Annotated in this window: 44 protein-coding genes, 1 tRNA gene and 4 pseudogenes; 15 read left to right on the top strand and 34 right to left on the bottom strand. The window is 38.2% G+C overall.

Features of this window, described 5'->3' with window-relative positions; genetic code table 11:
- Both D5F11_RS23955 and D5F11_RS28275 read right to left on the bottom strand, forming a co-directional pair.
- Positions 1-648, bottom strand: a 648-nt coding sequence (locus D5F11_RS23955; RefSeq protein WP_425470911.1) for an ATP-grasp domain-containing protein, incomplete at its 3' end; no start/stop codon positions are given.
- A 157-nt stretch (positions 649-805) separates the two neighbouring features.
- Positions 806-964 (bottom strand): YheC/YheD family protein, encoded by a 159-nt coding sequence (locus D5F11_RS28275; protein ID WP_373316393.1) that lies wholly within the window; start codon positions 962-964, stop codon positions 806-808.
- Positions 965-2,769: 1,805 nt separating this feature from the next.
- Between D5F11_RS28275 and D5F11_RS27045 the strand changes: the two genes are divergently transcribed.
- From D5F11_RS27045 to D5F11_RS23945, 3 genes are all read left to right on the top strand, one after another.
- Positions 2,770-2,922 (top strand): hypothetical protein, encoded by a 153-nt coding sequence (locus D5F11_RS27045; protein ID WP_185830892.1) that lies wholly within the window; start codon positions 2,770-2,772, stop codon positions 2,920-2,922.
- Positions 2,923-3,440: 518 nt separating this feature from the next.
- A complete protein-coding gene (cuyB, locus tag D5F11_RS23950) occupies positions 3,441-4,136 on the top strand; it encodes a cysteate racemase (RefSeq protein ID WP_120118955.1) in 696 nt (231 codons plus the stop codon).
- 72 nt (positions 4,137-4,208) lie between these two features.
- On the top strand, positions 4,209-6,698 hold the full coding sequence (locus D5F11_RS23945) for a YheC/YheD family protein (RefSeq protein ID WP_185830891.1): 2,490 nt from the start codon (positions 4,209-4,211) through the stop codon (positions 6,696-6,698).
- A 109-nt stretch (positions 6,699-6,807) separates the two neighbouring features.
- On the opposite strand, the gene D5F11_RS27040 is transcribed toward D5F11_RS23945, so the two are convergent.
- The 13 genes and pseudogenes from D5F11_RS27040 to D5F11_RS23895 all read right to left on the bottom strand — a co-directional run bounded on the left by D5F11_RS27040 (position 6,808) and on the right by D5F11_RS23895 (position 17,612).
- The gene (locus tag D5F11_RS27040; RefSeq protein ID WP_185830890.1) at positions 6,808-6,978 is read right to left on the bottom strand and encodes a hypothetical protein; all 171 of its coding nucleotides are present in this window, start codon (positions 6,976-6,978) and stop codon (positions 6,808-6,810) included.
- 95 nt (positions 6,979-7,073) lie between these two features.
- A pseudogene (locus D5F11_RS28270) lies at positions 7,074-7,325 on the bottom strand (transposase); the annotation flags it as partial.
- 45 nt (positions 7,326-7,370) lie between these two features.
- Entirely contained in the window at positions 7,371-8,540 is a 1,170-nt protein-coding gene (locus D5F11_RS23940; protein WP_120118952.1) for a sensor histidine kinase, read from the bottom strand.
- Positions 8,528-9,202, bottom strand: a complete 675-nt coding sequence (locus tag D5F11_RS23935) for a response regulator transcription factor (RefSeq protein WP_120118951.1) — start codon at positions 9,200-9,202, stop codon at positions 8,528-8,530. Before D5F11_RS23935 ends, D5F11_RS23940 begins: the two co-directional genes overlap by 13 nt.
- Positions 9,203-9,217: 15 nt before the next feature.
- Positions 9,218-9,820 (bottom strand): hypothetical protein, encoded by a 603-nt coding sequence (locus D5F11_RS23930; protein WP_120118950.1) that lies wholly within the window; start codon positions 9,818-9,820, stop codon positions 9,218-9,220.
- A complete protein-coding gene (locus D5F11_RS23925) occupies positions 9,780-10,916 on the bottom strand; it encodes a hypothetical protein (protein WP_120118949.1) in 1,137 nt (378 codons plus the stop codon). The genes D5F11_RS23930 and D5F11_RS23925 overlap by 41 nt, the downstream gene beginning before the upstream one ends.
- Positions 10,913-11,782, bottom strand: a complete 870-nt coding sequence (locus tag D5F11_RS23920; protein ID WP_120118948.1) for an ABC transporter ATP-binding protein — start codon at positions 11,780-11,782, stop codon at positions 10,913-10,915. The genes D5F11_RS23925 and D5F11_RS23920 overlap by 4 nt, the downstream gene beginning before the upstream one ends.
- 427 nt (positions 11,783-12,209) lie before the next feature.
- Entirely contained in the window at positions 12,210-12,455 is a 246-nt protein-coding gene (locus tag D5F11_RS23915; RefSeq protein WP_126646678.1) for a hypothetical protein, read from the bottom strand.
- A 529-nt stretch (positions 12,456-12,984) separates the two neighbouring features.
- Positions 12,985-14,064: a sensor histidine kinase gene (locus D5F11_RS23910; RefSeq protein WP_120118947.1), complete on the bottom strand. Its 1,080-nt coding sequence runs from the start codon at positions 14,062-14,064 to the stop codon at positions 12,985-12,987.
- Positions 14,061-14,747 carry a response regulator transcription factor gene (locus tag D5F11_RS23905; RefSeq protein ID WP_120118946.1) on the bottom strand — a complete coding sequence of 229 codons (687 nt, stop codon included), beginning with the start codon at positions 14,745-14,747 and terminating at the stop codon, positions 14,061-14,063. Before D5F11_RS23905 ends, D5F11_RS23910 begins: the two co-directional genes overlap by 4 nt.
- A gap of 42 nt (positions 14,748-14,789) precedes the next feature.
- A complete protein-coding gene (locus D5F11_RS23900; RefSeq protein ID WP_120118945.1) occupies positions 14,790-15,344 on the bottom strand; it encodes a class I SAM-dependent methyltransferase in 555 nt (184 codons plus the stop codon).
- A 486-nt stretch (positions 15,345-15,830) separates the two neighbouring features.
- Positions 15,831-15,983: a hypothetical protein gene (locus D5F11_RS27035; protein WP_185830889.1), complete on the bottom strand. Its 153-nt coding sequence runs from the start codon at positions 15,981-15,983 to the stop codon at positions 15,831-15,833.
- Between the two features lie 156 nt (positions 15,984-16,139).
- On the bottom strand, positions 16,140-17,612 hold the full coding sequence (locus D5F11_RS23895) for a pyridoxal phosphate-dependent decarboxylase family protein (RefSeq protein ID WP_120118944.1): 1,473 nt from the start codon (positions 17,610-17,612) through the stop codon (positions 16,140-16,142).
- A 1,069-nt stretch (positions 17,613-18,681) separates the two neighbouring features.
- On the opposite strand from D5F11_RS23895, the gene D5F11_RS23890 reads away from it, so the two are divergent.
- On the top strand, positions 18,682-19,365 hold the full coding sequence (locus tag D5F11_RS23890; protein WP_120118942.1) for a DNA alkylation repair protein: 684 nt from the start codon (positions 18,682-18,684) through the stop codon (positions 19,363-19,365).
- A 206-nt stretch (positions 19,366-19,571) separates the two neighbouring features.
- On the opposite strand, the gene D5F11_RS23880 is transcribed toward D5F11_RS23890, so the two are convergent.
- The 6 genes and pseudogenes from D5F11_RS23880 to D5F11_RS27610 form a co-directional block, all read right to left on the bottom strand.
- Positions 19,572-20,390, bottom strand: coding sequence for an SPL family radical SAM protein (locus D5F11_RS23880; protein ID WP_120118941.1), 819 nt, complete (start codon positions 20,388-20,390; stop codon positions 19,572-19,574).
- Between the two features lie 35 nt (positions 20,391-20,425).
- A complete protein-coding gene (gene adaB / locus D5F11_RS23875) occupies positions 20,426-20,959 on the bottom strand; it encodes a methylated-DNA--[protein]-cysteine S-methyltransferase (protein WP_120118940.1) in 534 nt (177 codons plus the stop codon).
- A gap of 1 nt (position 20,960) precedes the next feature.
- A complete protein-coding gene (locus D5F11_RS23870) occupies positions 20,961-21,575 on the bottom strand; it encodes a bifunctional transcriptional activator/DNA repair enzyme AdaA (protein ID WP_120118939.1) in 615 nt (204 codons plus the stop codon).
- Positions 21,576-21,655: 80 nt separating this feature from the next.
- A pseudogene (locus D5F11_RS23865) lies at positions 21,656-21,982 on the bottom strand (2OG-Fe(II) oxygenase); the annotation flags it as partial.
- Positions 21,972-22,133, bottom strand: a complete 162-nt coding sequence (locus D5F11_RS27030; protein ID WP_185830888.1) for a hypothetical protein — start codon at positions 22,131-22,133, stop codon at positions 21,972-21,974. The gene D5F11_RS27030 and the pseudogene D5F11_RS23865, both read right to left, overlap by 11 nt.
- Positions 22,134-22,141: 8 nt before the next feature.
- Positions 22,142-22,390, bottom strand: coding sequence for a 2OG-Fe(II) oxygenase (locus D5F11_RS27610; protein ID WP_245998311.1), 249 nt, complete (start codon positions 22,388-22,390; stop codon positions 22,142-22,144).
- Between the two features lie 806 nt (positions 22,391-23,196).
- Here D5F11_RS27610 and D5F11_RS23855 point away from each other — a divergent pair.
- Positions 23,197-23,619 carry a DUF4259 domain-containing protein gene (locus D5F11_RS23855; protein WP_120118938.1) on the top strand — a complete coding sequence of 141 codons (423 nt, stop codon included), beginning with the start codon at positions 23,197-23,199 and terminating at the stop codon, positions 23,617-23,619.
- A gap of 815 nt (positions 23,620-24,434) precedes the next feature.
- Here D5F11_RS23855 and D5F11_RS23850 read toward each other — a convergent pair.
- The gene (locus D5F11_RS23850) at positions 24,435-24,989 is read right to left on the bottom strand and encodes a delta-aminolevulinic acid dehydratase (RefSeq protein WP_120118936.1); all 555 of its coding nucleotides are present in this window, start codon (positions 24,987-24,989) and stop codon (positions 24,435-24,437) included.
- 586 nt (positions 24,990-25,575) lie between these two features.
- Between D5F11_RS23850 and D5F11_RS23845 the strand changes: the two genes are divergently transcribed.
- From D5F11_RS23845 to D5F11_RS23835, 4 genes are all read left to right on the top strand, one after another.
- Positions 25,576-25,761, top strand: coding sequence for a hypothetical protein (locus D5F11_RS23845; RefSeq protein WP_120118935.1), 186 nt, complete (start codon positions 25,576-25,578; stop codon positions 25,759-25,761).
- 358 nt (positions 25,762-26,119) lie between these two features.
- Positions 26,120-26,275, top strand: a complete 156-nt coding sequence (locus D5F11_RS27025; protein ID WP_185830887.1) for a hypothetical protein — start codon at positions 26,120-26,122, stop codon at positions 26,273-26,275.
- Positions 26,276-26,603: 328 nt separating this feature from the next.
- The gene (locus tag D5F11_RS23840) at positions 26,604-27,116 is read left to right on the top strand and encodes a DUF3231 family protein (protein ID WP_120118934.1); all 513 of its coding nucleotides are present in this window, start codon (positions 26,604-26,606) and stop codon (positions 27,114-27,116) included.
- A gap of 159 nt (positions 27,117-27,275) precedes the next feature.
- A complete protein-coding gene (locus tag D5F11_RS23835) occupies positions 27,276-27,527 on the top strand; it encodes a WGxxGxxG family protein (RefSeq protein ID WP_120118933.1) in 252 nt (83 codons plus the stop codon).
- A 164-nt stretch (positions 27,528-27,691) separates the two neighbouring features.
- Here D5F11_RS23835 and D5F11_RS23830 read toward each other — a convergent pair whose 3' ends face one another.
- Positions 27,692-27,889, bottom strand: coding sequence for a DUF1064 domain-containing protein (locus tag D5F11_RS23830; RefSeq protein WP_244861935.1), 198 nt, complete (start codon positions 27,887-27,889; stop codon positions 27,692-27,694).
- A 10-nt stretch (positions 27,890-27,899) separates the two neighbouring features.
- Positions 27,900-27,947, bottom strand: a pseudogene (locus D5F11_RS28265) (hypothetical protein); the annotation flags it as partial.
- A 128-nt stretch (positions 27,948-28,075) separates the two neighbouring features.
- Here D5F11_RS28265 and D5F11_RS27015 point away from each other — a divergent pair.
- On the top strand, positions 28,076-28,240 hold the full coding sequence (locus tag D5F11_RS27015) for a hypothetical protein (protein ID WP_185830886.1): 165 nt from the start codon (positions 28,076-28,078) through the stop codon (positions 28,238-28,240).
- Positions 28,241-28,359: 119 nt separating this feature from the next.
- Here the strand turns inward: D5F11_RS27015 and D5F11_RS28260 are convergent, their stop codons facing one another.
- Together D5F11_RS28260 and D5F11_RS23820 are read right to left on the bottom strand one after the other, a co-directional pair.
- Positions 28,360-28,542, bottom strand: a complete 183-nt coding sequence (locus D5F11_RS28260; RefSeq protein WP_120118932.1) for a YopX family protein — start codon at positions 28,540-28,542, stop codon at positions 28,360-28,362.
- Positions 28,543-29,039: 497 nt separating this feature from the next.
- Positions 29,040-29,939, bottom strand: coding sequence for a 3-hydroxyacyl-CoA dehydrogenase (locus D5F11_RS23820; RefSeq protein WP_120118931.1), 900 nt, complete (start codon positions 29,937-29,939; stop codon positions 29,040-29,042).
- 658 nt (positions 29,940-30,597) lie between these two features.
- Here D5F11_RS23820 and D5F11_RS27605 point away from each other — a divergent pair.
- From D5F11_RS27605 to D5F11_RS28255, 4 genes and pseudogenes are all read left to right on the top strand, one after another.
- Positions 30,598-30,813, top strand: coding sequence for a hypothetical protein (locus D5F11_RS27605; protein WP_120118956.1), 216 nt, complete (start codon positions 30,598-30,600; stop codon positions 30,811-30,813).
- A 32-nt stretch (positions 30,814-30,845) separates the two neighbouring features.
- Positions 30,846-31,673 carry a DNA alkylation repair protein gene (locus D5F11_RS23810; protein ID WP_120118930.1) on the top strand — a complete coding sequence of 276 codons (828 nt, stop codon included), beginning with the start codon at positions 30,846-30,848 and terminating at the stop codon, positions 31,671-31,673.
- A gap of 209 nt (positions 31,674-31,882) precedes the next feature.
- Positions 31,883-32,827 (top strand): tyrosine-type recombinase/integrase, encoded by a 945-nt coding sequence (locus D5F11_RS23805; protein ID WP_120118929.1) that lies wholly within the window; start codon positions 31,883-31,885, stop codon positions 32,825-32,827.
- A 20-nt stretch (positions 32,828-32,847) separates the two neighbouring features.
- Positions 32,848-32,922: pseudogene (locus D5F11_RS28255) on the top strand (hypothetical protein); the annotation flags it as partial.
- 188 nt (positions 32,923-33,110) lie between these two features.
- On the opposite strand, the gene D5F11_RS23795 reads toward D5F11_RS28255, so the two are convergent.
- From D5F11_RS23795 to D5F11_RS23765, 7 genes are all read right to left on the bottom strand, one after another.
- Positions 33,111-33,184, bottom strand: a tRNA-Arg gene (locus D5F11_RS23795).
- 71 nt (positions 33,185-33,255) lie between these two features.
- Entirely contained in the window at positions 33,256-34,701 is a 1,446-nt protein-coding gene (locus D5F11_RS23790) for an MDR family MFS transporter (protein ID WP_120118928.1), read from the bottom strand.
- 90 nt (positions 34,702-34,791) lie between these two features.
- Positions 34,792-35,391 carry an XTP/dITP diphosphatase gene (locus D5F11_RS23785; protein ID WP_120118927.1) on the bottom strand — a complete coding sequence of 200 codons (600 nt, stop codon included), beginning with the start codon at positions 35,389-35,391 and terminating at the stop codon, positions 34,792-34,794.
- A complete protein-coding gene (rph, locus tag D5F11_RS23780) occupies positions 35,388-36,164 on the bottom strand; it encodes a ribonuclease PH (RefSeq protein WP_120118926.1) in 777 nt (258 codons plus the stop codon). The genes D5F11_RS23785 and rph overlap by 4 nt, the downstream gene beginning before the upstream one ends.
- A gap of 224 nt (positions 36,165-36,388) precedes the next feature.
- Positions 36,389-37,480: a GerMN domain-containing protein gene (locus D5F11_RS23775; protein ID WP_120118925.1), complete on the bottom strand. Its 1,092-nt coding sequence runs from the start codon at positions 37,478-37,480 to the stop codon at positions 36,389-36,391.
- 527 nt (positions 37,481-38,007) lie between these two features.
- Entirely contained in the window at positions 38,008-38,826 is an 819-nt protein-coding gene (gene racE, locus D5F11_RS23770; protein WP_120118924.1) for a glutamate racemase, read from the bottom strand.
- A 10-nt stretch (positions 38,827-38,836) separates the two neighbouring features.
- Positions 38,837-39,292: a MarR family winged helix-turn-helix transcriptional regulator gene (locus tag D5F11_RS23765; protein ID WP_120118923.1), complete on the bottom strand. Its 456-nt coding sequence runs from the start codon at positions 39,290-39,292 to the stop codon at positions 38,837-38,839.
- A gap of 832 nt (positions 39,293-40,124) precedes the next feature.
- Between D5F11_RS23765 and D5F11_RS23760 the strand changes: the two genes are divergently transcribed.
- Positions 40,125-41,294 carry an MFS transporter gene (locus D5F11_RS23760; RefSeq protein WP_120118921.1) on the top strand — a complete coding sequence of 390 codons (1,170 nt, stop codon included), beginning with the start codon at positions 40,125-40,127 and terminating at the stop codon, positions 41,292-41,294.
- Between the two features lie 10 nt (positions 41,295-41,304).
- On the opposite strand, the gene D5F11_RS27010 is transcribed toward D5F11_RS23760, so the two are convergent.
- A complete protein-coding gene (locus tag D5F11_RS27010; protein WP_185830885.1) occupies positions 41,305-41,457 on the bottom strand; it encodes a hypothetical protein in 153 nt (50 codons plus the stop codon).
- Between the last annotated feature and the right edge of the window lie 338 nt (positions 41,458-41,795).

Below are 41,795 nucleotides of genomic sequence, written 5' to 3'. Positions count from 1 at the left end.
GAAAATAGCAACAATATTTATTTTCCCATTATGCACAAGCACTTCCACTAAATATTGCGGTCCGTCTAAATATTCCTCAAGCAATATTTGTTGATCCGGATATATCTTTAAAAATTTCTTAATAGTCTTTCTCAATTCATATTTATTTTCAACTAAATAGACATCCCTCGATGCTTTTGAAAGCGGCAATTTTACGATTAATGGAAAAGAGTGTTCTTTATTAATAAAATCGGTTATATTGGCCATTGGCTGATAAACTTCAAATTTAGGAGTTGTTGGATTTTCTTTTAATGCTTTTCTTGTTGCCGTTTTATCTTCCATGTTCCTCAACGCTTCTACAGATATATTTGATTTGCATAATTCATTTGAAAGCTGTGCGGCTAATGATACGAACGGATCTACAAAACTAATAATTGCATTAATGATTTTCCCCTGTATTTGAAGCTGGCTAATCTCCGTTCGAATAAGGTCCTCTGTCATTTTATCGAAATGAATCATTTGTGTAATATCCGGAAATTCTTTCCTTCGCTTTAAAAATCTTTTTTTCTCAGTAAACAAAACTGTGATAAAACCTAATCGAGCGGCAGTTTTTACTGCCTCTCTACTCGAACCACTTTTTGTTGTTTCAATAAAAATGATAGTCTCCACTTTTTATCACTCTCCAAAGGAAAAAAACTTAGATTTAATTGATTAAGAAGTCCCTAAGCCTCCACGTATTTTCGCCTTGCGATAAAGTAACGTTTTATATAAATCTCTGATTCGGCTTTGAACAGGGTTCAAAGAACCAGGATGATGCAATGGTATATCATTTGAACATTTGAACAATATATTGTACGGACATATTAGTGATTTCCCAATTTCCGGAGTCATTCTTTTGTACAAGTATTCTTAAATAAAAATGTTTTTTATTGAATTGAGTCAAATGAATGCCGCTTTGAAGGATGTATTGTTTATCTTTTAGCAGCTCGTTTATTTTTCAGAGGTTGTTCATCACCTAAATTCCAGATGTGAAATGGAGGCAGGCTGTTTTTAGATGTTTTTAGTTTATTTGTACAACGTTCTATTCGATATATGTCCTTACCCTAATTCCCCAAACATGGTTTGAGAAAGATTAATTTGTTATTATGGAGGACTGTTTGTACATGTTGCGCTTCATACAAGCAAGTATATGGGAGATATTACTTTAACTCTGTTTACTCAAGAATAATATATGAAATTTATTTAAATGGTTTTTATGATTGTAAATCTTTTTCTTCTCAATTACTTTTTCTATTTGCTAGATTGTTTTTCTTCGATTACTGTAGCATCGATTAATAACGACCCGAGGGAAAGGGCAAATTTGCCCTTCACTAATCCGTCTTCCATAATAAGTGCTCGAATATTTTTCTTTTTCCAATTGATACCCCTTTTGAAACAAATGAAATTAGCATATGCCCCAGATCATTGTAACGGTTATATTTTTTTAGAATGATTTCCTTAGGCTTTTTTTCCAACCATTAATCCTACATTTATTTTCCTTTCTGCGTAAATCACCTTTTTATCGCATACACTGTATATATATGAACTATCAATAGGGGTTGTATAGGTCACTTTACTATAAGTATTTAATTTTTTATTATTCGCCCAAGCGCTTCTAGTATTGTTTTATTAATTGTAAGTAATTAGAAGAAAGGAGATAATATTTAATGGGAAAACTCGGAAGACGAGTGTCTTGCCGAAAAGCTGCCGATTGAAAATGGAGAAGAGACGCTTATAGTCAGCGACTCCTTGGCAGACTTATTGGCAGCAAAGGAAATGGGATGCCGAATCGCTGCGGTTTTGAAAATACAAAAAAACCTTATAATTAGGGTATGGTAGTCCAGTCCAAATCCCTAACCATTGAATCCTTGATATCTTTTTTTCTCTAAATGGAATCATTTCATATCTGAATATTCAAATATAAATTCGAGATATGGAAAATTAATGCTTGACTATTTTTTCTTTTAATGCAAATCTAGTGATTTGCATTAAAACATTGATATATCAAGATTCTTTAAAACCAATGTGTGAAAAAATCAACATTACTAATACGATTTCGTCTATGGGGGTTCTTTATGAGCCCCTTTTATATCTTCCTTAAAATCCCAAAACACAATCGTATACTTTATATTCATCCGACTAAACTCCGATAAACCCCTCTCGGCTTTAAATTATCTTTTAGCTTTCTACTATCTTTATAATTAGGATTAATTATTTAAGATGGAGCCTCCCCATCACTTTGAGGCAGTATTTCAAACCTCGATTTGAAGTCAATGGAGACTACCTCGACACCATTCCCACCCCAACATCAAAATCAGCAGCCTGGTATTGAGTCTATCATGCATGTCAAATAAGCTTTGTTTACGTATAATAGCCATGGGCATTCTCTCCTTTCTGTTATGTTTGTTGTGATTACTAACATTAAACAGGTTTTGGGGAGGTGCTCCATTTTTTTGCCTTGAAAGCCTTGTACCTTAAGAGCTTTAAATTATGAAATTACTATTATCAATTTTTAAAATCCACACTTGTCCTATATAGCTTACCCATCCGGTTTGTTGAGCTTTGCATAGATTAGTAAGGAAGAACCCTATGAAGGGATAGTTTACATTCTCGCGATATTACTACGATGAGCATCATGATAAGTATAGACGTAGACCGTCATCAGGACACTACCATGAGCATCATAAGAAGAAAGAATGCGGATGTTGTAACAGGCGTCATAACGAAGATAGTTCCGAGGAGCTAAATTCGATGGAAGGCATTAGCACTGCAAGGATTGCTGCTAGTGGTAATTCAAAAAACACATTAAATGCTCGTTCTAAATCATTTTCAAAATCAGATTCAGCAGTTAAAGCCGACGCTGAACAAGAACAGGAGCAGGAGATAGCAGAAGAAGAGGGATAGATTTTTTTTTAGGCCCGCTAAACATTATGTAAATAAATATGAATGGAGGAATGAAAATGGGCTCTTCTTACGAGAATGAGAAAAATAAAAACCAAGTTAGGAACAAAAATATAGCGGAAATAATCAACAGTGGAAATTCCACCAATCATATTAATGTTTGCTCCCGTTCTAAATCAAACGTAGCTTCATTCGTTAAGGCGGAGCAGGAGATAGATTTCTAATAAAGGGGGACAATCTACTATGAGCAAGGAAGATACCCCTTTTTTGATAACTTAGATGACCTTATTAGAACTAAGGCAACTTCTGTATTAGATAATTTTGCACAATCAAAGGTTTCTGAAAGCGGTAATTCAAACGTTGATGTTCATATTAATATAGATGTTATTGTAAAACCGATTGCATTTGCTATGCTATTTTCACTATTTTCGAAGAAAGAATTAACAGAACAGCTTGAAGACACCCTTAGCAGATTACTAACCTAAGAAATGAAATTTACATTAAGGGGAGATGATCAATAGGTGTGTAGAACAATTGGTATACTGGGCGGGATGGGCCCTTATGCAACAGTTGATTTATTTCAAAAAATTGTTATGAACACCCCTGCCCAGATTGACCAAGATCATCTTAAAATTCTTATCTACAACAATCCAAAAATCCCGCCGAGAGTACTTGGTGTCAACCGGCCCTCTAACAGCCCCAAATCCGAATTAATTAACTCTGCCCTACTGTTGCAACAAGCTGGAGCAGATTTCATTATCATGCCCTGCCATACAGCTCATATATGGTTTAATGATGTAAAAAATGAAATTTCAATCCCATTTTACAGCATGGTTGAAAATACTGTACAGGCTGTATCCCTCGAATATAAGGATCTAGAGAACAAAAAAATAGTACTTCTTGCTACGGAAACGACAGTTAATTCTGGGTTATATCAAAAGGCCTTTGATAACACCCCTTTTCAAATAATAGTCCCAAACCTCAGAGAACAGAAAATTATTGATCATGCAATTAAGAATGTTAAAGGGGGAAAAAAGAATAAGCAATCTCTCGGGAGGGTTAATGAAATAATTAATGCTTATCATCAAAAAGGTGTTTCTAAGCTGTTAGGATGCTGCACTGAAATTCCGCTCATGTTTCCATATTTTAATACGGAATCAGAAATGATTGATCCTACCCTGCTATTAGCAAAAATGGCTATAAAAAAGGTTAAATAGCCAAAACATTTTTATCACCTCTTTCTGATTACTCTTGCAACTACAAAAACAATGATTTTAGGAGGAATCTCAATGAATCCTTTAATTTTGGATATTCCGGTAATTGCCGTTACTGGAAGTAACGGAAAAACCACAACAAGAGAGTTTATAGCGGCAATCTTAGAACAAAAATGGGAAATATTGAAAAATACAGGCAACAAAAATTTACCAAATAATACGCAGCAAATTGCGGAAAGTTACAATCCCTCTGTTGATGCCATCGTATTAGAACTAGGTATGGGCAAACAAGGCGCCGGGGAAAAACACTGCAGCCACGTTCAGCCTAACATCTCTATTATCACAAATGTTGCCACAGCACATTATGGTAACCTGGGAAATAGTATTGAATCAACCGCACGCTTTAAATCTTCTTTAATCAAGCATATGAAACCTGACGGAATGTTATTAATCAATAACGATGACGAAAACTCAAAATTATTAGATACAAGCACATTTAAAGGCCGGATTATTACAGTTGGCACAGATAAACAATCTGACTATAATGCTAAAGATATAAAATATGTTAAAGGTGGAATGAAATTTACTGTCACCCTTGATGATCAACAGCTGGCATTATTTATTCCTACATTTGGACTCCATAATATTCATAATGCATTGTTTGCAGTTGCCGTCTCACACGAAATGGGGTTTACTCCTTCTGAAATCAGAGAAGGATTGGCAAAATTTCAAGTACCTATTAAACGTTTAAACATAATGGAATTGAGTAACCAATCCCTTTTAATTGATGATACAGTCAACGCAAATCCCCAATCTGTAAAAGCTGCGATAGATGTACAGGAAAAGCTGGGAAAAGGAAAGAAAAAAATTGTTGTCCTTGGTAGCATGCTGGAGTTGGGCGACCATACGGAGAAAGGGCATAAAGAGATTGGAGCGTACTTGACCCATAAACAAGTTGACGCCATTTTCACCTACGGAAAAGGGGCAAAATGGATTAAAGAAGGGGCAATAGATGCAGGCTATGACCCTAACAAGGTCATTCATTTTAAACACCGCAGTGATATGCATAGAGAGCTTAAAAATTCTATTGAAGACTCTAGTTCAATCCTTGTAAAAGGATCTAGTGCAATGAACATGATTAAAACCGTAAAATATATAAAAGATCGATACTTCTATTCAATTAAGGTTAGTAATAAAGATAAAAAGTTTAGTCTAATGAGCTTGGATAAAACCGTAAAATATTTAAAAGATCGATTCTTTTATTTAATTAAGCATAGTAATAAAGATGAAAACCTTATTTACCTTAATAGCCAGACGCTCCAACATCTAGATATAAAAACCGCCTATATCAAACTCCATTTTGGTCAATTAACAAAAAAGCTAAAAATAAGCATTAACAACAAATTAAAAACAGGCGAAATAATAGTCCCGCAAAGATTATCCGAGCATATAACCATCCCACCTTTACCATATGAGTATTATTTTATGAACAACCAGCTATTTTTAGGGCCTGTTATTGGTATGGTTGTATACCAGAGGTATATGAATGATCCTAATCAACAGCTCCTACGTTTTGCCAACTACAGCAAAATAAAAGGGCTTATATTCCTATTTTCCCCTGACTTGCTTAATAAGCAGAACAAGACTATCTCAGGTTATTATTATGATCCTAAAACCAAATCCTTTATATGGGGTACGTTTCCTTTACCATGTGCGATTTTTAACCGAATACCTTTAAGGAAATCTAGATACAAATTCCTAAAAAAACATTTGGGGGATACCATCTTTAATTATCCGTATGGAAATAGCAATAAGCTAGAGTTTTGGAATATCATGTCCAAGCAAGCGGTAATAAGGAATCATTTACCAAGGACGAAGGAGTACAAAAACGTTAATAGCTTATTAAAGTCACTGAAATCATGTGATAGTGTTTATTTAAAACCGGCAACAATGGCTGGAGGAAATGGTATTTTTCATGTAAAGAAAATCAACAAGGGCTATTTATGGTCGGATATACTCGGTAAACAGATTGAAATTAAATCCAAGGATGCCTTAGCACAAACTCTTAAAGATAATTTGGTAAAAAATAAAACTTATATCGTTCAAAAGGAAATTCTTACATTCAATGAAAAACAAAATAAGATTGATTTTCGAATTTATCTCCAAAAAGATTATACAAAAAATTGGCGGTTTTCCGGAATTGAAACTAAGGTTGGGCAAAAAAATAGTATTATTGCAAATTCTAAAAATAGGAAAAGTATCATTCCCGGTGAACAGGCATTGAAGAAGTTTTACGGATTAAATGAGGACGAAACAAAGCAAAAAATAGAAGAAATGACACAGGTTTGCATTAGGACTTTGAAAGTAATGGAAAAAACGGGATCTAAGCTAGGGGACGCTTGCCTAGATTTAGTTATGGATAAAAACCGTAAATTTTGGATCCTGGAACCGCAAATAAATTATGCTGCCGAAATTAAATCGGCTAGGGCCGAAGGTGAACGGAGAGTGTTGCCATTGATCCTTCCAACTCCATTTGAATATGCCAAGGTACTTTCTGGCTTCTAGATGGGATTTAGTAAGAATAATAGGAAACCTGAAAAAAATGTTCCCTCATTATTCGCTGGGATTGTAGGAAGTGCAGGGAAAACGACTAAAAAAGGGGGGTTCAGCTATCTTAAGCAAATAAGGGGAATTTATCAAATGCGCCTTGGCGTATTTGCGCCCAGATTTTATCGAGCTTCGCTCGATAAATTTCCTCTGAAAATCTGTGGCATCCGCCGGAGGCTTTTACTTTATTCAGCCGGGGTTTGAACCCCCACTGAATGGAATACCAATAGGCATTCATCTCACCACTCATAGAAGTGGGAGATTTCTGCTGAATGAAGTTAAAACAACAAATAAATTTAACCGGGTTTTTCCAATAAAGTGTGTAAGTACACTTTACTCAAGGTATTTTAAAACCCTAACTTTCAGCTCATCATGAAGGAGCAACTGGTTACTGACCATGGTCCAGTTTTGGATACGCCCGCTATCCCATTTTATTTCCAATTCTTTAATACGCAAATATAATACTTTTAACAGGGCATTCTCATTGGGGAATGCCCTGTTTTGGTCACTTTCCTAAAACATACTTTCCACGGCGTTAGAGGTATACATGATTTTACGAATAGCGCTGCTATAGTCAAAGAGCTTTAAAATATAACATTTAAAGTGACACAATATAATGCCAATAGCTCCCTATAGTTTAAAGCTTGCCTGTATATCCGCACCATTTTCTAAATTTTGGATAATCAGCCGACCTGAATGCTTTTCGCAAATTAATTTACTAATATATAAACCAATTCCTAAATGCTGCATCGATTGATCCTTTTCTGTGCGATAAAAAGGCTTTGTAACATGTTTAATTTCTGTAGTGGTAAAGCCCTTGCCATCATCAGTTATTTGGATAAGCAGCTCTGTATTTGTCGAAATATGAATGGTAATATTAGAATGTGCATAACGCAGGGCATTTGAAAGTAAGTTTTCATATACTTGCATTATTGCTGGAAAGTCAACGTTCAGTTCTTCCTCCGTTACTCTCATTTCTAAATGAACCATTTGTTTAACATCAAGTAATCGTGTTATTTCTCGAATTGCCTGCTCAAAGTCGTTTTTAAAAACCTTGTTCTCTATTATCTTTAGATTCTCCAGCTTTTGAATGCCATACATACTATCCACATAGTTTTCAAGTCGTTTAATTTGCTGATGCATAATCTTACTATTAGATTGCAGTTTTTCTTTAGTAAATCGAGTGTCCTCAGCGTGTTCTGCTACAAATTCAATATGTCCCTTTAAAACTGTTAAAGGGGTGCGCAATTCATGGGCGAAGGCAGCATTTAGTCGTTTACGTTCTTCAGAGGTACGCCATAATTCATAATGATTTTTCTCAAGTGCCTGCCGCATATCCTCAAAGGATGTAATAATTTGCCCCATCTCATCTCGAATAGGATAGGACAGTTCGAAATCCAAATTTTGCTTCTGAATTTGTTTTGTCGCATACTCTAAAATTGTTAGCGGTTTTTGAAGTTTTAAACGAAAAAAGAGCAATGCTGCAATGACAATACACACAATAAAGAAAAAGGGAATAGAGGCAAAGCTAATAATATTTAAGGTGGTCATTTCTCGGTTATCGACCTTTGAAAAGGTAGTGCCCTTTGATGACAAAACTACATCATTACCGAGCTGATCCCCTGTATCCGTCGTTAAATAAAATTTCTCACCGTCTATAGCATATGCTATATAAATATCCGAGCGTATCATTTCAACAACTAAATTCGTAATTGCCACAAGACATGTAGCGACTATTAAGGCAATGACCATAAATAACATTGCTGTCTTTTTGATGGAGAGATGTTTTAGATTTTCCATTTATAGCCTACACCCCAAATCGTTTCAATCGGTGGCTGCGTATCAAGTTTTAAGAATTTTAATCGAATTTTACGAATGTGCTCAGTTACAACGGCACTATCGCCATCACTTTCTAACCCCCACAATACTTCATAAATGCGTTCCTTATCAAATACCTGTCCCTGATATGTTGATAAAAGCTCAACAATATCGAATTCCTTTTTCGTTAAGTTGATTTCTGTATTCGCCACATACAGTTCCTTTGCCTCGTAATCAATCATTAATTCTGTCGATAAATAAACACGTTTTTTCTGAAGATGACGTTGGTCGCGACGGATATGTGCCTCCACCCGCGCTGTTAATTCGGGCAAAGAAAATGGCTTAACGATATAATCATCTCCACCAACTTGAAGCCCCTTCACCTTGTCGCTATCCTCGATTTTCGCTGTCACAAAAAGAATTGGACAACTCACCACATCACGAATTCGGTTACATACTTCTAAGCCATCAAGCTCGGGCATATTTATATCAAGCAGAATACATTCTGGATGTTGCTGGGCTTGCTGAATCGCCTCTAGACCATCGAAGGCAGTATAAACCTCATAGCCATGAAATTCAAAATGATCCTTTAGTAAATGCACAATTGACGGCTCATCATCAACAATTAATAATTTAGGGCTCAACGCTTTTATCCTTTCTTAACTTTTTCTTAGTAACGCCAAGGTGTAGAGGACAATCGTTACACCAACCATCCACCAGCGCTCTGCATCTAAATCAAATAAATAAAGTACACCTAACTCCTTCGGTAAAAAGAAGTTTAATAGATAAAATAAGATCGGTATCATTAAGCTGGTAGTGCTTTGCCTTGTAACAGCATGCACAAGGCACCCAATACTTCCTAAAAACAATGCATTAACAATTGTTGCAAATAATACTTTGCCGCTAATTACCGTACTATTCCATTGTAAAATACCACTATATAATAAAATGGCTAATACAATAAAGCTAGTACTTATCATTAGTCGTAATACTAACACTTGCCAATAAGAAATTTTTCGTATACGAACGACTGCTTCAATATCACGAGTCTGCTCAGGTAAACAAATACTCGACATCCACACAATACCCAGCAATGGCAAAAACATTTCAAACACTTTATGGACGGTACGACTATTTAGTTGGAATACCCCAAATTGATACAGTAAAAACCCTTCAAACAACAAGGTGAATAATAGTGATAGTAAAAAGAAATGTCGCATATTAACGATGGCGATTTTTCCAAAATTGCTGAAGCCTTTCATATCTTGTAGGCATCCCCTTTCTTTTATGCTCATACCCCCAAACTGTTAGTATAATGAACACGAACGAGGCGGTGACATAGCCAAGACGGTTCAAAAATAAGGCTTCTTTATATTGCATAAAGGTTTCAGTTGCACCAATAATATTATGTCGCACATTCATCATTCCTTGCCCGTAGCCACCTTGCAGTTGTGTCATACCCATTTGTAGTGAAACAAAGAACATTACAAGCTGAACAGCTATAGCGATCAGTGAACCCGTCCACTCCGTAGTACATAAAGCGAGTGCTACAACAAACAAAATTGTTGGTAATAACCATCCAACACTATAGGAAATAAAGGCAAATGGCTTTAGAACCTCACCAGGATACATACTGTAAATCACAGTTGTTTCATAAACGGATAACAATAAAATTGGGAGAAACAACGCTGTTACAATCGCTGTAATACGCGTAATGATTAAGCGAGTCGAAGAAATACTGCGTGAATAAATCAAACTTGTCATTTGAGCAGCATTATCCTTTAAACTAATCGCCACCGCAATAAAAGCAGGCAATATCGCTAATAAAATCCCTAAGTAATCTGCAAAATAACGTGCATATGCAGCAGTATATTGGTCGTTCTTTACAACCCTCTCATACTCCTCGACAGCATCCTCGTATGTCATTTCCACATAACCAAATTCGCGAACTAATGCTTGGTCGCCGTAGCTGGAGCCACCTCCAATTTCTACATTGATTTGCTGCATAATTTCTTTAAAATCTTGATAGACCATATCACTTTTTAATGATTGAGCGAGTTCGTTAACACGCTTTAATTTCTCTTTAGATAATGTAACCTCTTTATAAAAGGAAAGAGGGTACGCAACGAAAGTATTAGCGGCAATTTCCATTGCAAGCCGTTCCATCGCTCTTGGCATAATAATACTTGGGTCATCTTTTTGCATATAGCCGTACTGCTCTAAATTCGGTTCTGGCGGTTCTATCTTTTCGATGTCCTGATGATATTGAGTAAAGTTAAACAATACGACTGCTACTAAAAAAATTACAAACGGAATACTAAGTATCACTTTTTTAAACTCTATCCAAAACAAATTCATCGACGTTCACCTCGATGAATAAAATACAGATACGCATCCTCTAAGTTAGGAGCAACTGCTTTAGAAGAAATGATCGGCATCTTCTCACTAACAAAACGAACGACTACTTCCTGACCTTGAGTGAGCATACTTGTCACGCTATATTGTGATTTGAATTTTTCTAACTCTGATGCTTTTATTGTTGCACTAAATACTTTTTGATCGGTTTCATGAAGCAGCCCCTGTACAGTACCACGATATTGTATATGGCCCTCGTGTAAAATCGCGATTTGCTCACACGTCGCTTCAATATCACCAACAATATGAGTAGAAAGAATAACAATTCTATCTTTGGCTATTTCCGATAATAAATTACGAAAACGAATGCGTTCTTCTGGGTCAAGCCCAGTTGTCGGCTCATCGACAATCACGACTTTCGGGTTATGAAGTAATGCCTGTGCAATACCAAGGCGACGCTTCATCCCACCGGATAAACTCTTTACCTTTCTATACTGATGCTCAAGTAAATTGACTTGTGCTAATAACCCATGGCTTTTTTGCTCCAATTCCTTTTTCGCCATCCCACTTAACACACCTAAATAATCAAGTACTTGCTTCACAGTCATATTCGGGTATACCGAAAAATCTTGCGGCAAATACCCAATAATTTCGCGAATTTCCTTTGCTTTCTCAATTGGGATCCCACAAATTGTAATGCTTCCACTCGCCTTTTTCTGAAGACCAACTAATGTTTTCATTAACGTCGATTTCCCAGACCCATTTCGCCCAAGCAAACCAAACATTCCTGTCTCTAGATGTAAATTAATATCAAATAACACCTGTTTCCTTCCATAAAACTGTTGTAAATGTTGTATCTCAATATTCATATGATCTACCCCTTTTTCTTGATAGATTTAGTTTAGATGGGAATTATCAAGAAAAACCCAAGATATAATAAGAGATAAAATTTATGGAGGAAATATTTTCTTGAATTCAATTTCCTTAAGATGTTAGATTACAAACTAAAAACCCCTACTGGAAATGATTCCCACTTTGTAGAGGGTTAAATTTAGGTTCTTAGATTTTCAATCATTGTATGGTAGAGAAATCATCATTTATTTAAGGTTTCCATCTTGGTAAAAAATGCTAGAACCTTTGGCTCGCAGTTAAAGGATCAATTAAAGACGGTAGTTCTGTTTCTGTGCCGTTACTCTGTTGGGGAAGGAATGAACGGACTAAACTGATAACAATTTGTAAGGTGAAAGCACCGCCAATAATTAAAAATAGCGAACGTTTTCAGGCCANTCTGTGCCGTTACTCTGTTGGGGAAGGAATGAACGGACTAAACTGATAACAATTTGTAAGGTGAAAGCACCGCCAATAATTAAAAATAGCGAACGTTTTCAGGCCAATATCAAATGCGCCTTGGCGTATTTGCGCCCAGATTTTATCGAGCTTCGCTCGATAAATTTTTTCTAAAAATCTGTGGCATCCGCCGGAGGCTTTAACTTTATTCAGCCGGGGTTTGAAACCACACTGAATGGAATACCAATAGGCCATTCATCTCTCTACTTACAGAAGTGGGAGACTTCTGCTGAATGAAGTTAATAACAACGCAATATAATCTTTCTTCCCCCACACACTGTCCAAGGAATTTTCTGAAGAGACAAGTTTTGTAAATTGAGTCATTAGAATTTCCAGCTCCTAATACTGCTTTTTTAATTGATAATCCGCAGCAATCATTTTTACCATGTCGAGCATAAAAACTGTGCCTATAATACCAATAGTAAAATTTCTTATATCCGTTAGTTTTACGCATCTTAACTTCAGAAATTCTTTCTTCAACAATATGTCCCTTTTGTGGAATAACATAATGGGGTTCGGGCAATAATGAGCGCTTTTAAACAACTTTATTGAAAATCAACATTTAAGAAAATATATAGGTATAGCCTTATAACTACAAATATTTTCTTCCCCATCTTCCATTCTTCCCTACCTTCTATTGTTTACAGATCCATCTTAAGCAAAGGTTTAATACAAGCCGAAAAATTTAATAACAGCTTACAGGAAATAATGCTCCTGTAAGCTGTTACTCTTTCAGACTATGTCCGATCGTAAAGGTCAGCCACTCTCCTTTATAATCTATTGTTAAGGTTCCGCCATGAATCTCAACGATTCTTTTTGATATGGCGAGTCCAAGACCTGCCCCTCCATCCTCTCTTCTGGCTCGATCCCCCCGATAAAAACGCTCAAATAATTGATTAACGTCTTCAACCGGAAGATCCTCTACCCGATTGGAAATCGACAAAAACGCTTTAACTCCATCTGAATAAAGATTGATCTTTATGAAAGAGGGTTTTATACTGTATTTTTTGGCATTCATCAAAAGGTTATCATAAACACGTACCATTTCTTCTACATCCATGATAACCAGTAGATCTTCATCAGTAATTGATTTCTGAATACGTAACCCTACTTTTTCGAAAATCGGAATGTATTCACCCACCACCTGTTCCAATAAACCGCTCAATTCAACTTCAGTAAGGTTTAATATGACATCAGGACTTGTCAGCTTGGTATATTCGAACAGTTCGTAGATCAATGTTTTAAGCTTTTGCGATTTGGAATAAATCGTCTCTACATAATCTGTTAATTGTTCTTCACTTTTATACTCTTTTTTTCTCAGCAAATCTAGATAACCAATGATTGACGTTAGCGGTGTCCTCAAATCGTGCGAAATATTCGTAATGAGCTCATTTTTAGCATTTTCCATCTTTCTCTCATGTTCAAATTTATTTTCGAGTTCCTTAGACATAAAGTTGATATTGCTTGCAAGCTGGGCTAACTCATCACTCCCCTTAATCACAATAGTAGAACCCAATTTACCATTTGCTATGTTTTGGACATTTTTGATTATTAGTTTTAAATATTTTATTTTCTTCCTGATTAGGAACAAAAAAATGCTGATAAATGATAAGATAACAACAGCAGCAATGAGGAGCACAATGAGGTTGTATTTGAGCATGCCAATCTGATTGGCATTTATTAAATAATTTCGATTGATAAATTGTGAAATAATAATTGTAATAAAAAGTGATACGGAAAAACTTATTGTAATGGCTATGAGGAGTTCAACACTTAACTTATTCCAAAACCTTTTTGACCTCATATTTTATATCCTACTCCCCAAACAGTTTTTATAAAAATAGGATGTTTAGGGTCCTCTTCAATTTTGTCTCTTATTTTTGTAATATGAACCATAACTGTACTATCCGATTTAAAGAAATCCTCCTTCCAAACAGCTTCATATATCCGGCTGACACTCAAAACAATCCCCTTATTACGGGCAAGGAGTTCAAGAATATCAAATTCCTTCGGAGTAAGCCTCACTTCCTTCTTCCTCACCCATACTTGGCGTGTATCTGTATTGATGATAAGATCCCCAATTTCAATAATGCTCTTATTGCTATCTGCATCAACATTGTATTTTTTATATCTTCTGAGCTGCGATTTGACTCTTGCCATTAGTTCCATCGAGTTAAATGGTTTAGTGATATAATCATCTGCACCGGAAGCAAGACCTTGAATTTTATCAATATTTTCCGATTTAGCTGAAAGCATTATGATTGGCATATGCCGTTCTTCCCTTATTTTCATACATGCCTCGATTCCATCCATTTTCGGCATCATGATATCTAAAATAATGAGGTCAAATTCATCCTCTTCCAACCATTTCAATGCTTCAAGCGCATCGCCCGCAGTTTGAGTTTTTAATCCCTCATTTCCTAAATAGATCGATATTAGTTTTCGAATTTCATGGTCGTCATCCACAATTAAAACCTTACCATTCAAAGTAAATTCACCCTCCATTTATAAAAAATTTTGAAAGCCTGTTTACTGATTGCTGCAAGAGAATACATAAGCAGGCGGTATATTTCGAAACTCCCGCTTTACTTCGATTCGCTTAAAATATTGGCAAATTAATTTTTTCTTTAATTGGGTATATTGGAAGGTTACAAATTTTCCATGATCACCCAACAACCTTTTTGTTTTAATTAAAATAGTATTCGATACACCTTTAGGCAAACTCGTAAAAGGTAAACCGGAGACCACATAATCAATATAAGGAATTCCGTATTCATTTATATATTTATCGGTGTCCTCAGCAGAACCATTTACAATGAATATATTCTCTTCGTTCTTATATTTTTCCTTTAGCAGCTTGCAAAATTCCCTATTACTTTCAATCAACATAACTACCGTGTGTGGCTCTCTATTGTCGATGATTTTATCAGTAAAGACCCCCGTACCAGGGCCATATTCCACGATATAATCTGCAGTTTCAAAATCAATATTATCCACCATTCTTTGTGCAAGATTCTTTGAACTTGGCAATATTGCTCCAACAGTTCTTGGATTTAATAGATATTGAAAAAGAAAAGACTTCATGGTATATCACTCCTTAGGTTTGAATATTTTTAACGCTTTTAGAATACATTTCAAACCTAAAGAAATAGTTGTAAAAATTCTTAAGAATTCTTAAGTAAAAAAAACGAGCATATCAACACGCCCCTTACTGCCGTGCTGTCTGGTTCCGTATTTTGCTTTTCATGCATGATGTTATAAAAATTATTGTTCGTTGAAGAGCTCAGTCACTTGTACAGCCATTATCCACAATTAACCGCAAACAAGTAAGAATTGGCCAATGCAGAGAACCAAGCTAAACGTATGGCCGCTTACTTCTTAATTCAATGCCAGAACGATTTTTAAAGATGTATTTACAGCCTCTATTAAGAAGTTGTAATGGCTACTGACATAGCTGATTACTTTCTAGTTGAAGAGGAATTTGCACAATTCCGAATAAAATTAGTTTATAACAGGATAGTGGATGCTTTAGGCTTTAAGCCAAAAGTTTGGGTACCGTAGATTCAAGGCTTAATCAAATGCGCTTTGGCGTATTTGCGCCCAGATTTTATCGAGCTCCGCTCGATAAATTTCCTCTGAAAATCTGTGGCATCCGCCGGAAGCTTTAACTTTATTCAGCCGGGGTTTGAACCCCCACTGAATAGAATACCAATAGGCATTCATCTCACCACTTAAAGAAGTGGGAGATTTCTGCTGAATGAAGTTAAATTACTTATTTATGAAGTCATAAGACAATTCATTTCCCCAAAAAACAATGGGCTACCATAAGTCATTACTTGACTATTGGTCAGCCCATTGATGGTATAAAGTCTTCCTTGGTTATTGATTCAGCTCAGACCGTTCGGATGCCTCTTCAAAATATTTTGCTCTTGCTCCATTCAGCAACTGCATCAATACCATAATATCTTCCTCTGTTGTATCATAGTTCGTAATACAAGCCCGCAAAACTGGAGCCTTGTTTATTTTGTATACTGAAATCCATGCCTGCCCTGAACGTAATATCTCTTGACATATAAATGATGCGAAATTCGACTGGATCTTTGATGGAATATTGGAATCCGTAAAGCATACGACAGGCAATACGGTATCATTGACAACCTTCCAGTTTGAGCAAGCAAGCTCCTGGCGCAACCGATTGCCCATCTCTGTTTGGTGCTGCACTATGCTGCGATAGCCTTCCCAACCAGCCGTCACAAGCGATAAATATACTTTTAAACCGATAAACCTTCGCGACCATTGAATTGAATGGGTGAACGGATCAATAACATCCAGATCAGCCCCTTCTTTCGGCATATAATCTGCCGTGATACTGAATGTTTTATGTAAGATATCCTTGTGTCGTGTGATATAAATTCCCGCTCCCATTGGGACAGACATCCACTTATGCGCGTCGAAGGTAATGGAGTCCGCTCGGTCAATACCACGAAGTAGATCCCGCAGTTCTGGAGCAAACACGGAGGCTCCACCGTACGCAGCATCCACATGCAGCCACAGTTGCTCACGTTCAGCCAGATTTGCCATTTCGTTAATGGGATCAATCGCCCCGGTGCCGGTCGTTCCACCCGTCGCAATGATGAGAAAAGGAGTGTATCCAGCAGCGCGATCCACTTGAATTTGGTGATGAAGCGCATGAACATCGATATGCATATCAGATCCCGTCGTAATAATACGAAGGGAATCTGTACCCAGTCCGCAGGAACGCGCTGCCTTTACTAAGGAATGGTGGCTCTCTGCAGAGGCATACATGACGGGATGCGTGGGGAGCGACCTCAGCCCCCCTTTGGCATAAGATGGAAAACAATGAACTAGTGCGGTCAATACGGCCGTCAGATTTGCTTCCGCTCCCCCCGTTGTAAATGTTCCATCTGCTGTCTCTACTGAATAACCAAATTTTGAAGCTATCTCTTTCAATACATAGTTCTCCATTTCGACCGCTACAGGCGCATGGCTCCAGGCTGCAAGCTGCGGATTGAATGCTGCAGTAATCGTGTCCGCCATAATTCCCATGAAGTTGGGCCGCGGATTATACAGGCCGAAATATCGCGGGTGTGGCGTATGCACCTGGTATTGCCTTAATCCCTCCAGTATATGATGAATCGCCTCGCGCGCGCTGACGGGATGCTCAAAAGATAATTTACGTGCGTGTTCTGCAACCGCATCCACGCTGAGTTCAGGTGAGACACGACCCCCGCGTACGTGGGTCATATAGTCATTGATTTGTTCCAACAGATAGGTTCCAATGTCCATGCGTTCATCCATTTCAAGATTAAGAATTGAATTATGCTTCATCATGTGGAAAATGCATCCCCCTTCATCTTGTGAAATTTCATTGCTGATTCAGATTATACACTCGCAGAACTCGGGTGTACGCATTTTCGAATGAAACCGCAAGATTTCGAAACAATCTCTTTCCACTTGGGCGGCGCACGCCAGTGACGGCAGCCGAAATGAACAATCCACCATAAAATTTGAAACGTGAGCAAGCTTCTATAGATAGTCCCTTTGAGTAGGAATTATCGGCTTGATTGTATTAAATATTGGCTTAGCGTATATTTTCGTTAAAATGTTGGCGGGAACCCTATATGAAAAATCGTTTAGCGTAGGAAAAGCAAGTCTATTCATTCCAAAAATTGTATTAGCTTGGGTTTTACGTCAAAATGTTGGTGCTACCCCATAATGTCCGCTAATGCTTGTGATAGATTTATAAGCGTATATCGGCTGTACCCCAAATACAAGAAATTACACTTTTTTTATTTTTTGGGGTACCACCAGCTTAACGCGGTTTTACAACGTTAAGGAGATTTTTTAATCAAATACGCCTTGGCATATTTGCGCCCAGATTTATCTGAGCTCCGCTCGATAAATTCCTCTGAAAATCTGTGGCGTCCGCCGGAGGCTTTAACTTTATTCAGCCGGGGGGTGAACCCCCACTGAATGGAATATCAATAGGCATTCATCTCACCACTTACAGAAGTGGGAGACTTCTGCTGAATGAAGTTAACAATTGTACTCGATTATGAAGAAAGTATTAGTCATATTCGACTGATAATATCTTTTCATATGGCATCCCAAATAACTGTATTGAATTATTATTTGAATAACAACGTTAAAGTTGTAATTGCAACTTGTATTTTTGTATTTCAAGGTTTAGTGTTGTTCCAAAGAGTTTTTTACTAGTCATCTTTTATTTCTCCAGTATTATTTATACAAGCCATATATAAAAGTAACTAATAAAATTATTTCGATATCTTGCTGTTATATTCATCTCTTGGATTTTTCAAAAAAAAAATCTGTTATAGTAAAACTTTTAGAATAACGACAAAGCCTAGTTTATCGAATTCATGAAAACAGGAGTGTAATAATGGAAGATCCAATTAGAAAGCAAATCTTTGAACTCATTGATACAGACTATCAGAAGTTTTCGGCCGCACTTATACCTACCATTAACAATGTATTAGGTGTTCGGCTGCCTGAGCTTCGTAAAATAGCAAAAAAAATTGTAAAGGGTGACTGGCGCACTTACCTTGAAACTGCAAAAGATGAATATTTTGAGGAAATCATGCTGCAAGGCATGGTCATTGGTTATGTTGAGACGGATATTGAAGAAATTCTTTCTTATGTGGCTTCGTTTGTACCAAAAATTGATAATTGGTCGGTATGTGACAGCTTTTGTACAGGTCTAAAATTTACAAAGGAAAATAAGGAGCGTGTATGGGGGTTTTTACAACCATATCTGTCTTCTAAGAAAGAATATGAGCTACGATTTGGAGTGGTTATGCTCCTAGACTTCTATATTGAGACTGAATACATCAACAGGGTGTTAATCCTCCTGGATCGTGTAGAGCATGAAGGGTTTTATGCCAAAATGGCGGTAGCTTGGGCTGTCTCTATATGTTATGTAAAGTTTCCCGATTCGACAATGACATATTTGGGAAACAACACACTCGATGATTTTACTTATAATAAAGCCTTGCAAAAGATTACAGAATCTAATCGTGTGGATAAGGAAACTAAAAGTCTCATCCGCAGTATGAAGCGGAGATAGGAAAGTAAAAAGGAGCCAATGAAATTGGAACAACATGAAAAAGAAGTTAGTTTATGAATGTTTACGTCTTTCGTATCATTGCAATTTCTCTTTCTTCCACGTCGCATATTTTTCAGATAAACAAACGGCACACGGCCTAAAACCTGCCGAGATCGCCGTCTGTTAATCGGCAAAAAATACACGGTGTTTTATATATCCTCCTTTCGCTATGGCTCGAACCCCGACTGACTAATAAAAATCTGTTTTTTCAAAAATCTATTCAAAAGTCTCTTATATACTTTTTTATAGGCTTGAGGGCCATACCATTCTTCTAAACCAAGTTCAGCGTATTTTTTTTCAATTCCTAGTTTTTTTGTGCGTTTTCCTCCACTACCATCGCCCATAAAATAGTCATCAATACATATCCGATTGACAAATGGTTTCAATTTATCAGGAAAATATTCCCCACTCGGTAATACGGGGGCTATTGCAACTTGGGTTGGAATTCCTGCCTCTGCTAATTTTTGCAATGCCTTAAAGCGTGCCTGAATAGGAGGTGCCTCTGGAGTAAAATGTTTACGTATCGTTTCCGAGTCCGTCTCAATGGTTATACTTACCCGGACTCTGTCTTTTAAGTGCTGTAGCAAATCGATATCTCGACTTACAAGTGGGCTTCTCGTCTGCACTAATAAGAAGTCAGGAGGGTCATCTACCATAACTTCTAATAACGATCGCGTCACTTTTTCTTTATGTTCTATGGGTTGATAGGGGTCCGTGCTGGATGACATAAAAATCGTAACTTTCCCTTTTGCTTTCTCTCTACGGAGTTCTTTACCGAGTAAAGCTGCTGCTCCGTACTTCACATCAATCCAATTTCCCCATTCGCCTTCTCGAAAAAGAGATACGGGCATTTGGCGTACATAACAATAGGAACACCCAAATGAACACCCCGTATAAGAATTGAGTGAATGAGTATATCCCGAAAGAAATCCTGTACCTCTATTAAGAATGGTTTTTGGTTTTTTGTAGAATAATTCACTTTTCATAGGGAGACCTCGCTTCCAATCATTATACAGGAATTTTACTTATTGCTGGATGACCCCTGTCTTTCCATATCCAAAAGCTTTGTCTTCATTTCTAACCCACCACGATAGCCGGTTAACGCTCCATTCTTTCCAACTACACGATGACATGGAACCGTGATTAAAACTGGATTAGCTCCAATGGCTGCCCCGACAGCACGAACAGCTGCTGGTTTGTTAATATAGTTTGCTATGTCGGAATAGGTCCTTGTTTGTCCATACGGAATCTCACAAAGTGCGTTCCAGACGGCAAGCTGGAAGACTGTCCCATTGTAATCAAAAGGAACCGTAAAGGTTTGCCGTTTTCCTTCAAGATACTCAATGATTTCAACCGCATAAGGTTCAAGCTTTTCTTCATCTTCAACTAGAGGACTTCCCTGAAAGCGTTTCTTAGCCCATTCAGACAATTCCCCGAATGGTTTTTTCTGTGAACCAACAAACACAAGCCCCTTAGATGTCGAAGCTATATAAAAATTCCAATCTTTATACTTTAGCAAAAACCAATAAAGTGTTGGTTTATTCTCTGATTTCATTTTAAAATTCCTCCGTTTTCTTCATTGACCAATATAATTCACGATATTGTGCTGGTGTATGTCCGGTTTTCTTTCTAAATAGAGTAATAAAATAGGGCGTGTTAGGCATTCCTACACATATGGAGATATCCGCAATCGCTTTATTTGTTTGAATCAGGTACTTTTTAGCTACGTTTAATCTAACTTGTTGTATATACTCAACTGGCGTGATGCCTGTAATCTTTTTAAACGTTCGATGCAAATGATAGGGACTTCCATGAGCTATATCTGCTAATGTTTCTAGTGTTAATTTTTCAATGAAATTTTTATCAATGTATTCAGTGATAAGAGCAACCCACTCACTATCAGGCAATTTCTCATTAGTAGGCTTGCAACGTTTACAAGGGCGGAAATTTGCTTGGAGAGCTTGTTCTGCATTTTGAAAGATACGTACATTTTCCTTTTTCGGAACGCGAGATTTGCATGACGGTTTACAGAAGATCCCTGTGGTCTTTACAGCATAGAAAAATTGATTATTATACGATGCATCATTGTTAATAATTGCTTGCCATTTTTTATCTGTCATCATCCCATAATCATGATTATCTTGAAATCCAATATTGGCACTGTCCGTCATTTACCTCACCTCTCCTTACATTTTACACCCTGTAAATTAGTACGTATAAGAAAAAAGATAAAATAGCAAGATAGTGAAATTTATTTTGAATCATGGAAAATAATCCCCAGACCAAATCGTTCTCCAGATGTAACCGTACTTACCCCATGTCGAACCGTATTTTTGTAATAGCCTTTTTTACCAAGGACAGGTCTATGGTTAGTAGGAAAAATAAGCGCACAACCTTGTTCTAAAGTTATTACATGCCCCCTGCTCTGAGCACGTGGGATTTGTTCCACTAATAGGGATTCACCGCCGCAAAAGTCTTTATCTCTTTGATTTAATACAAGGACTACTTGAAACGGGAAAAATACGTCTCCGTATAAATCTTGGTGCAAGCAATTAAACCCACCTTTTTCATATTTTAGAAATCAAATGCACCTTGGCGTATTTGCGCCCAGATTTTATCGAGCTTCGCTCGATAAATTTCCTCTGAAAATCTGTGGCATCCGCCGGAGGCTTAACTTTATTCAGCCGGGGCTTGAACCCCCACTGAATGGAATACCAATAGGCATTCATCTCACCACTTATAGAAGTGGGAGACTTCTGCTGAATGAAGTTAAAGGTGTTGGTCTTGTTTGTTCATATTCTTCACATGTTTTTAAAAAATCTTGAAGGTTATCTGGAAATAGTTCAGGTTTCTTCAAGTAACCCAACCATCTATTTGCAGTTTTGGCCAGCTCTGGATAAAAAGATTCTCTTAAACTTTGGATTACTTCAGGTAATGGGTATGAAAAATATTTATATTCTCCATTCCCAAAGCGATATCTCGTCATATTGATTGTCGTTCTGTATGACTCTCCTTCGTTATAAAGCCCCATGAAAGATTCACATTCATCCTTTGTTAAAATGGGGGGGGAGCTTTGCAAATCCGTTTTCATCTAATTCGTTTTGAATGGATTCCCAATTTAGGCTTTTTATTCTAGTTGGTATATCTTCGATCATTTTCATCTCTCCCTAATCGTGATACCTAACACTATAACCTCATACATTAGAAAAAATAAGACTATTAGAATGTAATAGCAAGATAACAAAATGAATCAAGATGATTATGTGATAAAGTAAAACTCCATTAGTATCCGTTTTTTGCTTCTAATTATTTTCGAATCCATATAGGGAATTGCAAAAAGGGAAGGAGAATGAAAAAATGACAGAGAATGAAGTCAATGATGATATTATTATTACTCAACTTTCGCGGCTTAAATTAACTAATAAACCCTTGATGTATCAGGGTAAATCGGCTATCCATTCGTGAGCTGACACCGCACCGTCTGTTTGCTGCGTTTGTTCGATGTCCACCTGGGGCGTTTCCGTTTCTCTTAAGAGGTAAGAATTGTGACTGAACACGAGGTTTTTGGTGATTTTAGCATGGTGTAACGATTGTTTAACTTGTTTTTTTACGTAGAAAAAAGGCTATCGGCGCAGTAAACAGGACGCCTGCAATCGTTCCCTAACCTCAATCCAGATCCGTTAAAATGTCGGATCTTTAATGAATATTAAGAACAAGTCAAAAAATGCAATATTTCCCTTCCAATTCGTGTTAAGATAGTACAATACAAAAAGAAAGGTGAGAAATATTACGATGGGATCGTGGGGAAAAGCATCGCTGGAAAGCGACGAAGGACTTGATGTTCTTGATGCGTTAATCGAATATGCAATGGACCGTAAGTCCGTCAAATTGAAGGATCTAATAGCCCACTACAGAAAGTTGGGATTACTCGCGGAGGATCCAGAAGAGGAGGATTTCCTTTACGACAATACAGCCATTGCTCTGGCTGAAATTGTATGCGCCTATATCGAAAACGGCAAGACGAAGTACGAGGAATTAAGCGGCTTGAAGGAGATTATCTGGGAAACAGAAGATCTTCTCGAGTTGAAGCAATTAGTTCAGCAAGTACTGGATAATAAAGGCGGAGAACGCGAGCTGTATGAACTGAGAGATGGAGATTCGGACTGGATTAAACATATAGAAAATGTGGTTCGTATTTTATCGAAGCCGCTATAAATGTTGGACAATGAACGCCAGATGCTGCCGCTTAAAGCGGCCGATTGCATCCTATTACAAGTCGCATAACGCGGATTTTTTTCGAAAAGCGTTCGCTATAGATGTTTAGGTTTGAGGAATTGCTCAATAAAGACAGGAACGTTACAAAAATCTTTTGGAACGAGGAACTAGTAAATCTCACTTTCCACACAAGATTGTGTTTGCTGGAGGAAGCATTGGAAATGGACGAAAGTATTTTAATCATAGAAAATGAAACCTTCCTTGCGAAAATCTTTTGTTTGTAAAAGAGGGCTTTTCGGCCAATCTGAACTAACCGAAATAATGAGTGACATGGATACTTGATCCTGTGTAAAATTCGTGTGAAAAAAGTTTCTTTTTTTAAGAACAAGAAAAACGTCGTTAATCATTGATATATCAATACTTAACGACGTTTCCTTTTTTAAAAAATCGTTATCAAAATTATTCCCATGACGTCCCAGGAGGACGTACTTTATTCCTGGCAAAACCCTTATATATCAATATTTTAAAGATTTAATGTGTAAAAAATGTGTGAAATGAAATCAAAAGTGTAAACTAGACATCTAGTAGTTTCTCTTAGTAGATAAATCTATCACTTTACCATCTTCATTCAAATACTCTGCATTAGCCTCTCATACTCAATCCAACTTACCATTTGAAATGATGTCTCTAAAGTAAACTTCGATCTGCATTTCTTCTGTATATTCATGTTTATTAAAAGAGAAATAGTACATCTTAAATGAATAAGTGTGCCATTTGAATTTACTTTTCATGTTTACTAGTATGATTTTTATTTCTTAGGCTGAATAAATTTTATATAGAGAGGTTTCTTGGTCGATAGACTTTGCGATTTCAAATGCTTCTTGCTGACTCTTTTTATTATTTATAATTTCATACATAAATCTAATAATAAACATTAAATTAGAGTTACCATCAATATAATCATCAGGACCTATATAAGAATGGCATCCACTTTTAAGAAATGCTTTTGCTAATGATTCTTCCCCTAAAGTACAACCTGCTGCAATAACCTTTACGCCTTTCAATTTTGAAAATCGCAGTACATCTTTAGCGTCAAAAAACTCCCCCCTTGGCTCGCCAGGCTCATAGATGTCCTCACCTAATTCATTCATGCAAAATCTGCCTTCATCACCATGGAAGTTTAATATTAAATAATCCATTTTATCTTCGCGGTCTTCACCAGATAACACATCTACAAGATCATTTGGTCTTCCTAACCAATGCATAGTAACCCTTGCCCCAAAGTATTCAAGTGTTGACCGTAATGCATAGGATTCCCCATCACAATCCGGACCCACGGCTAAACTAACATATAACTCAGGTTTACTCATCTATATCCCCTTTCCAATTTTCTTAGAGGCGTTTCTTTTCACTTTTCAATCCAATATTTAGTAATTTTGCGGAAATCAAGATGCTTTCTTTGTGACTGTGCAGCTGAATGGATTTAACTTACTCTGCTTTTGCTGTACCCGTTCACCCTGAGTAGGGACATCTTACATCCAAAAAGCGAAAACATCTTAACTCAATTAGTAGGGTATTATTTTCTTAGAACAAAAAAACATAATTAGATTTTTGAACACCATGCCTATCTTCACAAATGTTCGAATTATCCTATAGTCCCCTGAATAACCTGATGCAGATTAAATTACCAAAAGTAGGATTGCCCCCCTAAAATAAATTCTCATATCTTCGCTGGTTATCGAATTTAAAATTACAACAAGAACTATGACTAAAAAATGTTGCCCTTATCAATCCATCAACTGCCCCATTTGGTGAATTATTAACTTGAATTTTTCTCAAAGCTAAAGAACACTTTATCTTCGTGAGTTCTCTCATCAAGTTTAATAAAACCGCAATTTGAATACAACTTTCTTGTTGGTTTTTCATTATTCTTCATAAGTAAAGGAGGAATCATCAATGTTTGAAAAAGGACAACTCGTACATGTTGCAGATGTCGAAAGGGTAAAGCAGGAGCCATTAATGGAAAATCTGAATGATCTATTAGTTCCTTTGCCTGAAGACCGGGTGAAAGCATACGAAGTATCTGGCCCTCCTAATTCGCCTAAAAATAACAGCCCTAATTTAATACAGAAAATCTGCTAGGGGAGGATGCTCCCCTTTTTGGGATCACCGCCTTGTTTCTCCGTACAGTGTATTAATCTTCTACTACTTCCAAACAATTAACTGAAAATCCACCAGTTTTACCTTCAAGTAGACTTACCTTTTGCCCGTACCCCAAATCCCAAGGCTTGCTTCTTGTAACCCAAATATTTTCGGGGGTTTTCTTTGCTTCATAACAATTAACCATTTGTTACTTTTGTTCCAATTTCCATTTCCTTTTCTTCTTTCTCTACTGCGCATTTTGTATCAATTATGAGATCCTTATTTCTTTATACAGAACCCTTGAATATAATTTTTATTTTTTAGAATCATAAATACTAAAACAAGAAGCTTGATAAGTATGAATACTAAAAATTTAAATAGAGATAAACCTAAAGTAGCACCTGGCATGAATACTCATGATCCCCTAGAAAAGAAAGCAACTAAAAAGGAAATTAAACAAGGCGATTTTACCGAAGTAACTCGACTTTTTATTGATAGAACACCAGAGGATTAAATCAAATGCGCCTTGGCGGATTTGCGCCCAGATTTTATCGAGCTTTTCTCGATAAATTCCCTCTGAAAATCTGAGGCATCCGCCGGAGGCTTTAATTTATTCAGCCGGGGTTTGAACCCCCACACTATGCATGCATCTCACCACTTACAGATGTGGGAGACTTCTGTTGAATGGGATCACCGCTTGTATCCTGATAAAATTCTTAATATGCTAGTTTTCTTTTTATAAAAAGTGAATATTCCCTGCGAACAGTCGCACACTATTAATTGGTACTATTTCCTTATTAAAGGAGAATTTGATGAAAACCAATAGGATAAGGAGTGCGATTATGGGAATTTTAAGTGGAAACCCCCAAGATGAACCGATGCATTATGGAGAAGTATTTGGAACCTGGACTTACCTCGTTACAAATTATGGATGTTTGATTACATATCAAACTTTTATCAATCATGCAGGTGACGATGATTTAAAAAGGTTATTGGAAGAAGGTATCCAAGCTATTAAATCCGAAAACCAACAAATTGAAGATTTATTAAAGGCTAATGGTGTAGCCCTTCCTCCATCACCGCCAGAAAGACCTGTAGCAAATTTAGAAGATATTCCTGCGGGAGCACGTTTTAACGATCCTGAAATTAGTGCAGCCTTGGCCATGGATGTTGCAAAAGGTCTCGTGGCTTGTAGCACGATTATGGGACAATCCATTCGTGAAGATATCGGTGCTATGTTTGGTCAATTCCATATGAATAAGGCATCACTTGGTGTTAAAGTGCTGAAACTAAACAAAGAAAAGGGCTGGTTAGTTCCTCCACCACTTCACCTAAATACCCCAAACCAAGAATAAGGCTTTCAGCTAGGAGATATCCTAGCTTTTTTAATTTCTTCAGTTCCAAAAAATAAGCCGATTATTAACCCCTTTTTTATAAATAGAAGGACCTATCATGAATAATTTTTTTTTGCATTACAAACATTAAAGTTATTATCATTGATTGGAGGAAAAATAGTGTTTAAAAAAATTCTGTATTCATCTTTTGCCCTATTGTTTAGTTCCGTGTTGTTTGGAATGTCAATTGGACATGCGCAGGACCCAACTATTGACAATCAAGAAGCTAGTAGCGATGTCACACACATAGCTCAAAATGACGATAATGTTAATAACGTTAATAACAACGGCGATAATGATATGGATTGGGGTTGGATTGGTTTGGTTGGTCTGGCCGGTCTTTTTGGATTAAGAAGAAACGATAGAAAATAACTGAATAAACCAATTCCAATCTGAGAAAACCGGACAAGAATAGGATCCCATCGGGATTCTTTTCTTGTTCTTTATTCACTTAACCCCTTTATTTTTCGTTTTGAGTATCGTTACAACCTGCCTGTACTTGTCACCTTTTTGCCCGGAAGAATAGAATCTGCTTATTAGCTTCCAGCCACTTTAGTAGTTGGTAAATACTTTGACTCTGCGATGCTGTCAAAAACATGGCCGTCAATCTCGACCTTTTTATTTCGGTATTTATTCTGCTTGACCTTCCGTATCTTCCGGTACTCCGCTACCGACATCCTCTGCCCTATATGCTCCTCCTTTGCTCCTGAACCTTTTATAACAGACCGGGCCATAACCGCGGTCACGACTCTTGGTGTCTTTTAGTGATCGTCCGCATCTGCTGCATTGCATTCAAGTCACCCCTTAACAAACACACGACGGCTACCCATGCCAGACCGTAGTTTCTTTTGAAAAGATAAATTATTTATTGAATCTTACGTAGCGTTATATCTTATACTCCTTACTAGGAGGTGATCGTAATGAAAAAATATTTTCAATGGAAAAATATCATTATTGGTAAGATTGACAAAAATCATCCTCAATCAGAAGAAATCAACAAATCATTAGATAAAAGTTTTACCTCTGTTAGCAAAATGATAAATGAAATAACATCATTTACTGACTGCAAACGTAATCAACCATAGTTTATGACGGGCACTTATTGGTGCCCTTTTTTTATAGACTATGTTCATTTGAATTCCTTCAAAAGCCCCGGATTATCATAGCTGTTTCCTATACTTCTCCGTATTCAGGTTCAAATGTTTCATCTGCACAACATCCATAACCGTCGTCTTGCAAAAGAAAACCATCCAGCACGATCTTCATCAAAAGCAACTACGAAAACCAGCTCTTGTGGTCCATTCCACCAAATATCTCCCTTATAAATCTCCGTCATATTTTTGTCTTTACGGCCAATGTATTGGCCGACTGTCTTCGAGTCTACGATATGAAAAAACCAGTTTCAACTTACATCAAATTCGGAGATTTTACCACAATATCTGAATGCAAATTGCTGATTCGTCCATGGTTCTTTCCCACTTCAACTATACATATCCTGATGAAACGAGGCTATTACGTAAAGAGTCAGCCAATTTGAATCGCCTATAGGCAAAATAGAAGAATCCGCCATACCCCGTTTGATTGACCGATTGCCCTAACGGTTGATATGACAGACTTTATTCGTGTTAGCGTCCCAGGAGGACGTACTTTATATCTAGCAAAACCCTTATATATCAATGTTTTAAAGATTTAATATGAAAAAAATGTGTATCTACATTAGCTTTTTCCCACTCAATGCAGAAATTTTTATGTACAAATAGGGTGGTAACTCCAACATTTAGTATAAAGCCTTAATTATAAAATTCGAGGCTTCCCAATTTAGGAAATGCCTCGAATCATTTTGTTCAACAAATATTTTATTGTATCCTAAAATAGGGTAATTTATTATACCTCTAAAAAATCAGGTTGATTAAAACTAGGATTCGGATATTTATAGAAACCTTCCCCTACTGATCTTCCTAACTTTCCTTTGTCAATATACTCTTTCTTTAATAAATTTGCCACCTTTTCGATTTGCACATCACCTGTCGCTTTTGCTTTCGCAAGGGTAATATTATATGCTGTATTAATACCAACGATATCTAAAATAGCAAAAGGCCCTAGCGGTGAACCTGTAGCAATCATCCACGTTTTATCAATCGTTTCAACATCAGCTACTTCTTTCGTTAACAGCATTTGTGCAGCATCCAACAAAGGAACAAGTAGAGAGTTTAGAATATAACCAGGTTGCTCCTTATATAAAGGCAAAGCTACCATCCCAATTGCTTTTGCGAACTCAATAACTTCATTAAAAATATCCGAATCAGTTCCTTCATGCTTCATAATTTCCGCTGTATTATTTTTCCAAATTTCATTAGCGAAATGCAAAGCAAGAAACTTTTCAGGTCTCCCAGTAGCTTCAGCAAATTGACTCGGTAATAAAGTAGATGAATTCGTTGTAAAACGGGTTTTATCTGGAGCAACTTTTCCTAACTCCTCGTAAAACTTCATTTTAATATTAACTACCTCCGGAATCGCTTCGATAACTAGGTCTGCATCTGCGACCGCTTTTGATAAATCAGCACTATATATAATACGATGGGAAGTATCGGCAAGCTCTTCCTCGGTCGCTCCTAAGTCACTTTTATAGATTGGCTTTAGTCCTTCGATTCTTTTTTTGGCATTCTCAATTGCTTCTTCATTGATATCATAAATACAGACATTAAATCCCTTAAATGCAGTTTGAAATGCAATCTGACTTCCCAAAACTCCACTTCCGGCAACAACAACATGTTTGTAGTTCATTTTTATTCTCCTTCTAAATTGTTCAATTCTTATTCGTAAGATTTTCTATTGACTACTCTGTCCCCTAGTATATTCCTTTTGGATAATAAAACAAGGAAAATACATATTATTACATTTCATTGAGGCATGATGAACTTTGTTCCTCCTTTAGCATTAAAAACTCTTGTTAAACTGTTCTGGTAGTTGGTTGAAGCTTTTGTTCGGTGTGAGGCAGTAGAAACTACTGTTGAAGATGGAATTTTAAACTTTAATACTGAACAATTCAGTTCTGAAGCTATACAACTCATGAGCATAAGTTTTCCAGCCTGTGTCGGTGCAATAGGAAAAAACTTAGACATGGTCTGTTGGGCCAGTTTAATCCAAGGGGTTTTTGTTGCATGAAATAAAGTTGCTTATAAAATATAACCTATGTTATTCAGATTATTTAACAAGGATATTGTTTTAATTAGTGGAATAACCATATTTTAAAAGGTGGGTAGCTTACGATGTTTTTAAGTCCTTTGCTAATTTCTCTAATACCAGGGTTTGTTATATTATTGGTTACGTGGTGGTTTAAGAGAATGAATTTTCCTTTGTTTGCACGGATAATACCTGGAATCTTAACGGTTATAGCTAAGAAAGAAATATAGACCTTATGATGAGGGTGATCCTGGTGAAAATTAAAATCGGCCTCCGTAAGCCTAGCCTCAGGCGCCGCATCGGCGCCCGCACAAGTATCAAAAGACAGGTTGTCCATCGGGCTGGGCTAAAGAAGCCGCGGGGTTATGGATGGGTGCGGGACCCTAAAAAGTATGTTTATAACAAGGTGTATCAGCGTACCACATTTGATATATTTAAATTGATTAAAAAATTACTCAAAAAACAAAAAAAATAAACTTATATGTGATTACTAAGGAGGAACACTTAATGCTTGTAAGTGAGGAGATTTTAAATAGAAAAGGGGCTAGAAAGGTTAGTGACATCCCTGACGAAGTTTTGATCTTATTGAATCAAGGAAGAATAGAGAGCGTTAATCTAACCGAATGGCTCGCTGTTAATCATATTTCTTTATTAAAAAATGTTTTGCCATCAATAGGTTTAGAAAATAAGTTAGAATCTATTTTATCGGAAGTAGTGAATCAAAACACTGAATATGGAATGAAAGCTATACGTTTGATCGGGAATTTAATAGATGAAGCTATGATTGAAAAAAGTGATAGAGAAAAAGAGGATTTAGCAAAAAAATTCTCTCATCATGTATCGGATAGTGTTCGCTGTTGGGCAGCTTATTTGAATAAAAATTACAATTTATCTTTAGAAGAAAAATTGGCGTACATCCACCCTTTCGCTGCGGATCATCATTTTGGTGTTCGGGAAATTTCTTGGATGTCTATCAGGAAGGACCTTTCACAACATATTGATAAGAGTATAGAACTGTTAACGGAATGGGCACAAAGTAATGATGAAAATATTCGTAGATTTTCTATAGAGGCTATTCGTCCTCGTGGAGTATGGACAAAACATATTGAAATCTTAAAACAAGAACCTAATAAAGCACTCCCTATTCTTGATCTACTAAAATCAGATCCATCCAAATATGTTCAAGATTCTGTAGGAAACTGGTTAAATGATGCTAGTAAAGCTCAACCAGAATGGGTACTCAGCCTGTGTGAAAAGTGGACAACAGAATCTGATACAAAAGCTACAGCAAGAATAGTTAAGAAAGCCAAAAGAACATTAGTAAAGGACAATTGAATACATTACATGCAAAACATGATTTCTACACAATAATCTGAACACCCAATAAAACAAGCCCGGCCAGCGCCGGGCTTGTTTTATTACCAATCACAATCTTCGTGCTCGTGTCTACGCCTGCGCTCTCACGCGTTAGAATTTAATCTTGGCGGGCTGATCACCCGCCTATTTAAAAGAAAGGAGACAAACCAATGGCAAGTTTTTGAAAAGTGTCACCAGGTAAATACAAGCTCACCGTCGAACTCGGATATGTAGGCGGTAATAGAAAAAAGAAAAATAAAACAGTTGCAGCTAAAAACGATACTGAGGCAAAGAAAAAGTTAGTCCTTTTTGAAGCTAAGGTATTGTCAGGCAACTTGATAGACTCAACCAACATGACGCTAGAGGGTTTTTATCCAGAATGGAAAGAAAAATATGCAGTAGATCATTACGGAGAAAAAACACTTAAAGAAACCGAAAAGATTATAGACAAAAGAATCCTTCCCGCCTTTGGTAGCTCAAAAATGGTAGATATAAAGAAAATTCATGTAGTTGATTACTTTTCTGATTTAAAGAAAGATGGAAAGCGCCTGGACGGTAAAAAGGGGAAGCTGTCTCCTTCAACATTAGACAACATTTATAAAGCTTTTAATAGCATAATGAAAGTCGCAGTTGAGTGGGAGTTGATTCCAAGCAATCCATGCGCTAGCGTTAAGCTTCCCCCCATTAAGCATAAGAAGGAAGACGTTTATACAGTGGAAGAAACTAAAAAACTATTCGACCTCTTGGAAAAAGAAGATCCAATATGGCAATTAATTGTCCAATCAGCTGCTGTACTAGGTGCTCGCGAGGTAGAAATTGCTGCGTTGGAAGGTAAACACTTAGACTTTACCGATAACTCCATAACAATTGAACAGGCATTTGTGGTAATCGAAGGAAAGGGCTTAGTTTTAAAATCTACCAAAACAGATCAAACAAGAAAGATATCCGTTCCAGCTGACCTTATGAGAGCACTTAAAAAGTTGCGGTTAATTAAACTTGAACAACAAATGGAAATGAAAAATCTTTGGAAATGGGAAGACCATTTATTTCTTTTTTCCGATGAATATGGACAACCCTATAGGCCAGACTCCATTAGCCACGTTGGGCAAGATTTTTCAATAAAAAACCAGTAAAAAAATTAAAGTTAAAGAAGATACGGTTCCATGATCTGCGTCATACTTCGGCAACGATTTTAATTAATAAAGGGGTCCATGCTAAAGTTATTCAAGAAAGATTGGGGCACTCGCGAATCAGCACAACCATGGATATTTATGGCCATGTGTTAAAGGAGGCTGATCAAGGTGCAGCTGCTCATTTCGAAGAATTGTTCAAGTTAGTATCTTTTTGGAATTCAAAAAGCAAAATGCATAAATATAAAAAACCTCACAATCCGCATGATTGCAAGGTTTTTAGTAGCGTCCCAGGAGAGATTCGAACTCCCGACCCACAGCTTAGAAGGCTGTTGCTCTATCCAGCTGAGCTACTGGGACATATTATTTTTAAAGACATTCTTTATTATAGGGCTGGCGCTTCGGAAAGTCAATAGTTTTTTGCAAAATTATTATTGATTCTTTACCTTTTGGCCAGCCAAAATTTTGTTTTCGCCAGATTGGCGTTTTTCTCTTAGTAAAAGTGTTAGGGGTACTGCGATAATCAGCGGAATAAGCGAAATTAAAAATACATCTCCCGCCGCTGCTGCAGAGGCTGCGCTCAAATCTCCCCCCGTTTCCAATCGGATGTTGGATCGGTAAGCAAGCAAGCCGGAGAACAGCGCAATCGACAATGAGGCGATACACTGACGTGTCCAGTTGTTCAATGCTGAGGCGTATCCAGCAACTTGAAGAGGAACAGCCGACATCCCTACATTGATGATTGGCATATTACAAAGAGCAATTCCCAAGTACCGAATAGATGTCCAAACAATGACGTAGAGAGCAGTTGTTTCGATGGTTAGCTCTCCCATCATAAAGGTCCCTATGGCCATAACAATCAAACCGGCCATGATCAACGGCAATGGCCCAATCTTATTATACAGCTTTCCTGTGATTGGCGTAAAAAACGCCATGACAAAGGCTCCTGGCATCATGATGAGTCCTGTATGGAGCGCTCTCAAATTCAGTGAAGTCTGCAAAAAGATGGGAACAAGAAATGCTCCCGCGTACAACGCAATCGACAAAATGGCATTTAAAATAATTCCATACGCAAATCTGCGATGCTGAAACACAGAAAAATTTAAAAGCGGAAACTCTATCTTCAATTCCCTTTTTACGAATAAAAGAAGTAAGAACGCTCCTGTTCCAACTAAAGATAATGTTTTGACATCCGTCCATCCCCATGTTCCTGCTTTTGCAAAAGCAGTTAACAGTAGGATACTTCCTCCGAAGGAAAATACCAATCCCCAGAAATCGAATGGTGTTTTTTCTCCCTTATCGGTATCCGGAAGGAATTTGACTGCCGCGATAATGGCCCCTGCGCTCACTGGAAGATTGAAATAAAACAACGCCCTCCAGTCAAAAATGTCGATAAGAAAACCTGCCAGAACCGGCCCGACTGCAGGAGCTAATGCTGAAGACAGACTCCAAAGGCTTATTCCATAAGCTTGCTTGCTCTTGTCAATCGTTTGATAAATGAGCGTCATGGTTGCAGGCATCATGATGCCGCTAAAAACGCCTTGTACCATCCGCGCTATAATCAGCATTTCTATCGAACTTGATAAAATGCAAATGACTGAAAACAGGAAAAAACCTGATAAAGCGGCAATGTAGACTCGTTTGTAGCCAAAGCGTGCTCCGAACCAGCCTGCTGAAGGAGCCGCTGCACCTGCGGCAAGCATAAACCCCGTAACTGTCCACTGGGCTGTCGGGAGATGGGTTGAAAATTCTCCCATGATGGCAGGCACTGCGATGTTTACAGTTGACGTGTTCATAACCGCCAGAAAATTTCCAAAGAAAACAGCAGAGATGATGGACCAAAATGCTTTTTCGCTGCTTCTGACTTCATTTGCCACCTTTTCACCTGATTTCTAATACGAACTAATCGTATTTTAACAGAATATGAAGCTCAGGTGTATCAAAGCGCATTTTCCCAACTGTCAGCTTTACTTGAAAGAAAGTTTTTCGATGTATGGCTCTAGATTTTTCATAGCAGCCGCACGATGGCTCAGTTCATTTTTCCTTCCGGGAGTCAGTTCTGCCATTGTTTTTCCTTCAGTCGGCACGAAAAAAATGGGATCGTACCCAAAACCCTCGGAACCTCTGCGTTCATTCAGAATCTTGCCCTCACAAGTGCCGCTAACAGTAACAGTTTCAAAGCTGGGACCCGCTATAGCAAGAGCGCAATAGAAGCGTGCTGTCCTTTCTTCTTCATTGATCGCTTCCATTTCATCCAAAACTTTATCAATATTATCTTCATCATTTTTCCCTGCCCCTGCATACCTGGCAGAAAATACGCCTGGCCTTCCATCAAGGGCATCGATCACCAACCCGGAATCATCCGCCACAGCAATTGAATTGGCAAGTTGGGCGATCGCCTCCGCCTTGATAATGGCATTCTCTTCGAATGTTTCACCTGTTTCTTCAATGTCTGCTACATTCGGAAAATCAATCAATGTCTTTACTTCCATACCATATTTTGAAAACAATTGCTCGAATTCCTTAGCCTTACCTTTATTTTTCGTTGCTATGATAACGCTTTTCATGATTGTTTTTCACTTCCTGCTGAATCTTCAGGTTTTGAGCCGATCTTTTCAGCCAATGCCCCAAGAGCTTCTTTTTGAATGGTTGATAACTCCTTCATTCCTTTTGCAGCCGCAGCAAGCATTTCCTGAAGTTGATTGGCTGTAAAAGTCGATTCTTCTCCAGTTCCCTGCAGTTCGACGAACTCTCCTGATCCGGTCATCACTACATTCATATCAACTAAAGCTGCGCTGTCTTCGATATAATTCAAATCCAAAATAGCGCCAGCCTCTTCAATAATTCCTACACTTGTTGCTGCTAGAAAATCTGTCACTGGGAAAGACGGCAATTCTTTTTCCTCGACCAGCTTGGCAACTGCCATCGTCAAGGCTACAAATGCACCGGTGATCGAAGCCGTTCTTGTTCCTCCATCTGCTTGGATGACATCACAGTCAATCCAGATGGTCCTTTCGCCAATCGCTTCAAGGTCAACAACTGCACGAAGGGCTCGTCCAATAAGCCGCTGAATTTCCATCGTTCTTCCTGAAACTTTTCCCCTGGAAGATTCCCTGATATTCCGCGTTTCCGTTGCCCTCGGCAACATGGAATACTCCGCTGAAATCCATCCTTTTCCTTCCCCTCTTAAGAAAGGTGGTACCCTGTCTTCGATACTTGCGGTACATATTACTTTTGTGTCTCCCACCGTAATCAAGACAGAACCTTCCGGATGCTTCAAATATCCGGTTTCAATATGTATGTTTCTTAATTCATCTGCTTTTCTTCCATCAACACGCAATGACAAATCCTCCTTAAAATACGCGTTTAAAAGGTTGCCAAACTAAAAGCAATAAGGGCGAGACGGTATAGTTTATGCTTTTAGATACAGAAACAAGCAATCGATGAGATTCGCCGCTTTATATTTGGTGACCTTTTAAACATCCTTTTAAAAAACAATAGAGGCGGCATGACCTAAATGCCGGCCTCTTCAAGCTTATCTATAGTATAACAAATCTCTTGTAATTAATAACGCACAGCGTTAATTTTTTCTGGTCGACTTACTGGAGCGGTAAGCGGCTCGCCCTTTTCATTCGCCAATCCAGCTTTTCCATCCACTAGAACCGAAACACTTTTAATGTCTTTTTGTTCTGTCAAAGATAGAACAAGGGATTGCAGGGCTGCATCCGTTATAATGCTCTTTTCGTCACTGCCAAAAATAGATTCATTAAAATTTAATGTAGCAACCCCTTCTTCCACTTTAGGGGATTCTAACAGTTTCACATCGCCAGTTAATGCACTCGCCAATCCTTTCATCATTCCTGGTCCATCTGCCAATTCCTTAACCACCGCAGCAACATCATCCTGTTCTTTATTGGAAATACGACGGGTGACCGGCACATAATAAACTTCATCATCAGCCTGCGCCAAATAATAAACAGTCACGGGGCGAGTATTCGTAATATCCACTGCCGTAGAATCATCCATATTGATTCCATCTTGACGTGAAAGGCCCTCTTCTCCGATTGGTGTTCCATTTACTGGCATTTCATTCAATTGGTGTCCATTCATTCTTAATTCCACAGACTTCACGGATTCAAATTGTGTCAGGGTCCAGGTGACAGCCTGTAATATTTTCTTTTCATCTTTTGCATCGTAGGTCGCAAATTCCTCAGAGAAATCAACAATCGCTTTCCCATCTTTTATATCCACATCCATCGTTGTGCCTGCTGGAAGGACTGTTCTGAAACCATTAGGCAAAATTTCAGCTACTGGGCCATCAGCAACAAGATATTCCATGACCTGTTTAGCTGTACTTTCTGTTTTGGGAAGAGGAAGTGTCTGGGATACAACCATACCATTACGGTCGATCAAGTAAAGATCACGCATGACAGTATCCGCTTTTTCTTCCCCTGTTGTTTCTTTATCTGATGTTGTTTCTTTATCAGACGCTGTTTCTTCAAGTGTATTATCCAGGTCCTCACCTTCTTTTAAGTAAGTTACATCCTGAGGCGGATCCAGTTTCTCCTTCCCTTTACCGAAAAGACCGCAGCCAGATATGAACGCACTTGCTGCCAGAATCACAGCAACTGCGGCTATTTTCGCCCGTTTACACATTTGTACCCCTCCTAGAACAGTTTGTACTTTCATGTATACGAGCCGTATGTTTCATTTAGACCGCTTGACTTTATCTTTTTATTAAGCTCTTACTCAGCCGCGTTAAATCAGGTAGATGAGGACTGGAAAATTGGCCACGGAAGGGGTTTCGCACGATAATTCTGGAGTTCGCACGATTATCTGGATTTTCGCACGATAATTTCGGAATTCGCACGATTTTCTCGAGTTTCGCACAATAATTCCGGAACTCGCACGATTCTGGAGTTTCGCACAATAATTTCGGAGTTCACACGATTTTCTCGAGTTTCGCACAATAATTTCGGAGTTCGCACGATTTTTCCGTTTTTCGCACAATAATTTCGGAGTTCGCACGATTTTCCTGTTTTTCGCACAATAATTCCGGAACTCCCACAATAATTCCGAGTACCACACAACCATTCAGATTTTCGCACACTTACAACATAGCGACGCTTCCCCTACGAGACCTAAAACAAAAAGCGCCGCGGTTTTCCCACGGCTGCTCACGGTCAGCTTGGCTGTGTCAAATATTTGCCAAGCTTGGCGGAATGGATCTGCATTTCTGTACTTTTGAGCCAATCCGATGCTATTTTTTTAAAGATTTCTATCGAACCTGTTGTAAAGAACTGGTGATTGGGCGGTTCCAGGTCCGTATTTCTCATATTTTTATAATGTAAAATGGTACTTACTTCCCTGGCTGTTTCCTCACCTGAACTGATGACCTTAACCCGAGGGCCCATCTCCTGCTCAATCAGGGAACCAAGCAAAGGATAGTGAGTGCAGCCAAGAATCAGTGTGTCGATGCCGCTTTCTTTTATCGGCATTAATGCCTCCTTGACTACCTTTCTGGCAACCTCGCTATGATACTGAAAGCTTTCAACAAGCGGGACAAACTTTGGGCAGACGAGCTGTGTCACTTCCACTTCATGATTGATTAGGGACAGTTCCCTTACATAAGCCTCACTTCTGACGGTTCCCGCGGTACCGAGCACTCCTACTCTGCTGTTTTCTGTCACTTTTAGAGCTGCCCGAGCGCCCGGTGAAATGACTCCGATGACCGGTATGGGGAGCTGTGAGCGGATTTCATCCAATACGGCGGCTGTCGCCGTATTGCAAGCGATCACTAACATTTTAATATTAAATTTCCTTAAAAAGGAAGTCATTTGCCAAGTAAATTCCTTTACCTCTTCTTCGGGTCGGGGACCATATGGGCAACGGGCTGTATCACCGACATAATAAATAGTTTCATTAGGGAGCTGTCGCATGATTTCCTTTGCAACTGTCAGCCCTCCGATACCCGAATCCATTACTCCTATAGCCTCTTTCAATACAAACGCCTCATTCTTTTTTCATTTCTTGATGTAATTTAGCCAAGCTGCCTTTTAAAGCCATAGCTTCCTGTTCCGAAAAATCTCCGAAGACATCCTGTAGATATTCCTGTCTTTTCTTAATCACTTCATTGATGATGATTTCGCCCTTTTTTAATAAGTGTATGCGAACGACACGCCGGTCTTTCGGGTCTTTTACCCGCTCAACTAGTTCTTTTTTCTCCATTCTGTCAATCAAATCTGTCGTTGTACTACATGCTAAAAACATTTTATTGGATAATTCACCGATTGTCATGTCTCCATCTTCAAAAAGCCATTGAAGCCCGATGAATTGTGGCGGAGTGATAGCATAGTCCGCTAACAATTCTCGCCCTTTTTGCTTTAAGATAACAGATATGTACCTCAAGTCTTTTTCAAGCTCTGCGATTAATTCGTCATTATGCCAGAAACCCGATTCATCATTCATGATTTAGTGCAACTCCCTGTACCCTTTTATATGCATTGTCACCTTTTTTCGTCAAAAAAACAAGAGGGCATTGGCGAATTTCCTCTCATGTTCGGTGATAGGGAAGCATAAAATCAAATACAGTTTTCATTTAAAAATGTCCAGCTTCGACGTACAAAAAGCCCCTCTTCAAGCGAACGACAGGACAAGGAAAGCTTCGGCAGCGTTACATCGCACGAAGGAAAAGCGTAAGCTTTTTCGAGGATGTCGCGTACTGAGGACCACCGACGCCACAGCGAAAGAATCACCGTGCCGAAAAGCTCCCCCATCAAGGTTCGTCTTGAGCTTTTATTTCCAAAAACCACTATCGTTAGAAATTACATGCCATACGGGAGCAGACAATCACTTTTCTGATCTGCATCAATTTGACGGTTGTTTGTCTTCCTACCACACCCTTTCCGTTATGAAAGGCTGCGGAATTTTTGGGTCCGTGAATGCTTTTCACTGAATGTGGCAAAACGTTCTTCAGCCCGAAGTTAGTCAGGTGAGAAGCTTTCTGATAGAAAGATCCATAGAGCAATGCTTTATCTACTATAGCAATTCTTTTCCTCATATTTTTTTTGACTGTTTTTCCCGTCTTCTCGGATATGTAACCCGTTACTAATATAAATTTTTTACTCACTCAAAAACTTATCTGTTTTTTTCTTTTCATTTTTATAAACTTGAAATCGCAAAAAGCCTTATGCTAACACCCGTCATTGATTCGATGTTAATATGAAGTGAAAAGCTATATGGGCAATCGTTCATTCGGGCCCTTTCATCGGAGATTCATTGAGACTGGAGTGGACTTGGTTTGGATACGAAAAAAGCGTTACCTATACTATTTGCTGTCATGTTCTTCGTCATGGTTGGATTTGGGATTATCATTCCTGTCCTGCCGTTTTACGCAGAAGAAATGGGAGCATCCCCTGCAGAGCTTGGTCTGTTAATGGCCGTGTATTCATTAATGCAATTACTTTTTGCACCCATGTGGGGCAGAGTTTCCGACCGAATTGGACGGAAACCGGTCATGATGATCGGTATATTCGGATTGGCCATATCATTCTTCATGATGGCACTTTCCTCCTCTCTATGGATGCTGTTTGTAGCTAGAGTTATCGGAGGTTTCCTTTCATCTGCCAACATGCCGACGGTTATGGCATATGTAGCTGACATCACATCGGAGGAAGACCGTGGAAAAGGAATGGGAATCATTGGTGCATCGATTGGCTTGGGCTTTATATTGGGGCCTGCTATCGGAGGGGTCTTTTCCAAAACAAGCTTAAACATGCCATTTTATTTATCTGGATTTTCCAGCCTCCTTACATTCGTTTTCGTTTTGTTACTCTTAAAAGAATCTTTGCCGCCAGAGGAAAGAGGAGAACACAGAACGAAAAGAACACCGTTGCGCAAAGCTTTGCGCGGCCCGATCACTGTTTTGTATGTCTTACAATTATTCACATCCCTTTCTCTAGCTGGCCTTGAAGCGACGTTTGCATATTTTGCTGCGAAAAAAGCTGGACTGGGTACCGTTCAGTTGGGATACCTGTTCATGATCATGGGACTTGCGGGAGCTATTGTTCAGGGCGGCTTGGTTGGAAGAATGACGAAAAAGTATGGAGAGGGAGCGGTCATCCAGATTGGAATCGTGGTTTCAGCCATCGGCTTCGGATTAATCCTGCTCGTAGACAGCTTTACGACGGCTGCTGTCTACCTTACAATCTTCGGAATCGGAAATGGAGTCATCCGCCCAAGCGTTTCTGCCTTACTGACAAAGACTTCTACGGCAGGTCACGGGAGCACAACCGGGTTGTTGTCATCGTTTGACTCTTTAGGAAGGATTGTCGGACCACCCCTGGGAGGCTGGCTGTTTTCAATTTCAATCGGGTTCCCCTACATTTCAGGGTTCATCATCTCAGTCTTTACATTTCTGATCTATCAATTCTACAAAGCTAGATCGAATAAAGTGCATTCTATCTCATAATCTGAACCTATTAATCAAATGCGCCTTGGCGTATTTGCGCCCAGATTTTATCGAGCTCCGCTCGATAAATTTCCTCTGGAAATCTGTGGCATCCGCCGGAGGCCTTAACTTTATTCAGCCGGGGTTTGAACCCCCACTGAATAGAATACCAATATGCATTCATCTCACCACTTACAGAAGTGGGAGACTTCTGCTGAATCAAGTTAAAACAAGCCTGACAAGTTCAGGTTTGTTTTCTTTATAAATACAGGCAAAAAGTCCTATTTTTCCATTTTATAGTTTCTTTTCCATTTTAGGGGGTATCTAAATACTAACCTCAACTATGTTCTCCACATCAATAAATTTAACTGCCTCATACAAAACATATGGCAAAGTTGTTGAATGGCTGCCTGCACTCCGTCAAATTGAAAGCGGTTCACCCGCTTTTGTGTCCTTCCTCCATGATATTCAATAGTCTCTCGGCATTCGCCGAGTTAGATGGGTCAAAGGATCTCTTGACCC

The organism is Siminovitchia terrae (assembly GCF_003605405.2).
GTDB lineage: Bacteria > Bacillota > Bacilli > Bacillales > Bacillaceae_C > Siminovitchia > Siminovitchia terrae.
This window is presented reverse-complemented; position numbering and strand designations above follow the sequence as displayed.

Excerpts from the sequence above, each read along its gene's own strand:
- D5F11_RS27010 (WP_185830885.1), bottom strand. The coding sequence starts at position 41,457 with ATGAATGCATATTGGTATTCTATTCAGTGGGGGTTCAAACCCCGGCTG.
- D5F11_RS23940 (WP_120118952.1), bottom strand. The coding sequence starts at position 8,540 with ATGGAAAATCTAAAACATCTCTCCATCAAAAAGACAGCAATGTTATTT.
- D5F11_RS23765 (WP_120118923.1), bottom strand. The coding sequence starts at position 39,292 with ATGAATGATGAATCGGGTTTCTGGCATAATGACGAATTAATCGCAGAG.
- D5F11_RS23900 (WP_120118945.1), bottom strand. The coding sequence starts at position 15,344 with ATGAAGTCTTTTCTTTTTCAATATCTATTAAATCCAAGAACTGTTGGA.
- adaB (WP_120118940.1), bottom strand. The coding sequence starts at position 20,959 with ATGAAATCAGAGAATAAACCAACACTTTATTGGTTTTTGCTAAAGTAT.
- D5F11_RS27035 (WP_185830889.1), bottom strand. The coding sequence starts at position 15,983 with ATGAATGCCTATTGGTATTCTATTCAGTGGGGGTTCAAACCCCGGCTG.
- D5F11_RS23895 (WP_120118944.1), bottom strand. The coding sequence starts at position 17,612 with ATGATGAAGCATAATTCAATTCTTAATCTTGAAATGGATGAACGCATG.
- D5F11_RS27015 (WP_185830886.1), top strand. The coding sequence starts at position 28,076 with ATGAAAAAATATTTTCAATGGAAAAATATCATTATTGGTAAGATTGAC.
- D5F11_RS23845 (WP_120118935.1), top strand. The coding sequence starts at position 25,576 with ATGTTTGAAAAAGGACAACTCGTACATGTTGCAGATGTCGAAAGGGTA.
- D5F11_RS27610 (WP_245998311.1), bottom strand. The coding sequence starts at position 22,390 with ATGACGAGATATCGCTTTGGGAATGGAGAATATAAATATTTTTCATAC.
- D5F11_RS23910 (WP_120118947.1), bottom strand. The coding sequence starts at position 14,064 with ATGAGGTCAAAAAGGTTTTGGAATAAGTTAAGTGTTGAACTCCTCATA.
- D5F11_RS23890 (WP_120118942.1), top strand. The coding sequence starts at position 18,682 with ATGGAAGATCCAATTAGAAAGCAAATCTTTGAACTCATTGATACAGAC.
- D5F11_RS27030 (WP_185830888.1), bottom strand. The coding sequence starts at position 22,133 with ATGAATGCCTATTGGTATTCCATTCAGTGGGGGTTCAAGCCCCGGCTG.
- D5F11_RS23925 (WP_120118949.1), bottom strand. The coding sequence starts at position 10,916 with ATGAATTTGTTTTGGATAGAGTTTAAAAAAGTGATACTTAGTATTCCG.
- D5F11_RS23820 (WP_120118931.1), bottom strand. The coding sequence starts at position 29,939 with ATGAACTACAAACATGTTGTTGTTGCCGGAAGTGGAGTTTTGGGAAGT.
- D5F11_RS23870 (WP_120118939.1), bottom strand. The coding sequence starts at position 21,575 with ATGACGGACAGTGCCAATATTGGATTTCAAGATAATCATGATTATGGG.
- D5F11_RS27045 (WP_185830892.1), top strand. The coding sequence starts at position 2,770 with ATGGAAGGCATTAGCACTGCAAGGATTGCTGCTAGTGGTAATTCAAAA.
- D5F11_RS27040 (WP_185830890.1), bottom strand. The coding sequence starts at position 6,978 with ATGAATGCCTATTGGTATTCCATTCAGTGGGGGTTCAAACCCCGGCTG.
- D5F11_RS23855 (WP_120118938.1), top strand. The coding sequence starts at position 23,197 with ATGGGATCGTGGGGAAAAGCATCGCTGGAAAGCGACGAAGGACTTGAT.
- D5F11_RS23840 (WP_120118934.1), top strand. The coding sequence starts at position 26,604 with ATGGGAATTTTAAGTGGAAACCCCCAAGATGAACCGATGCATTATGGA.
- D5F11_RS23775 (WP_120118925.1), bottom strand. The coding sequence starts at position 37,480 with ATGTGTAAACGGGCGAAAATAGCCGCAGTTGCTGTGATTCTGGCAGCA.
- D5F11_RS23880 (WP_120118941.1), bottom strand. The coding sequence starts at position 20,390 with ATGAAAAGTGAATTATTCTACAAAAAACCAAAAACCATTCTTAATAGA.
- D5F11_RS23830 (WP_244861935.1), bottom strand. The coding sequence starts at position 27,889 with ATGGCCCGGTCTGTTATAAAAGGTTCAGGAGCAAAGGAGGAGCATATA.
- D5F11_RS23915 (WP_126646678.1), bottom strand. The coding sequence starts at position 12,455 with ATGGCCTATTGGTATTCCATTCAGTGTGGTTTCAAACCCCGGCTGAAT.
- D5F11_RS23850 (WP_120118936.1), bottom strand. The coding sequence starts at position 24,989 with ATGAGTAAACCTGAGTTATATGTTAGTTTAGCCGTGGGTCCGGATTGT.
- D5F11_RS23785 (WP_120118927.1), bottom strand. The coding sequence starts at position 35,391 with ATGAAAAGCGTTATCATAGCAACGAAAAATAAAGGTAAGGCTAAGGAA.
- D5F11_RS23810 (WP_120118930.1), top strand. The coding sequence starts at position 30,846 with ATGCTTGTAAGTGAGGAGATTTTAAATAGAAAAGGGGCTAGAAAGGTT.
- D5F11_RS23945 (WP_185830891.1), top strand. The coding sequence starts at position 4,209 with ATGAATCCTTTAATTTTGGATATTCCGGTAATTGCCGTTACTGGAAGT.
- D5F11_RS27025 (WP_185830887.1), top strand. The coding sequence starts at position 26,120 with ATGAATACTAAAAATTTAAATAGAGATAAACCTAAAGTAGCACCTGGC.
- D5F11_RS23920 (WP_120118948.1), bottom strand. The coding sequence starts at position 11,782 with ATGAATATTGAGATACAACATTTACAACAGTTTTATGGAAGGAAACAG.
- D5F11_RS23930 (WP_120118950.1), bottom strand. The coding sequence starts at position 9,820 with ATGAAAGGCTTCAGCAATTTTGGAAAAATCGCCATCGTTAATATGCGA.